This window comes from Hyphomonas sp. UBA4505, assembly GCF_002388685.1.
Classification (GTDB): domain Bacteria; phylum Pseudomonadota; class Alphaproteobacteria; order Caulobacterales; family Hyphomonadaceae; genus Hyphomonas.
In genome coordinates, this window is sequence record NZ_DGMZ01000012.1 from 1,064,956 (window position 1) to 1,118,294 (window position 53,339).

64 protein-coding genes (1 of these 64 running past the window's edge) are annotated in these 53,339 nt (G+C 59.9%); 41 read left to right on the forward strand and 23 right to left on the reverse strand.

What is annotated here, in order from left to right:
* Window positions 1–220: hypothetical protein (locus B3527_RS14300; RefSeq protein WP_290489785.1), on the forward strand; the 220-nt coding region annotated here is incomplete at its 5' end.
* A gap of 353 nt (window positions 221–573) precedes the next feature.
* On the opposite strand, the gene B3527_RS14305 is transcribed toward B3527_RS14300, so the two are convergent.
* Together B3527_RS14305 and B3527_RS14310 are read right to left on the reverse strand one after the other, a co-directional pair.
* On the reverse strand, window positions 574–1,251 hold the full coding sequence (locus B3527_RS14305; protein ID WP_290480310.1) for a DUF1013 domain-containing protein: 678 nt from the start codon (window positions 1,249–1,251) through the stop codon (window positions 574–576).
* Window positions 1,252–1,386: 135 nt separating this feature from the next.
* Complete coding sequence (locus B3527_RS14310; protein WP_290480311.1) at window positions 1,387–2,364, reverse strand: NAD(P)H-quinone oxidoreductase; 978 nt, start codon at window positions 2,362–2,364, stop codon at window positions 1,387–1,389.
* Between the two features lie 93 nt (window positions 2,365–2,457).
* Here B3527_RS14310 and B3527_RS14315 point away from each other — a divergent pair, with 93 nt between their 5' ends.
* Window positions 2,458–2,643, forward strand: coding sequence for a DUF1192 domain-containing protein (locus B3527_RS14315; RefSeq protein WP_034817216.1), 186 nt, complete (start codon window positions 2,458–2,460; stop codon window positions 2,641–2,643).
* A 63-nt stretch (window positions 2,644–2,706) separates the two neighbouring features.
* Window positions 2,707–3,255 (forward strand): DUF1465 family protein, encoded by a 549-nt coding sequence (locus B3527_RS14320; RefSeq protein ID WP_206991780.1) that lies wholly within the window; start codon window positions 2,707–2,709, stop codon window positions 3,253–3,255.
* A gap of 16 nt (window positions 3,256–3,271) precedes the next feature.
* Here B3527_RS14320 and B3527_RS14325 read toward each other — a convergent pair whose 3' ends face one another.
* A complete protein-coding gene (locus tag B3527_RS14325) occupies window positions 3,272–4,330 on the reverse strand; it encodes an acyltransferase family protein (protein WP_290480312.1) in 1,059 nt (352 codons plus the stop codon).
* A 56-nt stretch (window positions 4,331–4,386) separates the two neighbouring features.
* Window positions 4,387–4,986, reverse strand: coding sequence for a TetR/AcrR family transcriptional regulator (locus B3527_RS14330; RefSeq protein ID WP_290480313.1), 600 nt, complete (start codon window positions 4,984–4,986; stop codon window positions 4,387–4,389).
* Window positions 4,987–5,137: 151 nt separating this feature from the next.
* On the opposite strand from B3527_RS14330, the gene B3527_RS14335 reads away from it, so the two are divergent.
* A complete protein-coding gene (locus B3527_RS14335; RefSeq protein WP_034817223.1) occupies window positions 5,138–5,761 on the forward strand; it encodes a carbonic anhydrase in 624 nt (207 codons plus the stop codon).
* An 18-nt stretch (window positions 5,762–5,779) separates the two neighbouring features.
* On the opposite strand, the gene B3527_RS14340 is transcribed toward B3527_RS14335, so the two are convergent.
* Genes B3527_RS14340 through ppa form a run of 3 tightly spaced genes read right to left on the reverse strand, consistent with a single transcriptional unit; the run spans window position 5,780 to window position 8,126 of the window.
* Window positions 5,780–6,403: a LysE family translocator gene (locus B3527_RS14340; protein WP_290480314.1), complete on the reverse strand. Its 624-nt coding sequence runs from the start codon at window positions 6,401–6,403 to the stop codon at window positions 5,780–5,782.
* Window positions 6,404–7,570, reverse strand: a complete 1,167-nt coding sequence (locus B3527_RS14345) for a sialidase family protein (protein WP_290480315.1) — start codon at window positions 7,568–7,570, stop codon at window positions 6,404–6,406.
* A gap of 19 nt (window positions 7,571–7,589) precedes the next feature.
* On the reverse strand, window positions 7,590–8,126 hold the full coding sequence (ppa, locus tag B3527_RS14350; RefSeq protein ID WP_034817227.1) for an inorganic diphosphatase: 537 nt from the start codon (window positions 8,124–8,126) through the stop codon (window positions 7,590–7,592).
* Between the two features lie 172 nt (window positions 8,127–8,298).
* Between ppa and B3527_RS14355 the strand changes: the two genes are divergently transcribed.
* Window positions 8,299–8,709, forward strand: coding sequence for an MAPEG family protein (locus B3527_RS14355; RefSeq protein WP_206991785.1), 411 nt, complete (start codon window positions 8,299–8,301; stop codon window positions 8,707–8,709).
* 7 nt (window positions 8,710–8,716) lie between these two features.
* Here the strand turns inward: B3527_RS14355 and B3527_RS14360 are convergent, their stop codons facing one another.
* Window positions 8,717–9,331 (reverse strand): TIGR02466 family protein, encoded by a 615-nt coding sequence (locus B3527_RS14360; protein WP_290480316.1) that lies wholly within the window; start codon window positions 9,329–9,331, stop codon window positions 8,717–8,719.
* An 88-nt stretch (window positions 9,332–9,419) separates the two neighbouring features.
* Window positions 9,420–10,319, reverse strand: a complete 900-nt coding sequence (locus B3527_RS14365; protein ID WP_290480317.1) for a class I SAM-dependent methyltransferase — start codon at window positions 10,317–10,319, stop codon at window positions 9,420–9,422.
* A gap of 198 nt (window positions 10,320–10,517) precedes the next feature.
* On the opposite strand from B3527_RS14365, the gene B3527_RS14370 reads away from it, so the two are divergent.
* Window positions 10,518–10,997 carry an Hsp20 family protein gene (locus tag B3527_RS14370; RefSeq protein ID WP_034817234.1) on the forward strand — a complete coding sequence of 160 codons (480 nt, stop codon included), beginning with the start codon at window positions 10,518–10,520 and terminating at the stop codon, window positions 10,995–10,997.
* 63 nt (window positions 10,998–11,060) lie between these two features.
* Here the strand turns inward: B3527_RS14370 and B3527_RS14375 are convergent, their stop codons facing one another.
* Window positions 11,061–11,936 (reverse strand): LysR family transcriptional regulator, encoded by an 876-nt coding sequence (locus B3527_RS14375; RefSeq protein ID WP_206991787.1) that lies wholly within the window; start codon window positions 11,934–11,936, stop codon window positions 11,061–11,063.
* 94 nt (window positions 11,937–12,030) lie between these two features.
* Here B3527_RS14375 and B3527_RS14380 point away from each other — a divergent pair, with 94 nt between their 5' ends.
* Entirely contained in the window at window positions 12,031–12,408 is a 378-nt protein-coding gene (locus B3527_RS14380; RefSeq protein WP_206991788.1) for a hypothetical protein, read from the forward strand.
* A 74-nt stretch (window positions 12,409–12,482) separates the two neighbouring features.
* On the opposite strand, the gene B3527_RS14385 is transcribed toward B3527_RS14380, so the two are convergent.
* Window positions 12,483–13,481: a glutathione S-transferase family protein gene (locus B3527_RS14385; RefSeq protein WP_290481852.1), complete on the reverse strand. Its 999-nt coding sequence runs from the start codon at window positions 13,479–13,481 to the stop codon at window positions 12,483–12,485.
* A gap of 128 nt (window positions 13,482–13,609) precedes the next feature.
* On the opposite strand from B3527_RS14385, the gene B3527_RS14390 reads away from it, so the two are divergent.
* Window positions 13,610–14,659, forward strand: a complete 1,050-nt coding sequence (locus B3527_RS14390) for a glycosyltransferase (protein WP_290480318.1) — start codon at window positions 13,610–13,612, stop codon at window positions 14,657–14,659.
* Here B3527_RS14390 and B3527_RS14395 read toward each other — a convergent pair.
* Genes B3527_RS14395 through B3527_RS14405 form a run of 3 tightly spaced genes read right to left on the reverse strand, consistent with a single transcriptional unit; the run spans window position 14,656 to window position 17,019 of the window.
* Window positions 14,656–15,111, reverse strand: coding sequence for a bifunctional diaminohydroxyphosphoribosylaminopyrimidine deaminase/5-amino-6-(5-phosphoribosylamino)uracil reductase RibD (locus B3527_RS14395; RefSeq protein ID WP_290480319.1), 456 nt, complete (start codon window positions 15,109–15,111; stop codon window positions 14,656–14,658). The two genes, B3527_RS14390 and B3527_RS14395, sit on opposite strands and share 4 nt — an antisense overlap.
* Window positions 15,108–15,821, reverse strand: coding sequence for a 2,3-diphosphoglycerate-dependent phosphoglycerate mutase (gene gpmA / locus B3527_RS14400; protein ID WP_290480320.1), 714 nt, complete (start codon window positions 15,819–15,821; stop codon window positions 15,108–15,110). Before gpmA ends, B3527_RS14395 begins: the two co-directional genes overlap by 4 nt.
* 55 nt (window positions 15,822–15,876) lie before the next feature.
* Entirely contained in the window at window positions 15,877–17,019 is a 1,143-nt protein-coding gene (locus tag B3527_RS14405; protein WP_290480321.1) for an AGE family epimerase/isomerase, read from the reverse strand.
* A gap of 131 nt (window positions 17,020–17,150) precedes the next feature.
* Between B3527_RS14405 and B3527_RS14410 the strand changes: the two genes are divergently transcribed.
* The 9 genes from B3527_RS14410 to B3527_RS14450 all read left to right on the forward strand — a co-directional run bounded on the left by B3527_RS14410 (window position 17,151) and on the right by B3527_RS14450 (window position 26,305).
* Window positions 17,151–17,732 (forward strand): hypothetical protein, encoded by a 582-nt coding sequence (locus tag B3527_RS14410; protein WP_206991793.1) that lies wholly within the window; start codon window positions 17,151–17,153, stop codon window positions 17,730–17,732.
* Between the two features lie 197 nt (window positions 17,733–17,929).
* Entirely contained in the window at window positions 17,930–20,026 is a 2,097-nt protein-coding gene (locus B3527_RS14415) for a prolyl oligopeptidase family serine peptidase (protein WP_290480322.1), read from the forward strand.
* 106 nt (window positions 20,027–20,132) lie between these two features.
* Complete coding sequence (locus B3527_RS14420; protein WP_034817254.1) at window positions 20,133–20,723, forward strand: GNAT family N-acetyltransferase; 591 nt, start codon at window positions 20,133–20,135, stop codon at window positions 20,721–20,723.
* A gap of 191 nt (window positions 20,724–20,914) precedes the next feature.
* Window positions 20,915–22,387 carry a signal recognition particle protein gene (gene ffh / locus B3527_RS14425; RefSeq protein WP_206991795.1) on the forward strand — a complete coding sequence of 491 codons (1,473 nt, stop codon included), beginning with the start codon at window positions 20,915–20,917 and terminating at the stop codon, window positions 22,385–22,387.
* The gene (locus B3527_RS14430) at window positions 22,384–22,701 is read left to right on the forward strand and encodes a chorismate mutase (RefSeq protein WP_206991796.1); all 318 of its coding nucleotides are present in this window, start codon (window positions 22,384–22,386) and stop codon (window positions 22,699–22,701) included. Before ffh ends, B3527_RS14430 begins: the two co-directional genes overlap by 4 nt.
* Window positions 22,702–22,741: 40 nt before the next feature.
* Window positions 22,742–23,179 (forward strand): 30S ribosomal protein S16, encoded by a 438-nt coding sequence (gene rpsP, locus B3527_RS14435; protein ID WP_206991797.1) that lies wholly within the window; start codon window positions 22,742–22,744, stop codon window positions 23,177–23,179.
* Window positions 23,180–23,336: 157 nt separating this feature from the next.
* Window positions 23,337–24,002, forward strand: a complete 666-nt coding sequence (locus B3527_RS14440; RefSeq protein ID WP_290480323.1) for a beta/gamma crystallin-related protein — start codon at window positions 23,337–23,339, stop codon at window positions 24,000–24,002.
* Between the two features lie 50 nt (window positions 24,003–24,052).
* Window positions 24,053–24,604: a ribosome maturation factor RimM gene (gene rimM, locus B3527_RS14445; RefSeq protein ID WP_290480324.1), complete on the forward strand. Its 552-nt coding sequence runs from the start codon at window positions 24,053–24,055 to the stop codon at window positions 24,602–24,604.
* Between the two features lie 66 nt (window positions 24,605–24,670).
* Window positions 24,671–26,305 (forward strand): beta/gamma crystallin-related protein, encoded by a 1,635-nt coding sequence (locus tag B3527_RS14450; protein WP_290480325.1) that lies wholly within the window; start codon window positions 24,671–24,673, stop codon window positions 26,303–26,305.
* Window positions 26,306–26,317: 12 nt separating this feature from the next.
* Here the strand turns inward: B3527_RS14450 and B3527_RS14455 are convergent, their stop codons facing one another.
* Entirely contained in the window at window positions 26,318–27,109 is a 792-nt protein-coding gene (locus B3527_RS14455; RefSeq protein WP_290480947.1) for a glycosyltransferase family 2 protein, read from the reverse strand.
* Window positions 27,106–27,285: a hypothetical protein gene (locus tag B3527_RS14460; protein WP_290480327.1), complete on the reverse strand. Its 180-nt coding sequence runs from the start codon at window positions 27,283–27,285 to the stop codon at window positions 27,106–27,108. The genes B3527_RS14455 and B3527_RS14460 overlap by 4 nt, the downstream gene beginning before the upstream one ends.
* A gap of 96 nt (window positions 27,286–27,381) precedes the next feature.
* On the opposite strand from B3527_RS14460, the gene B3527_RS14465 reads away from it, so the two are divergent.
* A complete protein-coding gene (locus B3527_RS14465) occupies window positions 27,382–27,717 on the forward strand; it encodes a DUF6614 family protein (RefSeq protein WP_206991802.1) in 336 nt (111 codons plus the stop codon).
* On the opposite strand, the gene B3527_RS14470 is transcribed toward B3527_RS14465, so the two are convergent.
* Entirely contained in the window at window positions 27,714–28,844 is a 1,131-nt protein-coding gene (locus B3527_RS14470; RefSeq protein WP_290480328.1) for an aromatic ring-hydroxylating oxygenase subunit alpha, read from the reverse strand. The two genes, B3527_RS14465 and B3527_RS14470, sit on opposite strands and share 4 nt — an antisense overlap.
* A 156-nt stretch (window positions 28,845–29,000) precedes the next feature.
* Between B3527_RS14470 and trmD the strand changes: the two genes are divergently transcribed.
* The 11 genes from trmD (at window position 29,001) to leuB (ending at window position 37,378) form a co-directional block, all read left to right on the forward strand.
* On the forward strand, window positions 29,001–29,726 hold the full coding sequence (gene trmD, locus B3527_RS14475; RefSeq protein WP_206991804.1) for a tRNA (guanosine(37)-N1)-methyltransferase TrmD: 726 nt from the start codon (window positions 29,001–29,003) through the stop codon (window positions 29,724–29,726).
* Window positions 29,713–30,282 (forward strand): 50S ribosomal protein L19, encoded by a 570-nt coding sequence (rplS, locus tag B3527_RS16875; RefSeq protein ID WP_349677826.1) that lies wholly within the window; start codon window positions 29,713–29,715, stop codon window positions 30,280–30,282. Before trmD ends, rplS begins: the two co-directional genes overlap by 14 nt.
* A gap of 99 nt (window positions 30,283–30,381) precedes the next feature.
* Window positions 30,382–30,816 carry a SecDF P1 head subdomain-containing protein gene (locus tag B3527_RS14485; protein ID WP_156947948.1) on the forward strand — a complete coding sequence of 145 codons (435 nt, stop codon included), beginning with the start codon at window positions 30,382–30,384 and terminating at the stop codon, window positions 30,814–30,816.
* A gap of 60 nt (window positions 30,817–30,876) precedes the next feature.
* Window positions 30,877–32,271: a 3-isopropylmalate dehydratase large subunit gene (leuC, locus tag B3527_RS14490; protein ID WP_290480329.1), complete on the forward strand. Its 1,395-nt coding sequence runs from the start codon at window positions 30,877–30,879 to the stop codon at window positions 32,269–32,271.
* Entirely contained in the window at window positions 32,271–33,041 is a 771-nt protein-coding gene (locus B3527_RS14495) for a hypothetical protein (RefSeq protein ID WP_290482074.1), read from the forward strand. Before leuC ends, B3527_RS14495 begins: the two co-directional genes overlap by 1 nt.
* A gap of 79 nt (window positions 33,042–33,120) precedes the next feature.
* The gene (cysK, locus tag B3527_RS14500; RefSeq protein ID WP_290480330.1) at window positions 33,121–34,104 is read left to right on the forward strand and encodes a cysteine synthase A; all 984 of its coding nucleotides are present in this window, start codon (window positions 33,121–33,123) and stop codon (window positions 34,102–34,104) included.
* Window positions 34,105–34,110: 6 nt separating this feature from the next.
* Window positions 34,111–34,953 carry a VOC family protein gene (locus B3527_RS14505; RefSeq protein WP_290480331.1) on the forward strand — a complete coding sequence of 281 codons (843 nt, stop codon included), beginning with the start codon at window positions 34,111–34,113 and terminating at the stop codon, window positions 34,951–34,953.
* A 10-nt stretch (window positions 34,954–34,963) separates the two neighbouring features.
* A complete protein-coding gene (gene leuD, locus B3527_RS14510; RefSeq protein ID WP_290480332.1) occupies window positions 34,964–35,593 on the forward strand; it encodes a 3-isopropylmalate dehydratase small subunit in 630 nt (209 codons plus the stop codon).
* A 23-nt stretch (window positions 35,594–35,616) separates the two neighbouring features.
* Window positions 35,617–35,793, forward strand: coding sequence for a hypothetical protein (locus B3527_RS14515; protein ID WP_290480333.1), 177 nt, complete (start codon window positions 35,617–35,619; stop codon window positions 35,791–35,793).
* Window positions 35,794–35,909: 116 nt separating this feature from the next.
* On the forward strand, window positions 35,910–36,182 hold the full coding sequence (locus B3527_RS14520; RefSeq protein WP_290480334.1) for a hypothetical protein: 273 nt from the start codon (window positions 35,910–35,912) through the stop codon (window positions 36,180–36,182).
* 143 nt (window positions 36,183–36,325) lie between these two features.
* On the forward strand, window positions 36,326–37,378 hold the full coding sequence (leuB, locus tag B3527_RS14525) for a 3-isopropylmalate dehydrogenase (protein ID WP_290480335.1): 1,053 nt from the start codon (window positions 36,326–36,328) through the stop codon (window positions 37,376–37,378).
* Here leuB and B3527_RS14530 read toward each other — a convergent pair.
* Window positions 37,375–38,172: a TIGR03084 family metal-binding protein gene (locus tag B3527_RS14530; protein WP_290480336.1), complete on the reverse strand. Its 798-nt coding sequence runs from the start codon at window positions 38,170–38,172 to the stop codon at window positions 37,375–37,377. The genes leuB and B3527_RS14530 overlap by 4 nt on opposite strands.
* A gap of 5 nt (window positions 38,173–38,177) precedes the next feature.
* A complete protein-coding gene (locus B3527_RS14535) occupies window positions 38,178–38,549 on the reverse strand; it encodes a nuclear transport factor 2 family protein (RefSeq protein WP_290480951.1) in 372 nt (123 codons plus the stop codon).
* Window positions 38,550–38,671: 122 nt separating this feature from the next.
* On the opposite strand from B3527_RS14535, the gene B3527_RS14540 reads away from it, so the two are divergent.
* Together B3527_RS14540 and rarD are read left to right on the forward strand one after the other, a co-directional pair.
* Window positions 38,672–39,715, forward strand: coding sequence for an aspartate-semialdehyde dehydrogenase (locus B3527_RS14540; RefSeq protein ID WP_206991815.1), 1,044 nt, complete (start codon window positions 38,672–38,674; stop codon window positions 39,713–39,715).
* Between the two features lie 60 nt (window positions 39,716–39,775).
* Window positions 39,776–40,684: an EamA family transporter RarD gene (rarD, locus tag B3527_RS14545; protein WP_290480855.1), complete on the forward strand. Its 909-nt coding sequence runs from the start codon at window positions 39,776–39,778 to the stop codon at window positions 40,682–40,684.
* Between the two features lie 92 nt (window positions 40,685–40,776).
* Here the strand turns inward: rarD and B3527_RS14550 are convergent, their stop codons facing one another.
* From B3527_RS14550 to B3527_RS14560, 3 genes are read right to left on the reverse strand one after another with little or no spacing between them, the layout of a single operon-like run.
* Window positions 40,777–41,400, reverse strand: a complete 624-nt coding sequence (locus tag B3527_RS14550; RefSeq protein WP_206991817.1) for a LysE family translocator — start codon at window positions 41,398–41,400, stop codon at window positions 40,777–40,779.
* A gap of 3 nt (window positions 41,401–41,403) precedes the next feature.
* Window positions 41,404–42,522, reverse strand: a complete 1,119-nt coding sequence (locus tag B3527_RS14555) for a serine hydrolase domain-containing protein (protein ID WP_206991818.1) — start codon at window positions 42,520–42,522, stop codon at window positions 41,404–41,406.
* Window positions 42,523–42,560: 38 nt separating this feature from the next.
* Window positions 42,561–43,076 (reverse strand): hypothetical protein, encoded by a 516-nt coding sequence (locus B3527_RS14560; protein ID WP_206991819.1) that lies wholly within the window; start codon window positions 43,074–43,076, stop codon window positions 42,561–42,563.
* An 85-nt stretch (window positions 43,077–43,161) separates the two neighbouring features.
* Here B3527_RS14560 and B3527_RS14565 point away from each other — a divergent pair, with 85 nt between their 5' ends.
* The 8 genes from B3527_RS14565 to ftsY all read left to right on the forward strand — a co-directional run bounded on the left by B3527_RS14565 (window position 43,162) and on the right by ftsY (window position 49,954).
* Window positions 43,162–44,043 carry an HpcH/HpaI aldolase/citrate lyase family protein gene (locus B3527_RS14565; RefSeq protein WP_290480339.1) on the forward strand — a complete coding sequence of 294 codons (882 nt, stop codon included), beginning with the start codon at window positions 43,162–43,164 and terminating at the stop codon, window positions 44,041–44,043.
* Between the two features lie 53 nt (window positions 44,044–44,096).
* A complete protein-coding gene (locus B3527_RS14570; RefSeq protein WP_034817294.1) occupies window positions 44,097–44,444 on the forward strand; it encodes an ArsC/Spx/MgsR family protein in 348 nt (115 codons plus the stop codon).
* An 89-nt stretch (window positions 44,445–44,533) separates the two neighbouring features.
* Window positions 44,534–44,791, forward strand: a complete 258-nt coding sequence (locus B3527_RS14575; protein WP_034817295.1) for a hypothetical protein — start codon at window positions 44,534–44,536, stop codon at window positions 44,789–44,791.
* Between the two features lie 38 nt (window positions 44,792–44,829).
* A complete protein-coding gene (locus B3527_RS14580) occupies window positions 44,830–45,882 on the forward strand; it encodes a MaoC family dehydratase (protein ID WP_290480340.1) in 1,053 nt (350 codons plus the stop codon).
* Between the two features lie 40 nt (window positions 45,883–45,922).
* Window positions 45,923–46,339 carry a hypothetical protein gene (locus B3527_RS14585; RefSeq protein ID WP_034817298.1) on the forward strand — a complete coding sequence of 139 codons (417 nt, stop codon included), beginning with the start codon at window positions 45,923–45,925 and terminating at the stop codon, window positions 46,337–46,339.
* Window positions 46,340–46,403: 64 nt separating this feature from the next.
* A complete protein-coding gene (gene dapF, locus B3527_RS14590; RefSeq protein ID WP_206991823.1) occupies window positions 46,404–47,213 on the forward strand; it encodes a diaminopimelate epimerase in 810 nt (269 codons plus the stop codon).
* A 78-nt stretch (window positions 47,214–47,291) separates the two neighbouring features.
* Window positions 47,292–48,569 carry a tRNA (N(6)-L-threonylcarbamoyladenosine(37)-C(2))-methylthiotransferase MtaB gene (mtaB, locus tag B3527_RS14595; protein ID WP_290480341.1) on the forward strand — a complete coding sequence of 426 codons (1,278 nt, stop codon included), beginning with the start codon at window positions 47,292–47,294 and terminating at the stop codon, window positions 48,567–48,569.
* Window positions 48,566–49,954: a signal recognition particle-docking protein FtsY gene (gene ftsY / locus B3527_RS14600; protein WP_290480342.1), complete on the forward strand. Its 1,389-nt coding sequence runs from the start codon at window positions 48,566–48,568 to the stop codon at window positions 49,952–49,954. The genes mtaB and ftsY overlap by 4 nt, the downstream gene beginning before the upstream one ends.
* On the opposite strand, the gene B3527_RS14605 is transcribed toward ftsY, so the two are convergent.
* Window positions 49,955–51,691 (reverse strand): N-acyl-D-amino-acid deacylase family protein, encoded by a 1,737-nt coding sequence (locus tag B3527_RS14605; RefSeq protein ID WP_290480343.1) that lies wholly within the window; start codon window positions 51,689–51,691, stop codon window positions 49,955–49,957. It lies immediately after the preceding gene.
* Between the two features lie 104 nt (window positions 51,692–51,795).
* On the opposite strand from B3527_RS14605, the gene B3527_RS14610 reads away from it, so the two are divergent.
* Together B3527_RS14610 and B3527_RS14615 are read left to right on the forward strand one after the other, a co-directional pair.
* Window positions 51,796–52,656, forward strand: a complete 861-nt coding sequence (locus tag B3527_RS14610; RefSeq protein ID WP_206991826.1) for a DMT family transporter — start codon at window positions 51,796–51,798, stop codon at window positions 52,654–52,656.
* A 110-nt stretch (window positions 52,657–52,766) separates the two neighbouring features.
* Window positions 52,767–53,339: the 5' portion of an inner membrane-spanning protein YciB gene (locus tag B3527_RS14615; protein ID WP_206991827.1), read on the forward strand. It continues 69 nt past the right edge of the window; only the first 573 of its 642 coding nucleotides appear in the window; it begins with the start codon at window positions 52,767–52,769; its stop codon lies off the right edge, out of view.

Below are 53,339 nucleotides of genomic sequence, written 5' to 3' on the forward strand. Positions count from 1 at the left end.
TCGTTACCGGCGCCGCGCGAACGCTGCCACCGTGCTTTTGACACGTATGGCCCATCCGGGGATTTCTCCCGTGCGACCGGACGAGGCGGTTTCCCAACTTGCCTTCGCAAGCTCACCCTGGCCTGACCTGCCTAGGGCCGTGCGAGACCGTATGCCTCCCGCCCAGCCCATCCTGTCCCTGACCCCACAACCAGAACGGTACCTGATCCGGCTCCTGTGAGAGCAGAGGCTTAGTATGGGGCAGGGAGTTTTCAGACGGATAGGGAGCGCAAATTCCCAGCTCCGAAGATACCTGCGCAGGCAGGTATCCATCTCCTGAAGCTGCCTCATGTGCATGGGTAGAAGTCCCGAGATGGACCCCTGCCTACGCAGGGGGCATCGGAGGAGAATGATCTCTATCCCACAAACCGTATCCTCGGCGCATGCCGGGGTCTCCTGCCGAAGCCAGACGGAGCCAGCCGGACGAAACCCCGGCATGCGCCGGAGAAGTGGGGGAGGGGACTGGCGTCCCACTCCACAAAAAAAGGCCGGCGCTGAGGCCGGCCTTTTCGAGTTTGTTCTGCGAGGGCGTGCCTAGCTGAAATTCTTGAAGATGTCGTCTGCGGACACGCTGCCGCCATTGTCCTCGGCGGGCTTTTCTTCGGGTTCGTAGGCGCTCGCTTCGTCCTGTGCCGGGGCAAGGCCCGGGCCTTCGAACTTCTCGGCCTTCTCGGCTTCCAGTTTGCGGCGCTTGTCAGCCGATTTCGCGATCACTTCATCAAGCTCGATCTGTGTACAGAGGCCGAGCGTCACAGGATCGACCGGACGGATGTTCGGTGAGTTCCAGTGCGATTTGTCCCGCACATTGTTGATGGTCGACTTGGTTGTGCCGATCAGCTTAGAAATTTGCGCGTCAGAGACTTCCGGGTGGTTGCGAATGAACCATGCCACGGCGTCGGGCTTGTCCTGACGGCGGATGACCGGTGTATAGCGGCTGCCCTTGCGCTTTGGCTGTGGGATATGAGCGATCTTGGAGGCAGCCTTCTTCAGCTTGTAGGCTTCATCGCCCTCGCCCTTGCGGATTTCTTCGCGCGACAGCATGCCGCCCGCAATCGGGTCAACGCCGCGCATGTTCTCGGCCACGTCGCCATCGGCGATGCCTTTGACTTCCAGATAGTGGAGGCCGCAAAAATCTGCGATTTGCGTAAAGGTGAGGCTGGTATTGTCGAGCAGCCAGACGGCGGTCGCCTTGGGCATCAGAATATCTGACATGGGGAACTCCCTGAATGAAATGGCCGCCAGAAATGCAGCCGCCCGACACATCGTGCCGGGCGGTCGGGTTTCAGACGTGCCTTAAACCTTGCTGGCCTTATAATGCCATGTCTGGGAAATTGAAAGCCGTGCGCTTCACCAGACCAGCACAATCTTGCCGGAATGGCCGCCCTTGGCCATCAGGGCCTGAGCGGCTTCGGCTTCGGCCACCGGGAACGCCTGATCCAGGATTGGCCGGATTTTGCCGGAGACGACATGGGGCCAGAAATCCTGCTCGACCGCATCGCGGATGCGGCGCTTCTCCTCGACCGGCCGGGCCCGCAGGGTCGTGGCGGCCAGGGTCAGGCGTTTCATCAGGACGGGCGCGAAATTCACCTCTGCCGTGAAGCCGTTCATATAGGCGATATTGATGATCCGGCCATCCGGGCGGGAAACCGAGATATTCTTCTGGATGTAATCCCCGCCCACCATGTCGAGCGTGACGTCAACACCGCCATCTTCCTTAACCACTTTCTCGAAATCTTCGGTTTTGTAATTGATCGCGCGATCTGCGCCGAGCTCTCTGGAGAGCGCGCATTTGTCGTCTGATCCGGCGGTTGCGTAGATTTTTGATGCGCCAGCGATCCTGGTCATTTGCAGCGCCATGACGCCGATCCCGCTGGTTCCGCCATGACACAGGAAGGCTTCACCCTTCTGGAAGTGAACCCGGTCGAATACGTTCGCCCACACCGTCATCAGCGCTTCCGGGAAGCAGGCAGCATTTACCATGTCCATGCCGTCTGGAACGGGGAAAAGCGAGCCTTCGTCGACCGCCGCAAACTCGGCATAGCCACCCCCGGCGAGAAGGCCTGCAACCCGGTCGCCGGTCTTGAATCGGCTGGTGCCATCTGACGTTTCCACAACAGTGCCGGAAATTTCCAGACCCATGATGGGGGAGGCGCCGGGGGGCGGCGGATAGGCGCCGCGGCGCTGAACCAGATCTGCCCGATTGAGACCCGAAGCGGCCACTTTGACCAGCACTTCACCCGGCTTCAGGTTCGGTTTCTCAAAATCGCCGAGCTTGAGCGGCGCGCCCTCTTCAACCAGGACGGCTTTCATCATTTCTGTTGCCATGTCGCTTGTGTTTTCCCTTCTGACTCGAGAGTCGCATCTAGGCAGCGTTTCTGCTTTGATAAGGGCTGTAACACGAATTGAAGGGTGACCCCCATGGCCGCATCTGATGAAGAGCCAATTCTGGTCAACACACCACAGACGCTGGAGCAGATGTCGGTGCAGGAATTGCATGAACGTATAGAAGTGCTCCAGGCAGGCATCGCAGCCTGCGAAGCGGAGATCGAGAAGAAGAAGTCGCAGAAATCTGCGGCGGATGCCCTGTTCGGGGGCGGCAATTAAGCGGGTGGAAAGGCTGGATTGATAAAGTCCAAATTTCCACCCCCGCGTATAGAGGTATCATTCATGGCGGCAGACACGTCACCAGACGATCAGCTCGACATCCAGGACGGGTTTACCGGCGGCAAGCTGTTTGACACGGTTTTTGCGCGCGGCATGGCACTCGTTGAAGAAACGGCCTCCTATCTGGACGGTCCGGGTCGCGAGGCTGCGACGACCTTGCCCCGTGAAGCTGGCCTCACCTATTCGGCCTGGAGCATGGAACTGACGACGCGCCTGATGCAGGCGGCGAGTTGGCTGGTGATGCAGAAAGCTGTGCGCGATGGCGAAATGCGTCGCGACGAGGCTGCGGCTCGCAAGTACCGAATCCGCCGCGAAGAGCCGGCCCTGGACGCGGCGGCACAGCAAGGTCTGGGCCTGCCGACGCGGTTCCTGGATCTGGTTGCGCGGTCGGAAGCCTTGTTCGAGCAGATTTGCAGACTGGATGACGCGCTCTATGGCCAGTCCCGCAAACCGATGGCCGCCAATCCCGTGATCGATCAGATCAGCCAATTGCAACGGGCTGCCGAAACCGGCGCGTTTGACCCGTTGATGGTGTGGCACCGCGCCAAATAAGGCGCACCTTTTCCAATCAGGCTTCTTCGACCCGGTCGGTAGCTGATCCGATCAGCTGGCCGCCCCGGCTGAGTTCCGCGCCCTTGAGGCGGAACCTCATCGGTCGACGATAGAGCGCCTTGAGCGGGGTCCGACGCACGAGCCGGTGAAACGCCAATGACAAGGCGATCGCGATCAGGCCAATCGCCAGGCTGGTAAGGCCGGGCTCTGGCAGGAGACCACTCCGGGCCAGCAGGGTTTGCGCGGCCGTCATGGGCAGGAAATAGGTCAGATAGATCACGAACTGCGCCCGCCCGATATATTGCATGGCCGCGCCATGCCGCGTGTTGGCCAAGCGTGTCGCCAGGGCGATCAGGGCAAACGCGCCAGCAAAGCCGAGCACCAGGCTGATAATGGGCAATGTGGCCGTACCCTGCGCGACCAGGACCGTGTTGATGGCGGCCCAGATGATCAGTGCGACCGGTACATCCGAGAAGCCCTCGGACAAGCGGGCTGCAAACCGGCGGAACAGGATTGCTCCGTGATAGCCTGCGAAGAAGAAGACGAAATACTGCGCGAAAGTATCAATTACGAGCCAACCCGTCTGGATCATGCCGGCCGCATGCGCCGTCTGGAGCAGGGCGGCCACAAGCAGGACTTTCGTCGGTGCGCTACGGCGTGCGAGCCATGTGGTGAGATGAAACAGCGCCAGCATGGGCAGGATCCAAAGCCCCGATGTGGGCTGTGCCAGACCGCTCAGCATTGCGCTCGCAATGACAAGCGGGTTTGACGTGACGTGCGGTGCGTAGAGGATGACGGTCTGGATGATCAGCCAAACGACGTAGAAATAGACGAATCGGAGCACTTTTCGATCGAAAAACGTCGATTTCGATCCGAATAGCGTACGGGGAAGGAACAAGCCGGACATGAGGAACAGCGTCGGCAGGATGATGGGAGCTGCCCAGGCGGCGGCAAAGTGCATCCAGTTGGACTGGCCCGTCATGGCGACATACCCGTAGACAGACTGCGCCAGGACAAACCCGATAATGCAAACGCCCTTGGCGTAATCGATCCAATTGATGCGTGTAACAGACATGCAATGCCCCCGAAAACTTCAGGAGCAGCTCTGCAAATTTCACGCCATACGCGAAATCAGCTCGCGGCGTACACTTTCAGGAAGTTTGCGGACTGGGCACTACAAAAGCCCTCCCGCACAGGTGCGCGCATGATCAGAATACGGTGCCAGAGAGGCCCCAGCATTTCTTCAATCGCTTCATCAAGATCGAAATCACGTCGAATCACGCGTTTTCCGGCCAATTCGGCGAGGAGCATGCGCATGGGCATACGAATGTCGCGGTTCATCCAGGCGCGCCACAATTCGCCAGCATCCTTGTCGTCAGCAGCGGCCGTCAAGGCGACCCGCAGAACCGCGTGCCCGGCTCCGGTACGTGCGGCGGCCTCCAATGGCACGATGAGCGTGGTAATCCGTTCTTGCGGATCGCGCCCGCCATCCGGGCTGTCGGGGATCAGGGCCAAAGCCGCATCGACACACATCGCGCCGATTGACGGCCACCATTTGTAGATGGTCTGTTTGGATGCGCTGGCACGTTTGGCGACGCCATCTACGCTGAAGCCGCGCCAGCCATTCTCCGCCATCTCTATGCGTGTTGCGTCCAGAATGGCGGCCTTGGACGCTTCACTGCGCGTCGGCCCCTTCCGGGAAGACTTGCTGGTCTCCGAGGGCGTGGGCATGAACAACTCCAGTTTCTTGAATGCTGCGCTGCACTAGGTACAGCTTTTGTCAGCCAAGCATAAGGGTGAAGTAGTAAACAAACTCCCGTTTCCGCTTGCCGCGACTGCAATATGCACTAGTCAGTGCTACAGAGAAACAGGAGTTATTGGCATGAATACGGTCGAGGATCTGCTGCAAGGGTATCGCAGCTTCCGGAAGGGAATCTACTCAAAACAGGCTGCATTGTATCGGGAACTGGGCGAAGGCCAGAATCCGCGCATCATGCTGATTGCCTGCGCCGACAGCCGGGCCGAGCCTTCGGACATTTTCAATGCCGCGCCGGGCCAATTGTTCGTCGTCCGTAACGTTGCCAATCTCGTGCCGCCCTATCAGCCGGATGACGGCCTGCACGGCGTGAGCGCCGCCCTCGAATATGCGGTCAACGTGTTGAAGATAGAGCACATCGTGGTGATGGGACATGGCGGATGCGGCGGTGTCGCGGCCTCTTTGGCCGGGGAAGGCACACCGGAAATCGGCGAGTTCGTGACGCCTTGGGTACGCTTGCTGGAAGCGGCACGCGCGCGCGTTGTGGAAAGCGGATCGGTCAATCCGCAATTTGCCCTCGAATTGGAAGGTGTCGAAACGTCTCTTGGAAACCTGATGTCGTTTCCATTCGTGAAGCGGGCGGTCGAGGCGGGCGAGTTGGAACTGCACGGCGCCTGGTTTGCGATCAAGCATGGCGAACTGCACTGGCGGAACCCGAAAACCAGCCGGTTTGAGGTGATCGAGCCCTGATTCGCCCCGGAGTGGCGGTCAGTTTCCACTGGTCATAAGCGCTGCGAACAGAGCCGATACCAGCATGGCGGACGCGGCTAGGCGATTGAACCATTTCGTGAAGACGGGCGACTGGAACCGGCGGTTCATGGCGTCTGCAAGCCAAGCATAGAAGGCGAGGCCGAACATTTCGGTGATGGTCACGGTCAGCATGATCAGCAAGGCTTGCTGGACGACCGGCTTGTCCGGATCGAAATAGCTTGGCAGCAACAGGCCGAAGAAGACGAGCGCATTCGGGTTGAGCAATTGCAGGCCAACGCCGCGACCGAACAAATTGGACTTCGCAGGCGCCTGATCTGCGCGGGCGCGAGGCCGGTGCGGGTCTGCGGTGGCCATTGTCCAGGCCAACCAGGCAATGAAGCAGATACCGGCAATCTTCAGGCCCATCAGCACGAGCGGGGCCTGCGCCGCAAAGGTGGCGATGCCGGTTGCGGCGAGGGAAATCCAGACAACATTGGCGGCGGATACACCTGCGGCAGGGACCAGCGCGGTCGGCGCGCCATAGCGCAAGGATGCGCTCATCACCATCATGACGGCCGGGCCGGGGGTCAGGCCGCCAGCGAAGAACAGCGCCATCAGCGCGAGCCAGACTGACAGGTCCATTCAGCGCGCCTCCAGCGCGGAAAGGGGAATTCGGGTCAGTTCGACGTCTTCCTTGTTTGCGGTGTAGGCAATGAAGAGGAAGTCGCCTGCGACCCAGCTTTTCGGATAATGATAGCCCGGCCGCTTGTAGAGGCCCTCGGTGCGCAGGGGCTGCAGGTCATCGGCGCCGCGCAGGAGAAAGGCGCGGTCGAACACGTGGCCATCTTCTGACAGCGACACGACGAGGGGAATGCGCAGTTTGTCGCCTTTTGGCGCGTGAACGAGAAAGGCGGTGCCACCGGGTAAATTACCCGCGCTTTGCTTCGTGCGTGCGTCAGGCATGGCAGTCAGCTGCGGATGGCTCCAGCTTGCTCCGCGGTCGCAGCTTTCCGATGCAAGCTGGCGAAAGCTCGACGCCTGATCGCGGAAGACCATGACAAGACAGTCGCCGCGTTGAAACAGGCTGGGCTCCAGCTCCCGGCTCATGGGCGGGTCAGAGGGAAGGTTCTCAAACGCGCCAGCCTGCCATCCCGTCAATCCGAGCGGGTCGTCGGTGTAGAAGGGGCGCGCCCGGATACCGGGGCGCACATGGAAGGCGGTGTGAAGGCGGCCGTCATACAGGTGCGGATCCTGCTCGATCACGCCATTCACCGGCATTCCGTCTGCGCCGAGCACGGGGCGGGGCTCGGACCAGGTTTCGCCGTCATGGCTGAGGCGATAGGCGGTGTAGCCGCCGGTGCGTTTGTGGAAGCCTTCCGGCCAGACATTGATGAAAGCGACAAGCGTTTCGCCATCGGTCCACCAGCCGCCGCTGGAGCGGATCTCTTCGTCATCAGACGGTGTGGTCAGGGGACGCGGCGCGCTCCATTGATCGCCATTGTCGTCGCTGACTGAATAGGCAACCCATGTGTCCGGGGCGTCTTCATCGCGGGCCGAGCTTTGCCATTGAACGAAGACGCGGCCCTTGAAGGAGATGGGCACGGCGCCATTGCTGAACTGGTCCGTGCCGGGGCCGGGCCGAAATACGGTGATGGTCTTCGCGCCGGGCAGGGGCGAGAGGCCGAGATCGGGCGCTGAGGCGTCATACAGATCGGCCGCCGGTGCATGCAGCGCCGACGGCCGGTCTTGCAATTGGGTGCAAGCAAAAAGCGGCAGGATCAGGCAAAGTGCGAACAGGCGTTCAAACATTTGCATCCCGCCGCTGCGATCAGGCGCCTTCTGCCTGGCCGCGCTTGACGGCGGCTTCGATCAGTTCGCGGGCTTTCTCGATACCGTACCAGCCTTCGATCCGGGTCCACTTGCCTTTTTCGAGATCCTTGTAGTGCTCGAAGAAGTGCGCGGTCTTGTCGATCAGGGTCTGCGGCAGATCGTGATAGGTCGCGATCTTGTCGTAGTATGACGTCAGCTTGTTGTGCGGCACGGCGAGGATCTTCTCGTCCGGGCCCTTGTCGTCGGTCATCATCAGAACGCCGACGGGACGGGCGCGCACGACCGAGCCCGGCACCAGTGGACGATTGCCGACAACCATCACGTCGATCGGGTCGCCGTCGAGGCTGAGTGTGTGCGGCACGAAGCCGTAATTACAGGGATAGCGCATCTCGGTGTAGAGATAGCGGTCCACGAACATCGCGCCGGAATCCTTGTCGATCTCGTATTTGATCGGGTCGCCGCCGAGCGGGACCTCGATGAGCACATTGATGTCGTCTGGCGGATTGTCGCCGGTTTTGATTTTGGAAAGGTCCATAAGACGGCTCGCATCTGGCTGGAAGGTTGAAACACGGTGTGGGGTGGCGATGACGCCTGAAACAGATTGCGTCAAGAGTGGCAGTGACGCGGGAGGGTTAATGCAGCTTTTGTGCCCGAATGCTTCCCACTCGCCCAAATGGGGTTACTCTGCCGTCTGGGAGGTACACCAAATGCATTCAACACTAATTCTTTGTAGCGCGGCGCTGGTCATTCTGACCCTGTTGCTGGGCTTTTGGGTTTCGATCACGCGGGGGCGCACCAAGACCATCGCCTATGGCGCAGCGACAGATCCGACGGGGCCGATGATGAAAGCCGAGCGGGCGCATGGAAATGCCGCTGAATATACTGCGCTTCTGGTCGGGCTTTTTGTCATCACCGGCTTTGCCTATGCGGGGCGCGACCTTGGAATCGCCGTGACGAGCCTTGTTGTGGCGATCACCCTGTCTCGTTTTCTGCATGCGCTTGGCTGCCTGGTCTGTGCAACGCTGGAAAAGCCGCATCCGCTTAAAGTCCTGGGTGCGCTCGTCACCTATGTTGGCGGACTGGCGCTGGCGATCATGGTGATTGGAAAAGTGCTGTAGGCGCCCGTCAGTCGCGCTTCAGGGCGTAATTGAAACTGATCGAGAGTCGCGGTTCCTCGCCCATATTGGCGGGGACTTCATGGCGCAGCCAGCTTTCCCACAGGATGGCGTGGCCGACTTCGGGCTCAAGATAGACAAAGCGGCGGCGGTCTTCTGGCGCGTCATCGCGCATTTGCGGCGCGGCCATCATGCGCGACAGGCGCGGGTCTTCCAGTTTCAGCCGAGACGCGCCGTCTGGCGTGGAGACGTAATAGGTTCCTGAAATCACGCTGCCGGGGTGGATATGATTGGAGTGGCCAAAGCCGGGCTCCAGAATGTTCACCCAGATCGCGTCGAGTTCCAGGGTGAAGCCCTCCATGTCCCAGTCGAGTTCCGTCGCAAAGTCAGTCGCGACGGTATCGAGCAAGGCTTTCAGCTCCGCAAATTCCGGGAACCGGTCCGGCAAGTCGTCGAGAGATGCGTAGGATGTGTACCCGCCATAGCCTTCGGTCTCGCACCACGCATTCCCGGCGGCGTCATCCTCGGCCAGCACCCAGCAGACATGTTCGAGCCGTGTCGCCAGATCGCTATCGCCAACGGGCTGGGTCCGCACCAAAGTGGGGAAGAGGGTCTTTGTGGTCATGGGCCGCTCTTTAGGCGGAGCAAGGCGCAAAAGAAAGAGCCCGCCACCTTCTGCAAGGTCGCGGGCTCATCTTCAGAACTTGGCCGCTCTATTCGGCAGGCTTGACGAATTTCAGCGTCATGCGGTCGCTTTCGCCGATTTCGGCATAGGCAGCAGCGTCAAAACCGTCCGGAGTGTTGCCTTCCCGGTCCTGCGTGGCGTTGACCGGGGGCAGCGTCCAGACCCCAAACGGGTGATCCGCAGTATCGGCCGGATTGGCATTGATCTCGCTGGCTTCGACAAACTCGAACCCGGCCGCTTCGGCGAGGGATTTGACATAATCCTCATGGACGTAACCCGAAGAGGCCGTCGGGTCTTGTGTGGCCGTTGAAGGCAGGCGATGTTCGACCACGCCCAACACGCCGCCGGGCTTCAGAGCGGCACAGGCGTCCGTGAAAAATTTCTCGGTGTATCCGCCGCTCATCCAATTGTGGAGGTTGCGGAAGGTCAGTACGACATCGGCTGTCCCGGCCTCGGTCAGCGGGCCACTCTCGGCCGAAAAGGCGCTGTATTCGATCGTGCCGAATTTCGGGTCGTCATAATTCGCCTGGAATTCTGCAAGGCGCTCGGCGATTCGGGCGCGACGGTCTTCATCGCCAATATTCGGGTCGAAATAGGCTGCGACCAGTGTGCCACCGCCACTGGCAAGATAGGGCGCGATGACATTTGTGTACCAGCCGCCGCCGGGCCACAGCTCGACCACTTTGTCATCCGCTTCCACCCCGAAGAATTCGAGCGTTTCTTTCGGGTGACGCCAGGCGTCGCGCGCCTTTTCGGCATCCGTGCGGTGTTCGCCAGCGATCGCGGCGTCCAGCGGCGAGGCTTCGGTCGAGGCTGTCTCGACCGGCGGGGTTTCGGGGGCGGGCGTCTCTGATGCGGGTGTCTCTGGCTGGCCGCAAGCTGCCAGAACCAGTGCAGACAGGGCGATCATCGGGGTCAATTGCTTCACAGGGTGTCTCCTCAACAGGCCTCTTGAACCTCTCCTTACGCTACCCACATAGATCATGTCACGGTGCCGTAAATCGGGCTGTGACCGGTATCTGTCCCAACGCCGAATTCGGGTTGGTTCTTTTCAGGTGCTGAACATCCATCCGGGCGCTCCCCGAACGGGTTGCCCGCAGTTGCTTGATTTAAGAGGACTGAACACATGAGCAATATCGACCTTACCCCCCTTTACCGTACCGTTGTCGGCTTTGACCGGCTTGCGGGCATGATTGATCAGGCGTCTCGCCTCGACGGGTCACAAGGCTATCCCCCATACAATATCGAACGCGTTGACGAAAACGCCTTCGCCATCGAGATCGCGGTCGCGGGATTTACCGAAGATGACCTCGAGATCGAGACGAAAGAAGGCTTGCTGACTGTGGCCGGCAAGCGCGGCGAGAATGAAGACGGCGAGGGCCGCAACTATCTGCATCGCGGCATTGCCCAGCGCAGCTTTATCCGGCGCTATCAGCTGGCCGACCATGTCATCGTGACCGGTGCCAATCTGCAGCACGGCGTGCTGCGCATCGACCTTATTCGCGAGCTTCCTGAAGAGAAGAAACCTCGCAAGATCGAGATTGGCGCCCCGGCAAAGTCGGAGCCGAAACTGATCGGCAAGAAATCGGCCAGCAACGCGGCCTAAACGCCGAGTTCTGATCAGATAAGAGAACGGCGCGTCCAGAGATGGGCGCGCCGTTTTTTGCATTCAGGCCCAGAAGTGTGGTGCCAGGTTTCCTGACAGCGTGGCGGCGGCCTTTTCTCGCAGGATTTGCAGCGCAGGCTGGATCGCATCCGTGTCTGACTCTGACTGATAGGCCGCGAACACAGGATAGGCGATGGTCGGGACATCCGGGACTTCGAAAAGGAACCCCTTTGCCAGATGGGTTTCGACCAAGCGCCGAGGCAAATACCCTGCGGCTTCACTGGCGATGAGGAAGGACGGCCCGAAGAATCCCAGGGCGACTGTGGTCCTTGGCTCCATGAGCTTTGGCAGGATCTGGGCGTGCCGGTCACGATACTCTTCGCCCCAGTCGACATAGACATAACGGTCTTCGAATTCGCCCTTTGGATCGGTGGTGACCATGATGAGATCGTCATCCATCAAGTGTTCCACCGCGATATCGGTGCGCAGGCGAGGTTGATGCAGCACTGCGATGTCCAGAAGCCCTTCTGACAAAAGGCGTGACAGGGAAAGGGGCGTGCCGGCCTCCGCCTTGAAGGCGACGTTTGTCATTTGCTCCTGCATCTCCACAAGTGCCTGGGAGAGGAAGCGGGCCCAGAGATTGTACTGCCCACCGAGGATCAGCATATCGTCAAAGGTTTCCGGAATCCCGGCCTGCTGACGACCTTGCTCCCATGCGCGCACAATTGTCCGGGCATATCGTTCGAAATGATAGCCGTGTGATGTCAGCCGGGCGCCGGCTTTCGATCGTGCGAACACTCTTTGTCCGAGGCGATCTTCCAGCGTCCGGATCCGGGCGCTCACCGTGGACTGGGTGACGTGTACCTTGTCCGCCGCACCCTGAAACGTGCCGGTTTCAATGACTGCCAGGAATGTGCGAGCGACTTCAACATCAATCATTCAATATTCCGATTTCAAGCATCGATTAAATTCGTTATTCGAATTCCATGTAACTCCCTATCTAGGCAGCATGTCAGATCAAGGAGAAACGACAATGAAAACCCATCTCATCGCCGGTCTCGCCGCACTCACTCTGCTTGGCGCCTGCGCTTCCGCGGCTGCCGCACCAGCCGTCTCGTCCAACATTTCCATGTCCGATCTCGATCGGAAGGAACTGAAGCAGTGGAACAAAGCCGAGAAAGACATTCGCAAGGGTGAGAAGCTCATCGCGGAGGGTAACAAGGACCTTGAAAAGGGCGAGGAAATGGTCCGCAAGGCCCGTCAGGCGCTTCGCAAGGGCGAAGACAAGGTCGCCGATGCTGAGGCGGATGTCCGAAAGGGTGAACGCCTTGTCGCGGACGCGCGGAACGTCCAGACGCGGCTTGAAGTGCTCAACCCTGCGCCCGCCGAAACCGGGTCGCCCGAGTCCTGATATAGACAAAACCAAAGAAAACGGCGCGACCACAGGGACGCGCCGTTTTTCTATTTGCGAATTGTCTCTGGCGGCTAGCCGAAGAATTTCGAGCAACCGGCTTCCGACAGGAAGCCTTTAAGAGCGTCGTCGCTGAGCGAAGCGCCGACCGCCTTGCGGACGGAATCATAGGCGCGGGCAGCATAGGTTTGCGTGGTCTGTTCAAAGCTGCCGCCCTCGATGGATGCGGAAACATTCTTGTCACCGCGTTCGGCGGCTTTTGAATTGGCCTTGGCCCAGGGCAGATAGGTTTTCGAGACTTCCTCGGCAAACAGCGGCGTCAGCGTGGGCGCAAGCGCTTCCAGCGACGCGAAAGGCGCGCCCGGTTTGGGATCTTCCATATTCTCGATCCAGGCAACCACAAAGGGGGCGTGCTTCTTGAGCCATTCGGCCGGGGTCTTGTCCATCATCATCTGTTGGAACTGCGCGGCGAGGGCGAAATCGGCCGCGGACGGACGACCGCCGAAGATGTAGAGTTGCTCGGTCAAATGCGCGTTGAGAAGCGTTGCAAAGCGTTCGAACGAGGCTTTCAGCATGTCTGCATTTGCGCTGTCGGCGCCAACCAGATTCAGACGGTCGGCCATGCGTTCGGCAATTTGCTTCTGGGCCTTCTTGTAGGCGCGGGGGCGCTTGCCGCCATAGAGCTGGACCAGCACACGCAGGGCAGCGTCTTCGCGGTCGGGCTTCTGGCTCCAACGTTCGAGGAACATGATCTTGTTCAGCCATTCATCCGCATAGTCTTCAAGGATCAGCGCAAGGGTCGACGTGGCAACGTCGTCCGGAACGGCCGTAGGCTCCGGATGGTCTTCCTCAAGGGCGGAAATGATTGCCGTGGAATCCTGATTGGCCGATCGCGAAGGGGAGACCAGCAGCGGCACAGAGGCCACGCGCGCCAATGCCTGGAATTCTTCCTCATTCTCGCGTGAGCGGGATACCCAGTCGAAATCAATATTCTTGTAGCGCAGGAACGACCGCACTTTCTGGGAATAGGGCGAGGTATCTGCGCCGAAGAGGCGATAATCGGACATGGGCATACGGCTTTCATTGTGTTTGGCCCTGTCTGTAGGCATTTCAGCACGCACTGCCAAGGAGCGTTTGCCGCAGCTGGTGATAATGGGTATGCGCTCGGTCAGAACTTGTTGGACATTGAAAGGAGCGGCAGATGCGGATCATGCACGTGATGGCGGGCGCCCAGGAAGGCGGCGCAGAGAACATCATGCTGGAATCCGTGCTGGCACTGGCAGAAGCCGGTCTGACCCAGCATGTGGTCACACGACCGGACAACCAGTTCCGCGTCCAGAAATTCCGTGAAGCCGGCATCGGGGTGGATGTGGCCGCGTTCAACAATACGTGGCCCTTCCCGACGCGGCGCGTGATTGGCGACGCGATCAAGGTCTTCAAGCCGGATGTTATCGAGTACTGGATGGGCCGCGCCGGGCAATATGCGCCGAAGGAATACCGCAATCGTTCGATTGGTTGGTATGGTGGCTATTACAAACTTGCGCGCTTCGTGAATTGCGAATGGCATGTCGGCCTGACCATCGATTTGCTGCGTCACATCCGCGAACAAGGTGTCCCGGACGATCGCTCTGCCATCGTTCACACCTATGCTGATTTTGAAGGCACTGATCCGGCCAGCCGCGCGGCGCTGGATACGCCCGAAGATGCGCCCGTTGCGCTCGCGCTGGCGCGCCTGCATGAGAAGAAGGGTCTCGACACGTTGCTGGATGCCACGGCCAAAGTGCCAGGCCTGTATGTCTGGATCGCGGGCGATGGCCCCATCGAGGCCGAGCTGAAGGCGCAGTGTACCAAACTTGGGCTGGATGATCGGGTTCGCTTCCTGGGCTGGCGCAATGATCGCGGCGCGCTGCTCGCGGCCTGCGATGTGGTGGCCTTCCCGTCCCGCTACGAGCCGTTCGGCACGGTGACCGTCGATGCATGGGCAGCGTCCCGTCCGCTGGTTGCGGCAGATGCGGTTGGCCCGGCAGCCTATGTGAAGAATGAAGTGAACGGGCTGTTGATTCCGAAAAATGATGTCGATGCGCTCGCCACGGCGCTCAGCCGGGTGATCTCGGACAAGGCGCTCGCGACAAAGCTGGTCGAAGGTGGCCGAGCCTCATATGAGCAGCAGTTCAACAAGGCCGCGTTCCAGCGCGATTCCGTGGCGCTGTATGAAAAGATCATCGCGCATGCCGGGCCATTCACTGGCTAGAGCAGGCTTGCGAAGAATTTTCGGTAAAGTCGGCGGCTCTCGCGCTGGCCAAGCCCGATCCGGACTTCAATTCCAGCGTCCCTGAGGGCGCGGATGCCCCCATTGGCGACCGGGTGTGGGTCGTCTATGGCGCAGACGACGCGGGCGATGCCGGCCTCCAGCAATTTCACGGAGCAGGATTTTCCGCCCTGGGATCGCTCGCGGCATGGCTCCAGTGTGACATAGGCGGTGCCACTTCGCGCAGCGGCTCCGGCCTCGTCCAGCGCGACCTCCTCGGCATGGGGACGCCCGCCCAGACCGGTTACCCCCGCGCCGACGACATGCCCGTCAGAGTTCAGGATGATACACCCAACCGACGGGTTTATCCCGGTGAGGCCGTGGTTGAGCCGAGCCAGGCTGTGGGCCCGTCCCATCATGCGCCGGTCGCGCCGTCGGGACGGGCGAAAGCTCATGGCAGTTCAGGAAGCGGCTTGCTGCGATCAGAGTCCAAGTAGCGAACGGAGACTGGCTTGAGCGTGTCATCCAGATCAATGTAGAGCGGATTACCGGTTGGAATCTCGATCCCGGTAATGGACTCATCCGGCACCCGGAACAGATGTTTTACCAGGGCGCGCAGGGAGTTGCCATGTGCTGCAATGACGACGTCCGTTCCGGATTTGAGCACGGGTGTGATCGCTTCTTCCCAATAGGGCAGCACACGTTCCAGTGTCAGCTTCAGACTTTCGGTGTTCGGGATATCAATGCCCTTGTAGCGGGGGTCGCCTGCCAGATCGAACTCGCTGCCAGCTTCCATCGGCGGTGGGGGAATGTCGTAGGAGCGGCGCCAGATATGAACCTGATCTTCGCCATGTTTGTCGGCAGTCTCTGCCTTGTTGAGACCGGTCAGGCCACCATAGTGGCGCTCATTCAGGCGCCAATGCTTGGTCACCGGCATCCATACGCGGTCCATCTCCGTCAGGGCGATCCAGAGCGTACGGATGGCGCGGGTCTGAACGCTGGTGAACGCGGCGCGGAAATCGGCGTCGCAGGCTTTCAGCATTTCACCGGACTTTTTGGCTTCGGCTTCGCCCTTCTCGGTCAGGTCGGCATCCCACCAGCCGGTGAACCGGTTTTGCAGGTTCCATTCGGATTGGCCGTGGCGGACAAGCGCTAATCTGGGCATGAAAAATTCCTTTTTGGTCTGTTGCGGGCCCTTTTCAGCGTAAAAGGGTCCGGGTTCAAGCTTCCATCGCCCGGATCAGCTCTGAAAATGCGAGCGTGACATGGTAGCCGGTGGACGCTGGCATGTTGGTTGAGACGATGTGGCCATCGCCATCATATTGGTCGATCCACCCGCCTTCCGGGGTGAGATATTCGTCCATGAGGATGTCGAAGCTCTGGCAGGCCGCGGCAGCGATGGCGTCGTCATCAGTCAGATTCAGCATTGCCAGATGCGCCTTGAGCGCTTCGGTCTGCGACCAGGTGCGTCGCCCCGCATTGTGGGGTGCGCCATCGCGTGTGACTTCCAGAATGGCGCGCCCGTCTGGATCCAGCGTGCTGGTGGCGAAGCTGTACAAGCGACCGGCAATGGGCGGAATTGGCTGGTCGGTTGCGCGGGCGTGCTGGCTCAATAGCCAGATCCACTCGAACTGGTGACCCGGCTCGACAATGCGCGCGGCATCGCCTGCGCCTTCTGCCCAGTCCGGGGCAAAAAATTCTCCCAGCAGGCCGCCGGGGCCTGCGGTGAATTTTGCTTGAAACAGGGAGATGAGTTCGCTGGCGCGGGTGAGATGGTCCCCTTCAGGGTCGGCCCGGTGCAGGGCCAGGCACGCTTCCAGCAAATGCATATGCGGATTTTGGCTGCGCTGGGATGGCGGCGGCAAGCTTTCGGCATAGCCGCCATTGATCCGGTCTTTCATCCGCCCGTCCAGCGCATCCAGCAGCGCCCTTGCCGAAGCGATCGCGCCGCTTCCGTCGTCCAGAGCTTCACTGGCCACGGCGAGCGCGTAGAGCGTGAAGGCGAGATCATACGTGTCGGGCGTATCGTCGACATATTCGTGGCTATCTGCGTTGAGCGTGCGACCCACGAGGCCATCTTCCCGCCGAGCCGTACCGCTGAGGGTGCGCGCGCCATGATGAACCAGATCAAGTGATATGTCTGGTTTCCAGCCGAGCAGGGCGGCCTGCGCGAAGACATAGGTTTGCCGGGCCTGCACGCGAATGCGTGTGATCTCGTCTTGTACCGGCGCGTGATCCAGAGACAGTGTTTCTCGAAACAGGCCAGACTCGCCGATTCCGCGCTCGCTCCAAAGGGGGAAGCACGCTTCAAAAAGCCAGTGACGAGCTTCCTTGGCTCGCCGCCTCAATGCCGCTTTCGACATGGAACTCGCCCCCGTTAATTGCATGCATGGCAGCGTCTACGGCTCGCCAAACCACCCAGCTTCCTGCTAACAGGAGTGCCAGTCCTTGGCTAGCGGGTGCCACCGCCGAACTGTGAAAGAGCTCCTCGTTCATGAAAGACCGGATCTTCTTCCCTCTGGCCTTCCTGCTGGTGGTCGGCATGGTTGTGCTGGCCATCTGGCCCGCTATTGGCCGCTTGCCGGATGGCCCCATAACGGGCGATGGCACCAATTATGATCGCGTCACGGTCAGCGGGCAATTTCTGAACAAGATTCTTGCCGGCGGCGACGCCACGACCGAGCTCGTGCGCAATCGGGGCGACGACTATTTGCTCTATATCGAAGCCCAGGCCGGCTTGCTTGGGCCCGAGCCCGAAGACGGCCCGCATTTCCGCCTCGCCAGTGATCTTGAAGTGCAATTCTCGGGGCGCCGCGTTCGCTGCACCGTCCGCATGCGTCCGGCAGATCAACGCGGCGCCATGCAGGCCAAGGTGAACTATTCCGTGGGTCGGGAAGGCGATTCCGGCTGGCAGGTTTTTGACCTTGTTTCGGGTTTTGAGAATTTCAGTTTCGAATATGTCGTTCCGGAACATATTGGAGATCAGGGCTTCGATTATTTTGCCATACGTCCGGTTGTGCCTGAAAAGTCACGAGCCCTTCTGGTCGAAAGTGTCACCTTCGAGCGCATTGAATAAGCCGTTCGCATGACAGAGTGCCGCGCTTGGCAGCGACGTTTGACGATTTAAGTTGATAAGGGTGGGCGGAATTTGTCGCTTTGCCCAGATACCTGACAAGATTTGTCTTTCATGGAGATACCATGCGCAAGATTTTCGCTCCGCTCAGCTTTTTGGCCCTCGCGGCCTGTGGAACACAAACACCAACGGAGACTCCCTTGGCAGACACACTTCCCCCACCCCAGGTTTCTGAGGCAACTGCAGAAGACCCCTATCTCTGGCTGGAAGAAGTTGAAGGTGAGGCAGCGCTTGACTGGGTGCGCAATCAGAATGACCGCTCGCTGAAAGAGCTGAAGGCAGATCCTGATTATGCGGGATATGAGGCGGCCGCGATCGAGGCGCTGACCTCGGCAGAGCGTATTCCCTACGGATCAATTCGTGACGGGATGGTCTACAATTTCTGGCAGGACGAAACGCATGTGCGCGGTCTGTGGCGTCGGACAACGCTGGAAAGTTATGCCAGTGACACGCCGGAGTGGGAAACCATTCTCGATTTCGACAAGCTTGCGGAAGAAGAAGGCAAGAACTGGGTCTACAAGGGCGCAGACTGTTTCCGGCCCAAGGGCAGCGATATTGGCTACAAATGCATGATCTCCCTGTCGAATGGCGGCAAGGACGCGATTGTCCGCCGCGAATTCGATCTTGCGACCAAGCAATTCGTTGATGACGGCTTCGTCACGCCAGAGGCCAAGCAGGGCGGTGCCTGGGCCAGCCCTGACACTTTGTTGATCGCAACCGATTGGGGCGAGGAAACACTGACCGCGTCCGGCTATCCTTTCATCGTGAAACGCTGGGACCGCGGTACGCCACTGGACGCCGCCGAAGAGGTGATCCGCGGCGAGGGGGATGATGTCGGCGTCTGGCCAATGACGCTGGAGCTTGAGGATGGGCGCATTCTGCAGGGCGCGGCTCAGGCCGACACGTTCTTCACGACGCGCTACTGGTGGTTCCCCAATGGAGAGAGCGAGCCGGTGCAGTGGCCTATCCCGCCAAAGTCTTCACCAGAAGGAATCCATGAAGGCCGATTGCTTGTTTCTTTGAAGCAGGATTGGACTCCGACGGGTCAGGAAACGACATTCAAATCCGGTGATCTGGTCGCCTTCGATGTCGAGACCTTCATGGAGACCCGCGCATTGCCGCCGGTTTCACTTGTGTTTCACCCGAGCGAAACGCAGGCCTTGAAAGGCGTGTCCACTGCAAAGGGCGCCCTGCTTCTGGGGGTAGGTGATACGGCGGTTGGCAAGGTCATGCGCGCCACCGCGAGCGATGCCGGCTGGATGCTGGAACCCATTTCCCTTCCCGGCACGGGCCAGGCCAGCGTCGCATTTGCCAGCGACGAAGAGGATACGGTCTTCATCAACTATGAGGATTTCCTGACGCCAGATTCGCTGCTCTCCTACAGTGCCTCGACGGGGGACGTAAAAACCCTCAAGAGTCTGCCGCCGAAATTTGATGCAACAGGCCTGAGTGTTACGCAGCATTTTGCGACGTCGAAGGACGGCACGCGCGTGCCTTATTTCCTCGTAAGCAAAGCAGATCTGCCGCTCGACGGTTCCACGCCGACGCTTCTATACGGGTATGGCGGGTTCCAGGTCTCGCTGAATCCGTCCTACAGCGCTGTCACAGGTCGTCTGTGGCTGGAACAGGGGGGTGCTTATGTGTTGGCGAACATCCGCGGCGGGGGCGAGTTCGGCCCCGAGTGGCATCAGGCTGGCCTGAAGCAGAATCGCAAGCGAATCTATGATGACTTCATTTCGGTCGGTGAGGACCTGATTGAACGAGGCGTTACATCACCGGAGCATCTCGGCATCATGGGTGGCTCAAATGGTGGCCTGCTCATGGGCGTCATGCTGAACCAGCGGCCAGACCTCTGGAACGCGGTCGTCGTGCAGGTGCCGCTGCTCGACATGATGCGTTACCACTTATTGCTGGCAGGCGCGTCGTGGGTAGATGAATACGGATCGCCGGAAGTGCCGGACGAACGGGCTTTTCTTGAGACGATTTCGCCCTACCAGAACTTTGATGCCACGAAGGACTATCCGGTGCCCTTCTTCGTTACCTCGACCAAGGATGATCGCGTCCATCCCGGTCACGCGCGCAAGATGGCCGCGAAGTTTGAGGCGGCGGGCCTGCCATTCTACTATTATGAGAACATTGATGGCGGGCATTCGGCAGCGGCGAACCAGAAGGAGCGCGCCAAGCGGTCTGCTCTGGAATTCACCTACCTGACCAAGCGGCTAGGCCGGACAAATTGACAAGAAGGTTCCAAATAGGAACTTTTATCGGGTCTGAAAATAGAACTGGAACTCCTGACTTCGGTTTTTCTTGCCTCGATCAGTCTCCGGCCTAATGATCTAAATCATGAACCTTGCGGAGCCGCCCCCGGAAAATGACGTTGTTCGCCTGGATACGCTCACGGCGGACCATAAAGAGGTCGTGCTGGCGACTCCGGTGGCTGAATCCATGTGGCAGTGGATGCCCGTAATGCCCACTGGCACCAGCCTCGAAGCGTATATGGACCATAGTCTGGACATGAAAGGGACGGACGCCTTCCATCCTTTCTATGTGGTCGACAAGGCGACAGGTGAGTTTGCGGGTCTTGCCGCATTCGAGCGGGTGTCGCGCACGCATCGCCGGCTCGAAATCGGCTTTGTCTGGCATCCAGAGAAGTATCGCGGCACAGCCATTGTGCCCGCAACGCAACTGGCGCTTCTGACTCGCGCCCATGAGGCGCGCTTCCGGCGAATTTCGTATTTCGTACCGGAACAGAATGAGCGCGCCATTCGTGCCTTCAGCAAAATGGGCGCCCAGCGCGAGGGCTTGATCCGGAACTATATGCGTACGGCCGGGGGCACATGGGCCAATATGGTTGTCCTCAGCCTGGTCGGAGACGAGATCAAGGCGGCGATTGCCGTGTTGCGAGACCGGGTGCGCGCGCTTCAGCTCGCTTGACGCCGCGGCTCCCGCATGCTTTAGGCGCGCCAACATCTGCGCAAATTTGAAAAGCGCGCTTTGACTGATCCATGAGGTCAGCGAGGCCCCCCGCCCGGCGAAGTGTCGCTCAGCGGGGCTCTTCTGCTTTGTGCAATGGGTTTGATCGCCTATGTCAGACACATCTGGCAAACGGCAAAGGAGCGACAAAGATGTTCGACACGCTGAGCGAACGCCTTGGAGGAATTTTCGACGGCCTGACCGGTCGCGGTGCACTGTCCGAAAAGGACGTGAACGCGGCCCTGCGCGAGATTCGGGTCGCCTTGCTCGAGGCGGACGTCGCCCTGCCTGTCGTGAAGGATTTCATCGACAGCGTGCGCGCCCGCGCGGTGGGCGAGGAAGTCATTCGTTCGGTCAAGCCCGGTCAGCAAGTCATCAAGATTGTTTATGACGGCCTTGTCGAGATGCTCGGCGGCGAAGAGGCCGATACCAGCCTGCGCATCGACAGCCCGCCGGCCATTATCATGATGGCTGGTCTGCAAGGCTCCGGTAAGACGACCACGACCGGCAAGCTCGCCAAGCGCCTGTCGGAAAAGGAACGCAAGCGCGTCCTGCTCGCCTCGCTTGATACGCGCCGTCCGGCCGCGATGGAACAGCTCGCGATCCTTGCCGACCAGTGCAACGAAAATGTCAGCGCCCTGCCGATCATTCAGGGCCAGTTGCCGGCTGATATTGCCCGTCGCGCCCTGAACGCCGCGAAGATCAGCGGCTATGACGTCCTCATCCTCGATACGGCCGGTCGCACGACGATCGACGAGCAGATGATGAATGAAGTGGCGGAGATCGCGCAGATCGCGAACCCGTCTGAAACGCTGCTCGTGGCTGATGCCCTTACGGGCCAGGACGCCGTCGAAACCGCCAGCCGCTTCCATGCTCGCCTGCCGCTGACCGGCCTTGTCCTGACACGGATGGATGGCGATGGCCGCGGCGGCGCGGCGCTTTCCATGCGCGCCGTTACGAGTCTGCCGATCAAGTTCATGGGCGTCGGCGAAAAGCTCGATGGCCTTGATGCCTTCGATGCCAAGCGCGTGGCTGGCCGGATTCTCGGACAGGGCGATATTGTCTCGCTGGTCGAGAAGGCCGCCGAGCAGATGGACGCCGAAAAGGCCGAGCGCATGGCGGAGAAACTCCGCAAGGGCGAATTCGACCTTGAGGATATGGCCGACCAGTTCCGTCAGATGCAGCGCATGGGCGGTCTTGGCGGCCTGATGGGCATGTTGCCCGGCGCGCGCAAGGCAAAGGCCGCGATGGATTCGGCCAATCTCGACGACAATGTGCTGAAGCGCCAGGAAGCGATCATTCTGTCCATGACGCGCAAGGAGCGTCGCAAACCGGCCATCCTGAATGCGTCTCGCCGCAAGCGGATTGCCGCTGGCGCTGGCGTGACCGTGCAAGAGGTCAACAAGGTGCTGAAGATGCACCAGCAGATGGCCGGCATGATGAAGAAGATGCGCCAGAAGGGCGGCATGAAGAACATGATGAACATGGCCCAGGCCGCAGGCATCTCGCCGGGTGACCTTGCCAAGATGGGCGGCGGGGCAGGCGGCTTGCCCGGTCTTGGTGGCGGTGGACTGCCACCGGGCATGGGCGGTCTTCCCGGCCTCGGCGGAGGGAAAAAGAAATGACCAATGAGCAAAGCGACGCCTTCGCCCTGCTGCAGCTGACCAAGCTGCGCTCCAGTATCGACAATCTGGATGCGATCATCATCCACACCCTGGCCGAGCGCTTCAAGGCGACGCAGGAAGTCGGCAAGCTGAAAGCCGTGCACAATATGCCGCCTGCGGACAAGGACCGCGAGGCCAGACAGATCGACCGCCTGCGCCAGTTGGCACAGGAAAGCGGGCTCGATCCTGCCTTCGCCGAGAAACTACTGAATTTCATCGTGGCGGAAGTCATCCGCCATCATGAGCACATTCGCGGTCTTGAGACCGACGACTGAATTACCACCCCGAGACGCCAGACTTACAGGAGATACACATATGGCCCTCAAGATTCGACTCGCCCGTGGCGGGTCCAAGAAACGCCCTTTCTATTCCGTGGTCATCGCGGATGCCCGCGCACCGCGCGACGGTCGTTTCGTCGAGAAAATCGGTTCCTACGATCCGCGCCTTCCGAAAGATTCGGAATTCCGCGTCCAGATCGACGCCGAGAAAGCGTCCGAATGGCTCCGCAAGGGTGCCCAGCCGACCGAACGCGTTGCACGCTTCCTGTCCAAGATCGAACTGGACGGCAAGCCGCTCGTAGAATGGGCGCATGGCAACAACCCGAACAAGGGTGAGCCAGGCAAGAAAGCTCAGGAACGCGCTGAAGAGAAAGCCGAAAAGGCAAAAGCGGCGGCTGAAGCTGCTGCGGCTCCGGCTGAAGAAGAAGCTCCGGCCGCTGAAGAAGCGCCCGCTGAGGAAGCTGCTTCGGAATAGGACTGGCTTGCCAGTCTCGGGATATGGCCGGTGCCCTGCGGGGTGCCGGCCTTTTTCGTGGACGCAAGGCCTGAGGCTGAATGCCGGGTAACAGGGAACCAAATCACCGTTCAGGTCGCTTTCTCTAGAAAGAACACGACACGAGAGGAGATCCGAGATGTCCAAGGCTAAACTTTTCAGAACTCTGCCCTTTGCTGCACTCGGAATTGCGGCGCTCGCCCTTCCTGCCAGCGCAGACCGGGGTCGCTATCATGATACGTCATATCGTGGCGGTGGGAGTGGCGTGGTGCTTCACGCTGATTCCGGCTTTTCCGGCGAAGGCCTTCGCATTCAGGGCGCCGAGCCGGACCTTGCCCGCCTGCGCTTCAATGACCGAGCCTCGTCGATTACCATTCGCGCTGGCGCATGGGAACTGTGTACGGACGCCCATTTCAGGGGGCGGTGCGAAATCGTCGATGCGAGCACAGGTCGCCTGAACGCATATCGCCTCAATGACAATGTTTCCTCCCTTCGTCCTGTCGCCTATCGCGACCGGCCGGGGAAAGGCCGTCGCGGAGGAGGGTATGGTGACCTTGTTCTGTTCCAGGATTCTGCCCAGCGCGGGCAGGCCATCGAAATCAGCCACGATGTGCCGGATCTCGGCCAGTATCGTTTCAATGACCGCGCAAGCTCCTTCCTCGTGACGGGCGGCAGTTGGCTGGTCTGCGAGCATGCGAACTATCGGGGGCGGTGCGAAGTGTTGCAGGGCGGCGCGGGTGATTTGAAGCCAATCCGCATGAACGACAATATTTCCTCCATCCGCGCCTATGACGGCTGGCGCTGATACGGCGCTTGCCCGCTTGCGCTCTGCCAATCGGCCGTTAGAGAAGCGGCATGAGCGCGAAATCAAATACTGAGAGACAGATCGTCGTGGGCGTTATCAAGGGTGCGCACGGCGTACGCGGTGATGTGCGAGTGAAAAGCTTCACCGCCGACCCGGATGATGTGTTCACCTATGGTGCGCTGACTGATGAAGCCGGGAACCCCGTGCTGACGCCGCAATCGGCCCGGCCCGGCAAGGACCATTTCATTGTGCGTCCCAAGGAACAGAAGCAAAAAGAAGAATGGGACGCGATGCGTGGCACGCTATTGCATGTCCCGCGCGCGAAACTTCCGGAAACAGATGACGACGAGTTCTACATCGAGGACCTTGTCGGTCTTCAGGTGTTCGCGGGCGGGAATGAGCCTGCGGGCACCGTGAAAGCCGTGCAGAATTTCGGCGCAGATGATTTGCTCGAAATCCGTTTGGCGGACCGGGGCGATACGGTTCTGGTGCCCTTCACGCTGGCCGATGTGCCGACCGTGGACCTTGCCACATCCCGCATCATCATTCCGGATCTCGCCGAATGGACGGCGCCCGGGGACGAGGCTGAATCCACTGATTGACCCATGTTGCCGCTTGTTCAGACGCCACCTGTCATAAAGGGTAGGTTAAGAACGAGGTAACTGCCCATGTTTGCCAGATTAATCCGCTTCGGCGCTGCTCTTGCCCTTCCGCTAACTGTAGTGGGCGCTGCAGCCGCGCAGTATGAAGGCAATGAACAACCGGCGGGCCTGATGTTGTTCAGCGGCGAGGATTTTCGCGGGGAAGTGCGGGAAGTCTTCGATTCCGTCTATTCCCTGAACGACTATTATTTCAATGATCGCGCGCAATCCGTTGCGGTCCTGTCCGGCGCCTGGGAACTGTGCGAGCATAGCGACTTCACCGGCCGCTGTGTCTTCATTCGTGGCGATGTCCAGGACCTCGACTGGTACGGCCTTGATCGCGAACTAACGTCGGTGCGCCCGATTTACGAGTATACCGAAGCCGAGCACGGCTTGATGTTCACCCGCGATCAGTCGGGCTATATCCGCTATGCTGACAATGCCCGTTACGGGTACGACAATTACTCACACGGCTATGGCACCAGCACGAGTGTCAGCGTCTACCATTATGGCTATTCGCCGAGCTATCGATCCCACGGTTATTACAGTCCGCGTCTCGGCCACGGCCCCTATGGCTTCGGCTGGACGCGTCATGGCGCGAATCCGCACTATGGGCGTCATTACCGCAAGCAACAGCGCCCGCTGAGAGGGCATTATGGCGCGCGCAATGGCGCGGTGACGCTCTACACGGATTCCTATGAACGAGGTGCCTCGCTTGGCCTCAACAAGGGGGTTTCCGACCTCAGTCGCTATCGCTTCAATGACAATATATCGTCGCTGCAAATCCGTTCTGGCAAATGGGAAGTTTGCGAGCATGCGAACTATAAAGGGCGCTGTCAGATCGTCGATGCCTCGACGGACCGGCTGAATGGTATTCGTCTGAATGACAACATCTCGTCCATTCGGCCGGTGGGTGACAGCCCGCGCGGCGGCCGGGGAGATGGTCAACGCGGAGATCGCGGTGGCCGAAATGATGGGGGTCACGCAGACCGCGGTCGCCGGGATGATGGCCGGAATGGCAATCGTGGCGGCGGACGAAATGGAAATGTGCAGACAGTAGCGCCGACAGCGGCAAACCCGCTTGCGGGCGGGCCGAAGGCGCGGGACGTGACTCAGCAACGTCGCCCACACGCTCTGCCAGGTCGCCCGCAACGCGCCAATATTGGCTCTGAAGACCGTCCGCGTCCTAATGTGCGGACCATTCAGCCCAACCGTTCGACCACCCAGAGACCGCAGACGCGCCAGGTGCAACCGGCGGCAACGCAGCGCAACCGCGCGCAAACCGAGCGCCGACCCATAGCCACGCCGCGGCCCAGGCAAAAAGTGGACATGAATACTTCGCGGCCCAAGGCGCTGAGGAACACTCAAACGCAACGCCGTGAGGTGCAGCAGCGCCCTCAAACCCAGACGCGCCAGCAAAAGACGATCCGTCCCCAACAGCAGACCAGACAACAGGTGAGGCAACCGGCGCGCCCGCAAGTCCGTCCTGCCCCGCAGACGCGCAAACAGGCACAGCCGCAACGGCAAGCCCGGCCACAGGCTCAGCGCCAACCGGCTCGGGTAAAGCCGCAGCAACGGTCCACGCCGCGTCCGCAACCGCAACGGTCAAATAATATGCCGAAAGCCCTGCGCAATCGGGGTGGAGAAGTTCACAAGGACTAGGGGTGTTGCGGCTCAGTTCGCGCGCGGGTCGTGCCATTCGCGCGCGATGCCGTATCCGCCCCGGCGGATCAGCCAGAACATGCCGATCAGGTCAAAGATGCCTGCGCCAAGCCTGCCGAGGAATCCGTATTTGGATTCTCCCGCCAGTCGCTTGCGATCATTCACGCGCTCTTCGCGCACATCCCAGCCTGCGCGCTTGATCAGGGCGGGCAGGAAGCGGTGCATCGAGGCAAAGAAGGGCAGATCGCGAAAAGCTTCGGTCCGGATCAGTTTCCATCCGCATCCGGTATCCGTCGCATCATCCTGAAGCACGAAGCGGCGTACCCCATTGGCGACGCGGGACTGTACCCATTTGAATCCGGAATCATTCCGGCTGTTGCGCTTGCCTGCAATGATGCCGAGGCTTGGGGATGCGCCCGGCACAATGATCTCTTTCCAGAGACGGGCCGTATCCGCCGGATCGTTCTGCCCGTCCCCGTCAAGCAATTGTACCCACTGGCCGCGCACAGATTTGAGCCCGGTGAACAGTGCGGCGGACTTCCCCTTGCGCGCGACATGATTGAACACGACCACGGTATCGGGATGCTTCGCCATCGCTTCGGCAAGTTCCTGCTCTGTCGCGTCGGACGAGCAATCATTCACGCACACAATCTCGAAACTGATCCCCGCCAGCTGCTCATGGATCTCGTCGATCACGGGGTGCACATTACCCTCTTCATTGAAGAACGGGATCAGGACGGAGAGGGCGGGGCTTTGGGGCATAGGTCTGGAGTAGAGGCTGGCGCCTTGGCGGTCCAGTCTCATTTGCCCGCTGAAGCTGCACGCTGGCGCAGGGCGGTTTCGGCCTGGACATCGCCGGCCATGGCGCGGTCCTTCAGTTCGGCGGCGGACATGGCCTTGTAGGCCTCCGGCACTTTCCGGTTCGATGCGGTACGGGGTTTCTGTCCAAGGAAGGCTGCCACCGATGCGATGATGCCCATGTCACAAAACTCCCGGTTGGAACGTCATGAAACGAGTATGCCAATTGCCAGCCGGTTGCGATAGGTGCAACAGGCGACCAAGCAGGAGAGCGCGGCATGGATATTTATCACGTCTGGTTTGACCTGAAGCCCGGAACGGACGAGCGTGCCTTCGCCAAGGCGCTACCGGCGTTTCTGGATCATATGAAGTCAGACGGCCGGATCGAATCCTGGCGCATGATGCGCTGCAAGCTGGGCCTGCGGCCGGACGATGTGCGCGAGTTCCACATCATGATCGAGACGCGCGACCTCGCCCAGCTCGACACCGCTTTTCGCGCCGCCGCCGCGCGGTCCGGTGAAACCGATACGCTGCACTTCAGCGCGAATGCCATGGTGACCAACATCAAGTTCGGCCTGTTCCGCGACTGGCCGGATTGGGATGGGGCCGCCTAGGGCGCTTCCATCTTGTCGAGCCACCATTGATTGTACTGCCAGATGGCCTTCTCAAGTGGAGAGAGGCGGCCTTGCCGTGTCATCGGCGCGTTGAGGCCCTGCCAGACAAGATCATTCGCGCCGATATCCTCGTGATGGATCGCCGAGACCATCAGGGCCATGCCTTCCGCAATCTCGTCAAAGCCTTCCATCTCGCTGTAAGCGGCTGGAACGCAAATATGGATCTTCAGGTGCAACTTGCCGGCGCCTTGCGGAAAGACCTGGTACCAGGTGACGACACTGCCCTGAATGCCCAGCAGGAAGTGCGGAAAGATGGCGGTCGCGAACAGGTCGCGCGCCTGCCAGTCTTCAAGACCTTCAAGCGGGGGCAGGCCAGGCGGCAGTTCCTCATGGGCCGCTGGCATGTGCAGGATGGACCACGGGCCGTCATTGTCCGGCACGCGGGAGTCGCGGGCATGATAGGCGGGCTCGAACGTCTCGGAATGCGTGGCGATGTGGTGGTAAGCTTCCATGAAATTCTCCACCAGCACTTTCCAGTTCCACTCGCTGTCGAATTCGAGCGTGTGAACGACCTTCATGTCGGCGAGGCGGAAGTTCTCGAAATACTTGCGAAACGTCTCGACCGGCGGGGCGAAGGGCGCTGCGTCGGGGTCGAAATTGGCGAGGACAAAGCCCTCCCAGATTTCCGTGCGGAGCTGGGGCAGCCGGCAATTGGATTCAGCAAACTCCTCTGCGCCATCCATCAGGGGCGCCCGGACAAGCTGGCCCGACGTGTCATAGCTCCAGGCGTGGTAGGGGCATGTGAATAGCTTGCGATTGCCGTTTCCGTCTGCCAGCAGGGCTGCGCGGTGCAGACATGTGCGCGACATGACACGGACTTCGCCATCATGTCCGTGAACCACCATGACCGGTTGGCCGAACAGGTCGAGCGAGACGAAGTCGCCCGGATTGGAAATCTGGTCGATGCGTGCCAGCGGGAGCCAGCTCTTGCGCAGGATCTGGTCGGTTTCGCGCGCGTGCACATCCTCGTCGAGATAGGCGGCTGGGGGCAGGGTATAGGCTTGTTCCAGAGGCTTGCGGACACGGCCAATTTCTTCGGGTGTGAGACCCGCCAATGTTTTTGTCATTTTATTCCTCCCAGAAAAAAATGACACATGCGTCAACTTTTGTCGACCGCTGTCGTTTGGCGTTCTTCTCTTGGGGGGCAGGAAGACGGCTAGCCATTTGGGTAACGGCCTGGCGAGACGTGACGGAGCGCACGCGGTAGGCTAAAGGCTCGGCGCATGTTCAAGGCAAGTTTCATCACCCTGTTTCCCGAAGCGTTTCCCGGCCCGCTCGGCGTCTCCATCCTGGAGCGCGCGCGTCGCGAAGGCATCTGGGACTATGAAACCGTCCAGCTGCGCGATTTCGGCCTCGGAAAGCATCAGAATGTCGACGCCCCGCCGGCGGGGGGCGGCGCAGGTATGGTGTTGCGACCGGATGTGACGGCTGCGGCGCTGGACAGTATCGACACAGACGGCAAGCCGCTGATCTATCTGTCGCCGCGCGGAGAGCCGTTTTCACAGAAACTGGCGCGGGACCTGGCAGGCGGCCCGGGCATGGTGATGATGTGTGGCCGGTTCGAGGGGCTGGACGAGCGGGTGATCCGTGCGCGCGGCTTGCGCGAGGTTTCCATCGGGGATTTTGTGCTGGCTGGGGGTGAGGTCGCAGCCATGGCGATGACCGAGGCGGTTGTGCGTTTGTTGCCCGGAGTTGCGGGGAACCAGGCCTCCCTTGAGGAGGAATCTTTCGAGACCGGATTGCTGGAACACGACCAGTATACGCTGCCCCGGGAGTGGGAAGGCCGCCCGACTCCGGAGGTTCTGCTGTCGGGGGATCATAAACGCATACAAGAATGGCGGTTTAACAGCGCAAAGTCGTTGACAATTGACCGCCGCCCCGATTTATACGCCGCTTACTCAGATACCAACGAATTACAACCGCCGGAGACAGGCGATGAACATGATTGAACAGCTCGAAGCGGAAGAGTTTTCCCGCGTTGTCGGCGACAAGAACATCCCGGATTTTTCACCGGGTGACACGCTAGCCGTGAACGTCCGCATCACGGAAGGCGACCGTGAGCGCGTCCAGCGCTTTGAAGGCGTCTGTATTGCCCGCGCAGGCGGTGGCATCAATGAGAGCTTCACGGTTCGCAAGATTTCCTTTGGTGAAGGCGTCGAGCGCGTTTTCCCGCTGGCTTCCCCGATGATCGAGAGCATCGAAGTGAAGCGCAAGGGTCGCGTGCGCCGTGCGAAACTCTACTATCTGCGCGATCGTCGCGGTAAGTCTGCCCGTATCGCTGAACGTACCACCGGCCACGGCATCGAAACGGTCGAAATTGCCGTGTCGAAAACCGAGCGCCGCCGCCAGAAAGATGCAGAGAAAGCCGCCCGCAAGGAAGCTGCTGCCAAGGCTCGCGAAGAGGCTGCCAAGGCGAAAGCCGCTGAAGAGGCTGCAGCTGCTGCTGCCGCTGAAGCAGAGGCCGCTGCGGCTGCCTCCGCTGACGAAGGCGTTGCTGAAGAATAGACGTCCCGACACTTCAGTCAGGAATTGAAGAAACGCCCCGCCTCATGGTTGGGGCGTTTTCACTTTTGGGGCTGGTATTTCTGTGGCACGTTCGGACGCATGAAACGCCTCTGTCTCACACTCTTCGCCGTTTCATTGCTTGCTGCCTGCGAACCCGCCGACGACACGCTGCGCCTCACAATGCCGGCTTGCCGCCCGCCTGACATAGCGCAGGGTATTCTCTTCATCGGTGATACCCGCTTTGCACCCTATCAGGTTCAGGCTTCGGCCGTGACGGATTCGGCGGGTCGACCGGCGCTTTCCATCCGTATGGACGAGTCCGGCGCATCCAAGCTGGAAGCCCTCACGGTGGCCAATATGGGTGAAGTCCTCCCCTTGCGGGTGGACGAGGAAACCATCATGTCTCCCAGAGTGCTGGAACGGATCACAGGCGGTGAAATACTCGTTTCCGGCGATTTCGAGATGGACGAGCTGAAGGCGCTGGCCGTGCGCCTGTCTCCGCCCTGTGATCAAGAGTCGCCAATCGCCAATTGACCCCTTCCCAGCCGGGCGCGCGCCGCTATGGTGCGCCGCGATATGACAGGAAGAGGCCCCATGGCTGGCAAGACACTTTACGACAAGATCTGGGACGCACATGTGGTGCACACCGATGAGGGCGGTGAAAGCCTGCTCTATATCGATCTCCACCTGATTCACGAAGTGACGACGCCCCAGGCTTTTGCCGGACTGAAAGCGGCCGGACGCGGCGTGCGCCGCCGGGACCTGACCCTGGCCGTCGCTGACCACAACACCCCGACCGAGAACCAGGCCGCCGGCCTTGCTGGCGTGACAGATCCCGATGCGCGCAACCAGCTGGAAACGCTGACCCGCAATGTGGCCGAGCACGATATCGAGTATTTCCCGATGGGCGACATCCGCAATGGCATCGTCCATGTCGTGGGGCCGGAGCAGGGGCGCACCCAGCCCGGCATGACGATTGTCTGCGGTGATAGCCACACGTCCACGCATGGCGCGTTCGGCGCGCTGGCGCATGGTATCGGCACATCGGAAGTTGAGCATGTGCTCGCCACGCAGACCTTGCGTGCGCAGAAATCCAAGAACATGGCAATCGAAGTATCTGGCAGCCTGAAAGATGGCGTGACCGCCAAGGATCTCGCCCTCCACATAATTTCCGTCATCGGTACGGCCGGTGGCACGGGATATGTGATGGAATATCGCGGTGACGCAGTTCGGAGCCTCTCCATGGAAGGGCGCATGACGCTGTGCAATCTCGCCATTGAGGGCGGTGCCCGTGCGGGTCTGGTGGCTCCAGACGAGACAACGTTTGAATACATCAAGGGCCGCCCGGCCGCGCCCAAGGGTGGTGCATGGGATGTCGCGAAATCTTTTTGGACGACGCTCTATTCCGATGAGGATGCCGTATTTGATGAAGTCGTCCACATCAAGGGCGAAGCGGTCGAGCCGACATTGACCTGGGGCACGAGCCCGGAACAGGCGATTCCGTTGTCGGGTATTATTCCGAAGCCGGAAGATTTCAGTGATCCAATCAAGGCAGGTGCGTGTGAGCGCGCACTGGCCTATATGGGCCTTGAAGGTGGTACACCGATCAAGGGCACACCGGTGCAGCGCGTCTTCATCGGCTCGTGCACGAACAGCCGGATCGAAGATCTTCGCGCCGCCGCTGAAGTCGCCAAGGGCAACAAAGTGGCCGAAGGCGTGCGTGCCATGGTCGTGCCGGGGTCTGGCCTCGTCCGTGCGCAAGCCGAATCCGAAGGGCTGGACGAGATCTTTCTCGAAGCCGGGTTTGAATGGCGCGAGCCGGGCTGTTCCATGTGTCTCGGCATGAATCCCGACACGCTGGCGCCGGGCGAGCGGTGCGCGTCCACCTCCAACCGGAACTTCGAAGGCCGCCAGGGCCGCGATGGCCGCACCCATCTGATGAGCCCTACCCTCGCAGCGCGCGCCGCGATCCAAGGTGTGATTGGCTAGTGTTTGGACGCAGCCACTTTCTCGATGAGGATGTGGAGGCATTCCATGTTCTGTGTTGGGCATGGCTATTGAAGTGCACTGGTGGGCGGGAAGCCCTTCGAGAGACGCCGCTCGTGCTTCCAACCCCGGACTTCTTTCCGCCAACCGATTCGAGTGGGCACGAGCGCGCTGAATTCATATTTGAGCATGTGCGTGATCTGGCCGGAATGTCAGAATGGCCAGTCCAATTGGTGCCGCAAGCCGAGCTTGCCGGAAGGGTATCCACACTGGGCAGAGTTCAACATTCGGGGACAGCGGCAGGAACCTTCTCCCACACCGGAAATTCTGGTCAGATTACGTATGATCCGAGCCATGTTCATACACCGGTAAAGCTGATCGCAACCTTTGCGCACGAACTCAGTCACTATCTGAATGAAGGATTTCAGGAAGCCCCACCAGGCGGCTGGGAGCTGATCGAGCCGGCAACGGATGTCACGTCTGTCTTTCTGGGCTTTGGAGTATTCGGGGCTAATTCCGCATTCGAGTTTATCCAAACTCAGGATTTCGAGAGCCAGGGGTGGTCCAGTGAGAAATTCGGCTATTTGTCGCTGGACGAGTGGGCGTTCAATCTGGCGATCTTTTGTGATTTGACTGGGCGCGATGTCACGGATCTTAAGCCTCATCTGAAGTGGAATTTGTTCAAAACCTCGAAAGCAGCCGCCAAGTACGTAGAGCGTAGGGAGATTGGGCGGCAAATACTTGAAGACATAAAAGGGCGTGCCGCCGACTAAACACATCCTTCAGTTGCCTCTCGAAGGGTGAGGGCAGATAGTCCGGCCAACCTTGCCCTGCAACAAATGGAGTGGACCCATGAGCAATACTGTCAGCCTGCCCGGAAATGTTTCGCTGGATGGCCCGCGCGGTCGTACGTATGCATCTATCCTTGAAACCGTTGGTTCAACGCCGCTGGTTGCTGCGCCGAAGTTCGCCGAGGCCGAAGGCATCAAGGCGAACCTGCTGTTCAAATGCGAATTCTTCAATCCACTCGCCAGCGTGAAAGACCGGATCGGCCTGAACATGGTGTTGCAGCTGGAATCCGACGGCAAGCTGAAGCCCGGCGGCGTTTTGGTTGAGCCAACGTCCGGCAATACCGGCATCGGCCTCGCTTTCGCGGCGGCCAGCCGGGGATACCGCCTGATACTGACCATGCCGGAATCCATGTCGATCGAGCGTCGCAAGATGCTGGCTTATCTGGGCGCAGAACTGGTCCTGACGCCAAAAGAGAAGGGCATGGGCGGTGCTATCGCGAAGGCGAAGGAAATCCTTGAGGCGACGCCCGGCGCGGTGATGCCAAGCCAGTTCGACAATCCCGCCAATCCGGCCATCCATGAGCTGACCACAGCAGAAGAAATCTGGGCGGACACAGACGGCGCGGTCGATGCTGTCCTGTCCGGCATAGGTACTGGTGGCACATTTACGGGCACAGGCCGCGTATTGAAGGCCCGCAAGCCGGACCTGAAAATGATGGCGATTGAGCCGGAAGGCAGCCCGGTCCTCTCCGGGGGCGAGCCCGGCCCGCATATGATTCAGGGCATCGGCGCAGGCTTCATCCCCGGCAACGCGGATACGAGCCTGATTGATGAAGTCGTGAAAGTTTCGAATGAGGAATCCTTTGCAACGGCCCGCAAACTTGCGCGGCTCGAAGGCATACCCGGCGGTATCTCCTCCGGCGCGGCAGCGGCTGCAGCGGTCAAGGTTGGCGCGCGTGACGACATGGCCGGCAAGACCCTCGTCGTCATCCTGCCAAGCTTCGCCGAACGTTATGTATCGACAGCCCTGTTTGAGGGTCTCTAGATCAGCATGATTACGGGTCTCGACCATTTCGTGCTGGTCTGTCCGGAGATCAGCTCCGCGACGGCCGTCTATGAGCAATTGCTCGGGCGGCCGGCAGATTGGCGCGCCTCAGCCGACGGTGCCGCAACAGCCATTTTCCAATTGGAGAATACCAGTCTTGAACTGATGGCCCCTGACGGGGAGGGGACGGTGGCCGATCGTTTGCGGGAAATCATCTCCGACGAAGGCCCCGGCCTGAAAAGCCTCGCTTTTGGAACGGGAGATATTTCCGCCGCGCATCACAAGCTGACCCGTCGTGGCTTGATGCCGGGCGAGATCGGCGATGGAAGCAGCACAAACGCAATCAACGGCGAAACCCGGAAATGGACGCGCTTCCGGTGCGCGGACGCGCAAACTGCTGGCGTGAAGACTTTCATCATCTCGCCGGAACAAGCCTTGCCCGTGGCGGACGCGCCGTCTGGCTGCGTCACATCGCTGGACCATATTGTCATCAACACGCCCAATCCCGACCGGGCATTAGGGCTTTATGGCGCACGGTTGGGGCTGGATCTGGCGCTCGACCGGACGCGGGAAGAGTGGAAGACGCGCTTTTTGTTCTTCCGCACAGGCGGGCTGACCTTTGAGGTCATCAACCGCCTCGGGGAAGATCATGACCCAGCCGCGCCGGACAGTATCTGGGGCCTGACATGGACCGTGGATGATCTTTCGGCGGCACATGCACGCCTCACGGAGGCTGGCTTCAATGTTTCCGAACAACGGAAAGGGCGCAAACCGGGGTCTGCCGTTTTCACTATAAGGGATGGCACATTGGGCGTGCCGACCCTGTTCATCGCGCATTCTTCACGCTAGGACACGCCTCATGAAAGCCTTTACGCAACTCACCGGAACCGCTGCGCCGCTGCTCGAAAAGGGCAAGCCGATGTCCAATGTCGATACCGACATGATCATTCCCAAGCAGTTCCTTAAGACGACCGAACGCACAGGCCTGTCCAAGGGCCTGTTCCACGAACTGAAAACGCTGTCTGACGGCTCGCCTCGGTCCGATTTCGTATTGAACCGGCCAGAATACGCCACTGCGAGCATCCTGATTGCGGGCGAGAACTTCGGCTGTGGCTCGTCGCGTGAGCACGCGCCCTGGGCTCTGTTGGATCAGGGTATAACTTGTGTGATCGCGCCGAGTTTCGCCGACATCTTCCACAACAACTGCTACAAGAATGGCATCTTGCCAGTTCGCCAGCCAGTCGACGTATGCCAGAAGCTGGCCGATCAGGCGGGGGGGGCGAACCATGTCTTCACCGTGGACCTTGAAGCCCAGATCGTCACCGGGCCGGATGGCGAAGTGTATGCGTTTGAAGTGGATGCAGGCCGTAAGGCAAACCTCATGGAAGGCCTTGACGAGATTGGCAGTTCGATGACTGCAGCAGGCGAGATCGACACGTTCGAAGCGCGTCGACGCGTCTCCATGCCATGGCTCGAAAAAGCCAGCTGACCCGGAAAGCGAAGAGGATGGTCATGAAGAGATTAAGCCTGACAATTCTGGGGGGATTGGTGCTGGCGTCTGTCGCGGCCTGTCATACGGATCCATTCGGCACGCAGCCTGAAGTCAATGTCACCCTGCCAGAGGCTCAGTCCGCGCCGTCCGACGAAGCGGGCGCCTCAACCGAAGAAAAGCGTGACCCCGAGACCTGAGAGTCGCACGAGCGGGTTTCGTTCTTGTTTGGTGGAGACGTAGAAGGCGTTGCGCCCGCTGGTTACAACCATTAGTGGTGGACGCGGTTCTGAATTGCACACTTTGGGAGATAAAGATGACATTTGCGGGTTCTGTGCTTGCAGCTGGATTGATGGTTTCTCTCGCGGGCTGCGCGAGTTCAACCGGGTCTGAGGAAATGACATTGGCGGAAGGCGCCGAAAGAGAGTGCCGCTCCATCAAGGAGTTCGGCTCGATGCTGCCAAAACGGATTTGCAACAACAAGGCAACCTGGGCCGACATAGATGAGCGGAACGAAGAACAGGCCAAGGAATTCAAGGACAAGATTGATAGCCGCTACACTCCCATACCACGCGAACCCGGCATGTAGGCCCTTCCACTCTCGGGTGGCTCAACTTTCCCAGGTCGACCTGGCCCGGCCGCCGACCACACGCGACAGTATTGCTCGGTTGTGTTGTGGTGGCTACTAGGTGCCACAAAACAACTTTGTCCGAACATGAGTGGAGCGCGGAAGTGAAACAGACCTTACTGTTATTGCCAGGAGACGGGATTGGCCCAGAAGTTGTGGCCGAAGTTCGGCGCCTGGTGGACGTTCTGGCTCCAGATCTCCTGTTGGAAGAGGGGCTTGTTGGCGGAGCATCCTTTGATGCCCACGGGACGCCGTTGAACGAGAATACGCTGGAGCAGGCCCGTCGATCGGATGCGGTTCTGCTCGGCGCGGTTGGTGGGCCGAAATGGGCGGGTACGGCGCGCGACAAGCGCCCGGAAGCTGGCCTGCTGGCTTTGCGCAAAGGCCTCGATGTTTTTGCGAACTTGCGGCCCGCTTTCTGTTTCCCGGCATTGGTCAGCGCCTCCAGCCTGAAGCCTGAAGTGGTCGAAGGCCTGGACATCATGATCGTCCGAGAGCTGACAGGAGGTGTCTATTTCGGCACGCCGCGCGGCATTGATGAGAAAGGCGGACTGCGCCGGGGGTATGACACGTCGATCTACACGCACCCGGAAGTCGAACGTGTTACGCGTGTTGCTTTCGAAATCGCGCGTGGCAGGGACGGCCGTGTCTGTTCGGTAGAAAAATCGAACGTCATGGAGACCGGCCTGTTCTGGCGTCAGGAAGTCACATTGGCGCATGCCGAGTTCGGTGCTGGCGTCGAACTCAGCCACATGTATGCGGATGCTTGTGCAATGGAGCTCGTCCGAGCGCCGAAACAGTTCGATGTGATTCTTGCCGGTAATCTGTTCGGGGATATTCTCTCTGACGAAGCCGCCATGCTGACCGGGTCCATCGGAATGCTGCCCTCAGCGTCCCTTGGGGCGGATGGTACGCCGGGCCTCTATGAGCCGGTGCACGGTTCGGCGCCGGACATTGCGGGACAGGGTATCGCAAATCCGTGTGCAGCCATTCTGTCGCTTGAAATGGCCCTCCGCTGGTCTCTGGGGCGTGAAAAAATCGCCGACAGGCTCTTCGCAGCAGTGGGCAAGGCTTTGGAAGATGGCGCCCGTACGCGAGATCTTGGGGGAGAGCTCAAGACTCACCAGATGACGGATGCAATTATCGCAGCGCTTTAAGCTATGCGCGTCTTCCGTGTCCCGGCCGCTGGTGGCGGCTGCGGAGGGCCCGCAAAGCACTGCGCTTGTGTCATCCAGGATTGAGCAATCTTTCCGGATACGGAAAGACTTGTGTCCGCCACGTTGCGTACCTGCGTTACGACTTGGCAGAATTCTTCTGCGCGGCCTGCAATCCGCTCATCATCTTGTTCTTCGCCATACGTCCAGATTTCGCCGGACGGCGCGGTAAGGGACAGGAAGGGCATCGGCCCCGGAGCCGGGAGTTTCCGGTTGGCAAAAGTCCACCCATAGGTGTTCACGCCCAGCACCACGATATTGCGGATACGGTCGTTATTCTCACGGACGACGCCCAGCTGGTCATAGACTTCCTGACCGTGCGCCCAGGTTTCCATAAGTCGCGCCGTGATCGAAGACCGCGCGCTCATGCTTGGGCCCACCCATTGCAGGCGCTGGGATGGATCGGTTTGAGCGAAGACATCTGCCGTACGGTCTGCCATGACAAGCCAGTCCTCCCGCAAGGCGCGGCCTGACAGGCCCTCGAAGTACGCATATTCATGGTCTGGAAGTGCGCCTTCGCGGAGCGCGTCCGTCAGGCCGGATACAAGCGCTTGAAATGCCGCCTCGTCTTTTACCGATAATAGCGCTGCGGTGTTCCAGAAATGCAGGTGGCGGAGAACCATGTCGATGGTCCAGTCCTTGAATGCGGTTTTCTGCGTATAGTCCGTATCGGACAGGGGTGCGATCAGCTCGGACAGGGCCAGCGATTCATCGAGGAAGTCTGCGGCTTGTTGCATGAAGATCAGCTATAATCCGCGATGCGGCAGAGCAGGTTGCCGCGAAATTCGAAAAAGCTCGCGCCGCGTACTTTTACGGTCTCGCCGGACTTGATGCCATTGGGCAGGTCTACGGCGGCCTTGCCTTCAAATTCGATCTCGGCCGCAGCCTTGCTGCCTCCACTGACAATGTTGACCAGTCGCTGACGGCGATAGGAGAAGGCATTTCCTGACAATTCCGCGACCTGACGCATCATGTCCCTGCCATCCAGACGCATGGACTGACCCGTGTTGGAGATATTTTCGAACACCACGTCTTCCGTCACGCAATCGAGCATTCCGTCGATATCACGGGCATTGTAACAGGCGAGGTAGCGGTTGATTACGTCATCAAGCACGAGGGCGGCTCCCAGTTCCGGGTTCAATCCGGTCTGCCTCAGCAGCGAGACGTTGGCAACAGGCTTTAAATGGCGTCGAAGATGCGCCATAAGCCCGGTTCAATCTCAGGAGTAGAAATATCATGGCCACTCGGATCGCAGTCGTCGGTGCAACAGGTAATGTCGGACGCGAACTGTTGAACATTCTGGAAGAACGTATGTTCCCAGCCGACGAAGTCTTTGCCGTTGCGTCCCGCCGGTCGCTCGGCAAGGAAGTGTCCTATGGCGATCGCACGCTGAAATGCCACGATATTGAACAATTCGACTTCACACAGGTAGACCTCGTCCTGATGTCGGCTGGCGGCGCCACCGCCAAGGAATGGGCACCGAAAATTGCCAAAGCCGGCGCGATCACGATCGACAACTCGTCCGCATGGCGGATGGATCCGGACGTGCCGCTCGTCGTGCCAGAGTGCAACGGCGAAGCCGTGATGGGTTACGAAAAGAAGATGATCATCGCGAACCCCAACTGCTCGACTGCACAGCTCGTTGTGGCGCTGAAGCCGCTGCATGATGCCGTCGGTATCACCCGCGTTGTCTGTTCGACTTACCAGTCCGTATCCGGCGCCGGCAAGGAGGCGATGGACGAGCTGTGGAATCAGACACGCGGCGTATTCGTCAATGACGAGCCGACCCCGGAAGTCTTCCAGAAGGAAATTGCCTTCAACGTCATCCCGCAGATCGACGTTTTCATGGATGATGGTTTCACCAAGGAAGAGTGGAAGATGCGCGTCGAGACGAAGAAAATCCTCGACGAGTCCATCGAACTGGTCGCGACCTGTGTGCGCGTGCCGGTCTTTGTCGGCCATTCCGAAGCCGTGAATGTCGAATTGGCCGGCCCTTTGAGCGCCAAGAAAGCCAAGGAAATTCTGCGCGAGAGCCCGGGCATCATGCTGGTCGATGATCCTGAAGACGAGCTCTACATCACGCCGAAGGAATGCGTGGGCGAATGGGCGACCTATATCTCCCGCGTCCGCAAGGACCCGACGGTCGAAAACGGCATCGCCTTCTGGTGTGTCTCCGACAATCTGCGCAAAGGCGCCGCCCTCAACGCAATCCAGATTGCCGAAGAACTCCTCAATCGCGGCGTCCTGAAGCCAGAGAAACAGCCCGTTTCGACAAACTGAAACGCTTCGCAGCAATAATTGGGTGGCGTTGCCTCATGGCTCAGTGCTACGCGCTGGGCCATGAACACTGAAACTCGCCTCGGATTCTTTGCTGGCCTGGGGGCCTTTTTTATCTGGGGGAGCCTGCCGCTCTACATCCGGCTGATGCAGCACATCGGTGCGGCGGACCTGCTGGCACATCGCGTGGTCTGGTCCATACCGACTGCGCTGATCTTCATTGCGATTGCTGCGAACTGGCGGGACGTTCGGACAGCCCTGAAATGGGACAAGCTGAAATGGCTGCTTATCTCAGGCGCCCTGATCGGGTCCAATTGGGGATGTTACATCTGGGCGGTAAATGCTGGCCGGACGATGGAAGCGTCGCTCGGCTATTACATCAATCCGCTTGTGAACGTGATCTTCGGCATGATCTTCTTTTCCGAGCGCCTTCGGCCGGCGCAATGGGGCGCAGTAAGCATCGCCGCTATCGGCGTTGCCATCATGACAGTGGCTTTCGGACAGGTGCCGTGGGTCGCCCTGTTTCTCTGCGTAACCTTTGCCTGTTACTCGCTGATCCGGAAGCAGGTCGCCATTGATAGTCGAGCAGGATTTCTGATGGAGGTTCTGCTGTTGGCGCCCGTCGCCCTGGCCTGGTTGGCCTGGCTCTCGCGCCAACCGGATGCGCAAGTATTCGGCAATGGGGGATGGGATGTCGCACTATTGATGGCGGCCGGCCCGATCACGTCTGTGCCCCTCATCCTGTTTGCCTTGTCAGCACGTCGTCTGAAGCTCTCGACCATCGGCATGATGCAATACATCGGGCCGACCTTGCAGTTTCTGATCGCGGTTCTCGTGTTCCGCGAACCGTTCGGCTGGACCCATGCGGCGGCTTTCGGTTTCATCTGGACGGCGTTGGCGATCTTCACCGCCGACAGTGTCATGGGCGACGCCAAGGCCCGGCGGCTCGCCCGCGCAGCGCGAGTCAGCTGAAAAAATGCTCCGGGCGGTGAGCACCCGGAGCAGGAAGATGTTTTGCATGATTGGAGTTGCCTCCGATTTCACCTCCGCAAGGACTGTGCCAGTCAGGAGACCGAACGTCCGGTCGAGACGGCGATCCACACGGCGATTCCAAGCAGCATGATGGCAAAGGTGCCGCGCAGGAGGGGAGCGGTCCGATAAGCTTCCAGTTTTTGGCCAAAACGGGACCCGGCAAGTACAATACTCGTATGGATGGTCGTCGCGACCACCAGGTGGATGACGCCCAGCGCAACAATCTGCAACCAGATTGGTCCTGCGGTATCGCTGGCGAACTGCCCGACGACGACGAGATAGAACACAAGCGCTTTGGGATTCAACAAATTCGCAGCCAGACCCCGCCAGAAGCCCGCCGCCTTGTTTCGATTGAGTGGTGAGACGGATCCGGTATCCCGCCAAGCCTCAACGGCGAGATAGACCATGAATGCGACGCCTGCCCATCGCAGCGTGTCGTAGAGCATGGGCATTCCGGCGAGCAGAGCCGACAGGCCTGTGGCCGCAGCCACCAACTGGGCCGCCAGCCCCAGTGTGATGCCTGCGACAGCGCGCATTCCCGCTGCGCGGCCCTGCTGCGCCGACAGCGCGGCGAGCCATCCCATATTGGGACCAGGCGTCAATTCCACTGCCGCCATGGCAATCAGGAATGCGGCCCAGTCAATATGGTTCAGCATGGATCAGAGGCAGTCATAGACCGCTTCAACCAGTCGTACCGCACGCGGGTCACCCACGAGTATATTGGATTGCTTGTTCATGACATAGGCGCACGTCAAACCATTGCGCTGATCAGCTATCGCCATGGAGCCCCCCCAGCCACAATGGCCGAGCGTGGTGGGTTCAGGTCCGAACATGCCGTGAGTGTTGTGCATGATGCCAGCGCCGAAGCTGGTGATCATGGGCAGAACCAGATCCGGTCCATGTGTTCGCGCCGTGCTGAGTGCCTCGAAAGTGGCGTTGCTCATGACACCCTCGCCATTGGTCGTGTAGGTCTCATAGAGTTGCGCGACCGAGAGCGCTGTTCCGTGGCCGTTTGCCGACGGAATTTCGATCTCGCGCCAAATGGCTCCACCGCGATTTGGGGCGGCCCATTTGCTGACAAATGCTGCGCGTCGCGGGGGGGTAATCTCTCCGAGTTCTGCCAATTCTCGCGGTCGCTGGATGTCGGCACAGCGATCATGCTCGCTGGCGGGTGTGCCGATCATGAAGTCGACGTTCGGAAACAGCAAATTTAGCGTCGTACCGAGCGTTTCGCCACTGATGCGCCGTGCAATCTCTCCGACGAGATAGCCCCAGGTCAGGGGATGATAGCCATGCGCGCTGCCCGGTGACCACATCGGAGCCAATTCCGCCAGTGCGGCGGCGCAGGCGGGCGGATCGAGCCAGAGCTCAGGGTCGATCTCTTCCGGAAAGCCGGGCAGGCCGGCTTGGTGACTCGCAACTTCGGCAATTGTGACCGCGCCTTTTCCATTGGCTGCAAATTCGGGCCATACATCGGCCACGGGCGTCTCAAAGCCGCCCGGCAGGCGCTCCACCAGATGGGCCAGGACGATGGCTGCGATACCTTTGGTGGTCGAATAGACCGGGACGAGGGTGGTGTCTGACCATGGGTGTTCCTTCTTCCGGTCAGCCCAGCCGCCGACCAGGTTCACGACGACTTTGCCGTCCTTGATGACGGCGAATCCGGCGCCGAGCTCCTCGCCATTCTCGAAGTTTTTTTCGAAGACGCGGCGAACAGATTCAAATCCGCTGTCGGCATGTCCGGCCATTGGCCAGCTGTCAGATGTTGTATCAGTCATCGGTGTTGGCTCGCATAAACCGAACTGGCCGACAAGCGTTACGGCTGAACCAAGGCCCGCACATCGGCGGCAACACGGCTGGTGAGGTCGCTGTCTACGGAGACTGTAAAATCCTCGAGCGCCTGCTGCCATTCGAAGATCTGCCTGAGGCCGAACTCATCCTCTCCCCTAAAGGAGACGTGGAATCTCACGCATATCCCACTCGGAGAAGGACCCTTTTTCGCGTAGGCGGTTCCGGGGTTGAAGCCCTCATTCATCTGATTGGCAAGTTCCAGCGTTTCCAGTCGCGAATAACCAGGCAGGTCCCGGCAGGCCGTAAAGCGGGCCGTCTGGCAGGTGCCGTCGATCTGGGAGCACTCCCGAAGCACAGCCTCGAACCCCTGTTTGTCCATCGCTGCGGACATTGTGGGGTGCGTGTCGATATACCCGATTTTGACGGACTGGAATTCGCGTATGAGGAATTCGTTGCGAAACTCGATCAGCGTAATGGGTTTCGCAAAGGCAGGCTCGCAAAACAGGAAGATTTGAGCCAGTAAGAGCAGGCGAAACATCATTGATCCATCTCGGTGCAGTGCGGGACGAGTATTCGGCTCGCAATCACGCATCAAATGGACAGTTCAGGTCAAGGAGTTGTCACATATGTCCCACGTCCACCGTCCCCGCCGATCCTGCCTCTACATGCCCGGCGCCAATGAGCGCGCCCTGGAAAAGGCGAAAACGCTACCCGCGGACACGGTCATCATGGACCTGGAAGATGCCGTGGCGCCGGAAGCCAAGGAGACCGCGCGTGATACGATCCGCGCGGCCGTGACCGCAGGGGGTTATGGCCACCGTGAAATCGTGGTCCGGATGAACGGGCTGGATACCGAATGGGGCCAAGCCGACCTCAAGATGGCGGTTGAAGCGGGCGCACATGCGCTGCTTGCACCCAAAGTGATTGATGGCAGCGACATTGATCGTCTCGACGACGCGATGAGCCTCGCCGGCGCCCCGGCCGAGATGGGGCTTTGGGTGATGATCGAGATGCCCAAGGCGATCCTGAACATCCAGGACATTGCCGAAGCCGTTGGCCGCACCCGTATGACGACGTTCGTGATGGGAACGAACGATCTCGCCAAGGAATACCGCGCGCGGATGACGCCGGACCGGCTGGCTTTCCAGACGGCTCTGGGCATGAGCATGGCTGCGGCCCGCGCCTACAACATCGTCGCGATTGATGGCGTCTACAATGACATCAAGAACGAGCAGGGCCTGATCGACGAGTGTGAACAGGGGCGTGACCTCGGCTTCGACGGCAAGACGCTGATCCATCCATCGCAACTCGACACGGCCAACCGCGTCTTCGCGCCGAGCCCGCATGATGTGGAACATGCACAGGCCGTGATTGAGGCGTTCGCAGACCCTCAGAATGCCGGCAAGGGCGTATTGAAGGTAAACGGCAAGATGACCGAATTGCTCCATCTCGACGAAGCCCGCCGGACGGTCACCATGGATGAAGCCATCCGGGCTTTTGAGAGCTGATCCTCAATGCTCTCGGGCATTCATATGGTAAACCAACACATTCAGGAATACGCATGACCTACACTCTCCTTCACCATTCCGGCTGCAGCACGTCGCGCAAGGGGCTCGCCTTGTTGCAGGAGAACGGCGTCGAGCCGGAGGTCCGGAAATACATGAATGCTTCCGAGCAACTCAGCCTGGATGAGCTGAAGGACATCGCCAAAAAGATGGGTGCCAGTTCGCCGCGCGAGTTCTTGCGCGACAAGAATGCTGCCGAATTCGGCATCGATGCGACTTCGACAGATGACGAGATCTTCCAGGCGATGGCCGCCAATCCAAAGATCATCCAGCGCCCCATCGGCATTGTCGGCAAGCAGGCCGTGCTGGGCCGTCCGATCGAGAAACTGCTCGAGCTGAAATAGTATTACACGGCTGATATTGCGGGGAGATCGATGAAATTTCATCGATCTCTCACGCGAAGATTCAATATCTGCATGGCAAGGCTGTGGGCATGATCGTGTTCATGACTCTTGCGGCGGTGTTGATCGCCTTTTCTGCATTTTGCACTCTTGGGGTGCCGTACATGTTGGCGGGACCACGCATGCTCGATGAGTTCTCCGAGAACCGTGAGCAGCAAATGATGGCTGGCCTGTTGGGGGCCGCGATCATCGCACTTTTCCTGCTGCCCTTCGTCTCACCCGCCTTGATTTCCTCGCCCAGTGACGGTCAGGTGCTGGCTGATCTGTATATGGGGCAAATCCAGGCCTGACGCCGGGAAGTCTTGCCCCTTTTCCATCTGAGGGGCGCATGACCAGCACATCGAAATCCAATCCCGGCCATTTCTTCGAAGATTTTTTCGTGGGCATGCCCCTCGCGCATGCGACGCCGCAGACGCTGACTGAAGGCGACATCGCCCTCTATCGCGCGCTGACCGGCGGCCGGTTTGTCCAGTATTCCTCATCTGAATTCGCCAAAGCCGCCGGCTATCCGGGCCTCACGATTGATCCGCTGCACGCTTTCCATGTCGTGTTTGGCAAGTCCGTGCCGGATGTTTCGTTGAATGCGGTGGCGAACCTTGGCTATGCCGATGGTCGCTTCTCTCAACCCGTCCTGCCAGGCGATACGCTGAACACGGTTTCGGAAGTGATCGGCGTCAAAGAAAACTCCAATGGCAAGACCGGCGTCGTCTGGGTGCGCACGCGCGGCACCAATCAGCGCGGCGAAGAAGTCATGTCCTTTGTGCGCTGGGTCATGGTCAACAAGCGGGATGCCAACTCACCCGCGCCAGACGTGGTGATCCCCGACCTGCCAAAGAGTGTGCCCGGGGCCGAATTGTCCGGGTTTGCCTCCATGGAGGCTTGGGATACATCCCTCGCCGGCAGCGAATACATGTTCGAAGACTATGCGGTTGGCGAGAAGATCAATCATGTCGACGGCATGACCGTGGAAGAGGCGGAGCACCAGATTGCGACACGCCTCTACCAGAACACCGCCAAGGTTCATTTCGATGCGCATGGCCAGAAGTCCAGCCGGTTCGGCAAGCGCCTGATCTATGGCGGTGTGGTAATTTCCATCGCGCGGTCGCTGGCCTTCAATGGTCTCGCCAATGCGGGCCATATGCTGGCGATCAATGCCGGCAGCCATGTCAGTCCGCTATTTGCCGGTGACACGATCTATGCCTGGAGCGAAGTGCTTGAGAAAGCTGAGCTGTCCGACAAGGTTGGCGGGTTGCGCTTGCGCCTCGTGGCAGTGAAGGATCAGGATCCGGGCGCGTTCGCCTATAAGGGCGAGGATGGGAAGTATGCCGATGGTGTTCTGCTCGACTTCGACTATTGGGCCGCCATTCCACGCAAGCGGTAAGGCGCTTCCGTTTCGGCGCGCGCTCCCTATATGATGCCGCATGAGCGGATATGGGCCTTTTGACGATTTCACGCTGTTCGCCATCGCAATTGCGGTGGTGCTGTCGGCAATTGTCAGCCTGATCGGCACGTCCGCTCGCAAGCGGAATGTTGCGCTTGGCGAGGCGACCGTCGCCGATCTTGCGGAGATGACCGGTATCCGGGATCCCAAGAAGCTACAGGAAGCCTTTGGCCCGCCCGACATGGGCCGCGTCTGGCGCACGGTCACACTCTTTGATGTGCGGCGCTTCCGGCAACCTCAGGGGTGGCTGATGTCGAGCGATATCGTCGACTATGCGTGTCTGGGCATTGTGGCGCTCGCCATCTTCGTGTCGCATCCCTTTGTCGGGGCGGGGCTGGTGGCAGCGCTGGTCATCCAGGTGGCTGGATGGATTGTGTCGTTCGGGCTACCCAAGTAGACGCGCGAAATATCTGACGAGGTTCCGCTTTTCGGGACGGGGGAAACCCTTTAAGGGCAGGCGAATGAAAGTCTGGAAGATGAATGGTGCTGGCAACGCGTTTGCCATATTCGACGCCCGCTCGACTGCGTTCGTGCCGAGCACCGACCAGGTGCGCCAGATTGCCGAAGACCTAAAAGCCGATCAGATCATTGCGCTGGAGCGTGATGTCGCGCGCGACGTGTTCATGCGCATCTGGAACGCCGATGGCAGCGAAGTCTTTGCCTGTGGCAACGCCTCCCGTTGTGTAGGCAAACTGTTACTGGCTGAAACCGGCAAGGACCGGGTGTCCATCCAGACCGAAGCGGATGTTCTGAAAGCGTTTGCCGCAGAGGATGGCCAGATAACCGTCGACATGGGTTCGCCCCTGATGGGGTGGGAAGACATTCCGCTTTCCGAGAAAATGGACGTTCGCGGCGTTGATGTGAAAGTCGGACCGATCGACAATCCCTGGCTCTCACGTCCGGCAGTGGTCTCGATGGGCAATCCGCACGCCGTGTTCTTCGTGAAGAATATCGATGATTACGACATTCCGGCCATCGGGCCGCTCGTTGAATGGCACCCGACCTTTCCTGAGGGGGTGAATGTCGGGTTCGCGCAGGTCATTGACCGGCAGAACATTCGCCTTCGCGTCTGGGAGCGGGGGGCCGGCCTGACCAAGGCGTGTGGCACCGGCGCGTGCGCGGCGCTCGTGTGCGCCGCCCGGGCGAAGCTCACCGACCGCCGTGCCAATCTCATCCTCGATGGCGGTACGCTGATCATCGACTGGCAGGAATCCGATGACCGGGTTTACATGACTGGACCTGTGCAGCTGGAATTCGAGACCGAAATCTGAACTGGGCAAAGGAGTCATCCTGCACAGATCCCTTGATTTGCGGGGCTGACGGCGCGATGTCCGCTGCAACACATCGCGATGACTGAGACCAAATCCCCTTCCAGCCCGCAGCTGATCACGCTCGGATGCCGCCTGAACACCTATGAATCCGAGGTGATGCGGGGCCATGCCACCGATGCTGGCCTGAATGATGCGGTGATCATCAATACATGCGCCGTCACATCGGAAGCCGTCCGCAGTGCGCGCCAGACCATCAGGCGGGCAGCGAAAGACAATCCGGACGCGCCGATCCTCGTGACGGGTTGTGCGGCGCAGATCGATCCGGACATGTTCGCAAAGATGCCGGAAGTCACGCGCGTCATCGGCAATCATGAAAAGATGCAGGCGGAAACCTGGCGGCCAGCCGAATTGCTGGGCGGGCACGAAAAGGTCCGCGTGAATGACATCATGTCAGTGCGGGAAACCGCTGCACACCTGATTGATGGCATGGAAGGTCGCGCCCGCGCTTATGTCCAGGTCCAAAATGGATGTGACCATCGCTGCACGTTCTGCATCATTCCTTATGGCCGTGGGAATTCCCGGTCTGTCCCGGCAGGGGAGGTGGTCAATCAGGTCCGGCGGCTCGTCGAGACCGGCCATTATGAAGTTGTGCTGACCGGCGTGGATCTGACCAGTTGGGGTGCTGATTTGCCCGGCGCGCCGGAACTCGGCAATCTTGTCCAACGCATCTTGAAACTGGTGCCGGAGCTGAAGCAGTTACGCATTTCCTCCATTGACGCCATCGAGATAGATGATGCCTTGATGGAGACCATGGCGGAACCTCGACTTGCGCCTTTCATGCATCTGTCCCTTCAGCACGGAGACGATTTGATCCTGAAGCGCATGAAACGGCGGCATCTGCGCGCCGATGCTATCGCGCTGACAGACCGTCTCCGCGCTGTCCGACCTGACATTGCTTTTGGCGCGGACATCATTGCCGGTTTCCCGACTGAGACCGAAGCCCATTTCGAGAATTCGGCCCGGCTCGTGGAAGAGTGCGGCTTGTCCTTCCTGCACGTCTTCCCGTATTCGCCCCGTCCCGGCACCCCGGCTGCGCGCATGCCGCAACTCGACAAGGCCATGGTGAAAACGCGCGCCGCGCGCCTGAGAGACGTCGGCGCGGCGGCGTTGGAACGGCATCTCAGGAAATATGACGGCCAGACTGTTGAAGCTCTGGTCGAGCGCGGGAACTCCGCGCGTCTGCCGGACTTCACGCCGGTACAGTTCGAGAGTGATCCGGGCGAAGCTGGACGCCCGGTACGCGCACGTATAGTCCGGCAGGATGGAAAACAGCTGATCGGAGCGCTGACCGCATGATCCTTTGGTTCGGAAAAAAGAAAAAAGAAGAAGAGCTGAAAGAGGCTGGCGCCGCAATGGAGTCGCCGGAGCTGTCAGCGGATGAACTGGCGGCCAGGGAAGCTGAAGCTGCGCGAAAGATTGCCGAACAGGAAGAGATCGAGCGCAAGGTCGCCGAGGCTAACAAGGCCTGGGAAGAGCGACAGGCGCGCGAGGCCGAGGCAGCGGCCGCAGAAGCAAAGCGGCTGGATGAGGAAGTCCGCAAAGCTGATGAGGCACGTGCCGCCGCTCAGGCGCGTGCGGATGATGCGGAAGCCGCGCGTCTTGCGGAAGAGGCCGAACGGGCCCGCAAGACCAAGGAAGAGCGCGAAGCGGCGCAGGCGAAGGCGGCTGCAGAACTCAAACTGCTCGAAGATCGGCGCGAGGCCGAACGCATGCGCGCTGAGCGGGAAGCTGCTGCGCGGGCGGCCATGGAAGCGGAAGCCAATGATCCGGGGTTCGTGGCCAAGCTCGGATCCGGCCTGTCCCGGTCTTCGGCGCGATTGACGTCCGGCTTGGCTGTATTCGGCCGAAGGAAACTTGATGATGAGACTCTTGAAGAACTCGAAGACCTGCTGATCACGTCAGATCTGGGTGCAAAGGTAGCGATGCGGGTGACGGGCAATCTCGCCAAGGAACGGTTCGACAAGGAAATCAGCGAAGACGAAATCCGACAGGCGCTGGCGGATGAAATCACCGACGTTCTGAAACCTCGCGAAAAGATCGTGGACTTCTCAGACGGTCCGCGTCCGCGCATTGTCTTGTTCGTCGGGGTCAACGGCTCCGGCAAGACGACCACAATCGGCAAGATTGCGTCCAAGCTGACAGAGCAGGGGGCGAAGGCGCTGCTCGTCGCAGGTGACACATTCCGGGCGGCGGCGATTGAGCAACTTACGGTCTGGGGCGAGCGGGCCGGTATTCCTGTCATGTCAAAGCCTACGGGCGCCGATGCGGCAGGCCTTGTTTACGAGGCGATGGAACAGGCGAAGGCGGACGATCTCGATCTTGTGCTGGTCGACACGGCTGGACGGCTGCAGAACAAGGCTGAGTTGATGGCCGAGCTTGAAAAAGTCGTCCGTGTTGTCCGTAAGCTGGACCCGACTGCGCCGCATGATGTCATTCTCGTGCTGGACGCGACCGTTGGCCAGAACGCGCTGTCCCAGGTCGAGGCATTCAGAAATACGGCGGGCGTCACAGGTCTCGTCATGACCAAACTCGATGGCACGGCCAAGGGCGGTGTGCTGGTGGCCATTGCGGAGGCGTTTGACCTGCCGATCCACTTCATCGGCATCGGCGAAAAAGCAGAAGACCTCCGCCCATTCAGCGCGGAGGCCTTCTCGAAGGCTTTGGTCGGAATTCAGGACTGACTATTCGGCGGCGATGGCGGTCGATTGGGGTTCCCTGGCTCCTCGCAGCAGGCGGCCGGGGCGTGCACCGGTGGGATCTCCGTCTCGGTGGGTAATTTGTCCGTTTAGTATTGTTGCTGTGTAGCCGGAGGCAGTTTGCATCAGGCGCCGACCGCCAGCGGGGAGGTCATAGTCCACGCGAGGCAAGTGGAGCTTCAGGTTTGTGAGGTCGATCACATTCAGATCGGCACGGTAGCCCGGGGCTACCAGTCCGCGATCATTCAGTCCGATCCATTGTGCCGTGGCGCGGGTCTGACGGTGCACGATGTGCTCAATGGGAATGCGTGGGCCCCGTGTTCGGTCGCGGACCCAATGGGTCAGCATCGTGGTGGTGAAAGAGCCATCACAGATCATGCCGACGTGCGCGCCGCCGTCTGACAGGCCGGGCAGTGTCGCAGGGCTGAGCATCATCTCGTAGGATGGGTCAAGCGAGCCACCGGAATAGTTCAGAAAGGGCAGGTAGAGCATGCCATGCCCATTCCGTTCTAGCATCAGGTCGAGTGCGGCTTCTTCTGGCGATATGCCTCGCCGGGCTGCAATGGCTTCCAGCGTACGATCAGGTGTGGGCTCATAATCTACTGGATCGTCAAGCTGAAAGATCTTTCCGAAGCTTCGCAACATGACTTTCAGGAAGGGATTATCTGTGTCCGGTGCGTCGGCCAGCAATCGTTTGCGAAAGTCTTCAGTGCGCAGCAGTTTTATGCGCTCTTCAAAAGGCAGGTTCGCGATTTCACGGTAAACCGGGCAGGCGCTGAATGGATTCAGCGTCAATTCAAAGCCAAGCAACACGCCGACCGGACGGGGGGCGACCTGTGCACGCATTGGCAGGCCATCCTCGGCGGCCTGTTCGATGGCGCCCAACAAGCGCCGCCAGCCTTCCGGGGCAATATCTGCCTGGGCCAGCGAGACAGATAATGGCCGGCCGCTCGCTTCGACAATACGGCGCAGCATGGCTGCTTCCTTTTCCGGATCATCGAAGTCCGACACGAATTGCAGGACGCCCCGTCCGGCGTCTGCCACGCCTTGCGAGATGCCCGTGAGTTCGGCTTCGCTCGCGGTGAGGGTGGGCGTAGGCTGACCGTCGCTGGTACGGTGGTTCAGTGTGCGGGAGGTCGAAAAGCCGATCGCGCCTGCGCGGATAGCCTCGGTTGCCAAAGCCCGCATCTGGCGGATGTCGTCCTCAGTGGCCGGCTCCCGATTGGCGCCGCGTTCGCCCATCACATAGACCCGCAGGGCCGCATGAGGCAGCTGCGCACAGATGTCAGCGTCGAATTGTCCATTCGACAGGCTGTCGAGATAGTCGGGAAAGCTCTCCCAGTTCCAAGGCAGGCCTTCGGCCAGAACAGGGAAGGGGATATCCTCCACGCCTTCCATCAGACGAATGAGGCGACCATGATCTTCAGGCTTGCACGGAGCGAATCCGACGCCGCAATTTCCCATCACCACTGTCGTGACGCCGTGCAGGGATGACGGGCTGATTGATCCGGTCCAGGTTGCCTGACCATCATAGTGCGTGTGGACGTCGACAAAGCCGGGAGTCACGATTTGTCCGCGCGCGTCGATTTCCTCGATGCCGCGGCCAGAGACTTTTCCGACTTCCGTAATCATCCCCTTTGAAACAGCGACGTCGCCCTCGAAGCTTTCGCCGCCTGTGCCGTCTATGATCGTTCCGCCGCGCAAGACCAGATCGTGCGTCATGATGGGTTTCCTCCGGAGTTTCTTGTTTGAGGCGAGTCAGACCCTCAACCGGGCAAGAGTCAAATCCTTCCCACGCGTCAGCAAGTCGTGCATAGGTCGCCGCAATGTCGATGACGCTTCTGCCTGTGGTTCTGTGCCTTTTGTCTGCAGTGACGGTTGCCGCCACCAACATGTTCGTGAAGCGGGGCGGCGACGTCCTGACAGCGCGCATGGCGGTTGCGATCGTCATGGGGCTAAGCGTCCTGCCCTTTGCGCCCTTTGTTCCCACCCCGCCGAGAGAGACCTGGCCGCTCATTTGCGTTTCCGTCGTGGTTCACTGGATTTACCAGTTCTGTCTCGTACGAGCGCTGCACAGGGGCGACTTGTCTCTGGTCTTCCCCGTGATGCGAGGCCTGGCGCCGCTCGCGACCGCCTGCTTTGCTGTCTTTGCGTTGCACGAGCATCTGACGGCACTCCAGATGGCCGGGCTGGCCGTGGCCAGCTTTGCCATCATTCTGTTTGCCCTGCCGACGGGAACGACAGCCTCAACGCGGCGGCTTGATCGGGACGCCCTGATCTGGGCCGTGCTCACTGCACTGGGCGTTGGTCTTTATGCTGTGGCGGACACGCGCGCCGCTCGCGCTATGCCGAATCCGATGACTTTTGTGGTTTGGCTATTCCTGCTGGACTGGATCGGCGTAACCGTCGTCGCTTGCATGCAGCGCAGGGGACGTATACGCGCTGCCATTGCGAAACAATGGAAGGGAGGGCTCGCAGGTGGGATTTTGGGCACGTTCTCATATGCGCTCGCCATCTATGCCTACACACTGACAGATGCCGCCATTGTAACCGCCTTGCGGGAAACTTCGGTCGTGTTCGCTGCGGCCCTTGGGGCTATATTCCTGAAGGAGGGATTCGGGTACAGACGAATATGTGCCGCCGCTTTGCTGGCCGCGGGGCTCCTCTCCATGCAAGTCGGGGCATAGCCTGTTTCAGATCGCTGCATCTGCGTTCGTGATTTATTAGGTCGACTATTGTCTGAGGGGAGCTACAGCTTGTGACCAATCCAGCAGCAGCCGAGACGCGTAGAGAAGTTATGACAAAGAAACAGAACACGGAAGGCTCAGCTGAGCTAAGCGATGCGACGGCCAAAGCTGGCAGCATCTGGACCGAACTCGGCCCGACGCTGGCGTTTATCGGTATCTACAACGTGATGTTGAGATTCCCGGAAGGCGAAGGGTTGTTTACCAAGGACACCGCGCTTTATTGGGCGACCGGCGTGCTCATCGTCTTCACAGCTTTCGTGATTATTCAGAAATTGATCCGCGGTGAAAGAATCCCGCCATTCCTGATTGTCTCATCCGCCTTGATTGGGGCGTTCGGTACGGCAGGTATCCTGCTTCAGTCGAAGCTGTTCCTGTTTATCAAGCCGACGATCATCAATCTGCTTTATGCAGGCGTGATCTTTGGCGGGCTCGCCGTGGGACGGAACATCTGGAAAATGTTGTTCCACACCGTATTTGATCTGCCAGATCACGCCTGGAAAACCCTGGCCATTCGCTGGGGGCTCTATTTTGTTGCCATGGCGGCGTGGAACGAATTTCTCTGGCGTAACTTTTCCGAGGCGACGTGGGCTAACTGGAAGCTCGGCAATATCGTGATCGGTGTG

Bases quoted from the DNA above. Each gene is read 5' to 3' on its own strand.
- B3527_RS14305 (WP_290480310.1), bottom strand. From the start codon at position 1,251: ATGTCAGATATTCTGATGCCCAAGGCGACCGCCGTCTGGCTGCTCGAC.
- B3527_RS14310 (WP_290480311.1), bottom strand. From the start codon at position 2,364: ATGGCAACAGAAATGATGAAAGCCGTCCTGGTTGAAGAGGGCGCGCCG.
- B3527_RS14315 (WP_034817216.1), top strand. From the start codon at position 2,458: ATGGCCGCATCTGATGAAGAGCCAATTCTGGTCAACACACCACAGACG.
- B3527_RS14320 (WP_206991780.1), top strand. From the start codon at position 2,707: ATGGCGGCAGACACGTCACCAGACGATCAGCTCGACATCCAGGACGGG.
- B3527_RS14325 (WP_290480312.1), bottom strand. From the start codon at position 4,330: ATGTCTGTTACACGCATCAATTGGATCGATTACGCCAAGGGCGTTTGC.
- B3527_RS14330 (WP_290480313.1), bottom strand. From the start codon at position 4,986: ATGCCCACGCCCTCGGAGACCAGCAAGTCTTCCCGGAAGGGGCCGACG.
- B3527_RS14335 (WP_034817223.1), top strand. From the start codon at position 5,138: ATGAATACGGTCGAGGATCTGCTGCAAGGGTATCGCAGCTTCCGGAAG.
- B3527_RS14340 (WP_290480314.1), bottom strand. From the start codon at position 6,403: ATGGACCTGTCAGTCTGGCTCGCGCTGATGGCGCTGTTCTTCGCTGGC.
- B3527_RS14345 (WP_290480315.1), bottom strand. From the start codon at position 7,570: ATGTTTGAACGCCTGTTCGCACTTTGCCTGATCCTGCCGCTTTTTGCT.
- ppa (WP_034817227.1), bottom strand. From the start codon at position 8,126: ATGGACCTTTCCAAAATCAAAACCGGCGACAATCCGCCAGACGACATC.
- B3527_RS14355 (WP_206991785.1), top strand. From the start codon at position 8,299: ATGCATTCAACACTAATTCTTTGTAGCGCGGCGCTGGTCATTCTGACC.
- B3527_RS14360 (WP_290480316.1), bottom strand. From the start codon at position 9,331: ATGACCACAAAGACCCTCTTCCCCACTTTGGTGCGGACCCAGCCCGTT.
- B3527_RS14370 (WP_034817234.1), top strand. From the start codon at position 10,518: ATGAGCAATATCGACCTTACCCCCCTTTACCGTACCGTTGTCGGCTTT.
- B3527_RS14375 (WP_206991787.1), bottom strand. From the start codon at position 11,936: ATGATTGATGTTGAAGTCGCTCGCACATTCCTGGCAGTCATTGAAACC.
- B3527_RS14380 (WP_206991788.1), top strand. From the start codon at position 12,031: ATGAAAACCCATCTCATCGCCGGTCTCGCCGCACTCACTCTGCTTGGC.
- B3527_RS14385 (WP_290481852.1), bottom strand. From the start codon at position 13,481: ATGCCCATGTCCGATTATCGCCTCTTCGGCGCAGATACCTCGCCCTAT.
- B3527_RS14390 (WP_290480318.1), top strand. From the start codon at position 13,610: ATGCGGATCATGCACGTGATGGCGGGCGCCCAGGAAGGCGGCGCAGAG.
- B3527_RS14395 (WP_290480319.1), bottom strand. From the start codon at position 15,111: ATGAGCTTTCGCCCGTCCCGACGGCGCGACCGGCGCATGATGGGACGG.
- gpmA (WP_290480320.1), bottom strand. From the start codon at position 15,821: ATGCCCAGATTAGCGCTTGTCCGCCACGGCCAATCCGAATGGAACCTG.
- B3527_RS14405 (WP_290480321.1), bottom strand. From the start codon at position 17,019: ATGTCGAAAGCGGCATTGAGGCGGCGAGCCAAGGAAGCTCGTCACTGG.
- B3527_RS14410 (WP_206991793.1), top strand. From the start codon at position 17,151: ATGAAAGACCGGATCTTCTTCCCTCTGGCCTTCCTGCTGGTGGTCGGC.
- B3527_RS14420 (WP_034817254.1), top strand. From the start codon at position 20,133: ATGAACCTTGCGGAGCCGCCCCCGGAAAATGACGTTGTTCGCCTGGAT.
- ffh (WP_206991795.1), top strand. From the start codon at position 20,915: ATGTTCGACACGCTGAGCGAACGCCTTGGAGGAATTTTCGACGGCCTG.
- B3527_RS14430 (WP_206991796.1), top strand. From the start codon at position 22,384: ATGACCAATGAGCAAAGCGACGCCTTCGCCCTGCTGCAGCTGACCAAG.
- rpsP (WP_206991797.1), top strand. From the start codon at position 22,742: ATGGCCCTCAAGATTCGACTCGCCCGTGGCGGGTCCAAGAAACGCCCT.
- B3527_RS14440 (WP_290480323.1), top strand. From the start codon at position 23,337: ATGTCCAAGGCTAAACTTTTCAGAACTCTGCCCTTTGCTGCACTCGGA.
- rimM (WP_290480324.1), top strand. From the start codon at position 24,053: ATGAGCGCGAAATCAAATACTGAGAGACAGATCGTCGTGGGCGTTATC.
- B3527_RS14450 (WP_290480325.1), top strand. From the start codon at position 24,671: ATGTTTGCCAGATTAATCCGCTTCGGCGCTGCTCTTGCCCTTCCGCTA.
- B3527_RS14455 (WP_290480947.1), bottom strand. From the start codon at position 27,109: ATGAGACTGGACCGCCAAGGCGCCAGCCTCTACTCCAGACCTATGCCC.
- B3527_RS14460 (WP_290480327.1), bottom strand. From the start codon at position 27,285: ATGGGCATCATCGCATCGGTGGCAGCCTTCCTTGGACAGAAACCCCGT.
- B3527_RS14465 (WP_206991802.1), top strand. From the start codon at position 27,382: ATGGATATTTATCACGTCTGGTTTGACCTGAAGCCCGGAACGGACGAG.
- B3527_RS14470 (WP_290480328.1), bottom strand. From the start codon at position 28,844: ATGACAAAAACATTGGCGGGTCTCACACCCGAAGAAATTGGCCGTGTC.
- trmD (WP_206991804.1), top strand. From the start codon at position 29,001: ATGTTCAAGGCAAGTTTCATCACCCTGTTTCCCGAAGCGTTTCCCGGC.
- rplS (WP_349677826.1), top strand. From the start codon at position 29,713: ATGAACATGATTGAACAGCTCGAAGCGGAAGAGTTTTCCCGCGTTGTC.
- B3527_RS14485 (WP_156947948.1), top strand. From the start codon at position 30,382: ATGAAACGCCTCTGTCTCACACTCTTCGCCGTTTCATTGCTTGCTGCC.
- leuC (WP_290480329.1), top strand. From the start codon at position 30,877: ATGGCTGGCAAGACACTTTACGACAAGATCTGGGACGCACATGTGGTG.
- cysK (WP_290480330.1), top strand. From the start codon at position 33,121: ATGAGCAATACTGTCAGCCTGCCCGGAAATGTTTCGCTGGATGGCCCG.
- B3527_RS14505 (WP_290480331.1), top strand. From the start codon at position 34,111: ATGATTACGGGTCTCGACCATTTCGTGCTGGTCTGTCCGGAGATCAGC.
- leuD (WP_290480332.1), top strand. From the start codon at position 34,964: ATGAAAGCCTTTACGCAACTCACCGGAACCGCTGCGCCGCTGCTCGAA.
- B3527_RS14515 (WP_290480333.1), top strand. From the start codon at position 35,617: ATGAAGAGATTAAGCCTGACAATTCTGGGGGGATTGGTGCTGGCGTCT.
- B3527_RS14520 (WP_290480334.1), top strand. From the start codon at position 35,910: ATGACATTTGCGGGTTCTGTGCTTGCAGCTGGATTGATGGTTTCTCTC.
- B3527_RS14530 (WP_290480336.1), bottom strand. From the start codon at position 38,172: ATGCAACAAGCCGCAGACTTCCTCGATGAATCGCTGGCCCTGTCCGAG.
- B3527_RS14540 (WP_206991815.1), top strand. From the start codon at position 38,672: ATGGCCACTCGGATCGCAGTCGTCGGTGCAACAGGTAATGTCGGACGC.
- rarD (WP_290480855.1), top strand. From the start codon at position 39,776: ATGAACACTGAAACTCGCCTCGGATTCTTTGCTGGCCTGGGGGCCTTT.
- B3527_RS14550 (WP_206991817.1), bottom strand. From the start codon at position 41,400: ATGCTGAACCATATTGACTGGGCCGCATTCCTGATTGCCATGGCGGCA.
- B3527_RS14555 (WP_206991818.1), bottom strand. From the start codon at position 42,522: ATGACTGATACAACATCTGACAGCTGGCCAATGGCCGGACATGCCGAC.
- B3527_RS14560 (WP_206991819.1), bottom strand. From the start codon at position 43,076: ATGATGTTTCGCCTGCTCTTACTGGCTCAAATCTTCCTGTTTTGCGAG.
- B3527_RS14565 (WP_290480339.1), top strand. From the start codon at position 43,162: ATGTCCCACGTCCACCGTCCCCGCCGATCCTGCCTCTACATGCCCGGC.
- B3527_RS14570 (WP_034817294.1), top strand. From the start codon at position 44,097: ATGACCTACACTCTCCTTCACCATTCCGGCTGCAGCACGTCGCGCAAG.
- B3527_RS14575 (WP_034817295.1), top strand. From the start codon at position 44,534: ATGATCGTGTTCATGACTCTTGCGGCGGTGTTGATCGCCTTTTCTGCA.
- B3527_RS14580 (WP_290480340.1), top strand. From the start codon at position 44,830: ATGACCAGCACATCGAAATCCAATCCCGGCCATTTCTTCGAAGATTTT.
- B3527_RS14585 (WP_034817298.1), top strand. From the start codon at position 45,923: ATGAGCGGATATGGGCCTTTTGACGATTTCACGCTGTTCGCCATCGCA.
- dapF (WP_206991823.1), top strand. From the start codon at position 46,404: ATGAAAGTCTGGAAGATGAATGGTGCTGGCAACGCGTTTGCCATATTC.
- mtaB (WP_290480341.1), top strand. From the start codon at position 47,292: ATGACTGAGACCAAATCCCCTTCCAGCCCGCAGCTGATCACGCTCGGA.
- ftsY (WP_290480342.1), top strand. From the start codon at position 48,566: ATGATCCTTTGGTTCGGAAAAAAGAAAAAAGAAGAAGAGCTGAAAGAG.
- B3527_RS14605 (WP_290480343.1), bottom strand. From the start codon at position 51,691: ATGACGCACGATCTGGTCTTGCGCGGCGGAACGATCATAGACGGCACA.
- B3527_RS14610 (WP_206991826.1), top strand. From the start codon at position 51,796: ATGTCGATGACGCTTCTGCCTGTGGTTCTGTGCCTTTTGTCTGCAGTG.